Origin of the sequence: Desulfofustis glycolicus DSM 9705 (assembly GCF_900130015.1) — a bacterium.
GTDB lineage: Bacteria > Desulfobacterota > Desulfobulbia > Desulfobulbales > Desulfocapsaceae > Desulfofustis > Desulfofustis glycolicus.
In genome coordinates this window covers 1-54,963 of sequence record NZ_FQXS01000028.1, presented here as the reverse complement: position 1 = coordinate 54,963, position 54,963 = coordinate 1, and the positions used below count along the sequence as shown (strand labels likewise).

Genomic DNA, 54,963 nt, shown 5'->3' with positions numbered 1-54,963 from the left:
ACCGCCCGACTGCTGGATTGTGCTCACTGAGAGATTCCTGATGTACTTGGCGTACAAATATTCAACGGCCAGATCAGCGCCAGGAAGTTTGCTGGCCGCCAGACGTGAGCACCATCGGTGGGTTGTATAGCGCTTAAGTTCGGCGCTGCTATTGTGGTAATGGGCGGTTTTGCTGCCAGAATGATAGGTGAATCCGGTTTTTTGATCAAAAACGGACGTTTTTACCAGACTGAGTTCTTCGGTCATCATCGCCTCCTTTTTCTTTTTCAGAAAAAACAGAACGTTAATGACCTCAGTATATCATTTATGGGGTCTGAATTTTGTTACGTATAGACAGGAATAGTGTAAATTTGCAGAATTTCTTAAATGGTTAATATTGCCAATGCGAGCCTCTGTGATCCTGACAAAATGTGGTCCTTCAACTGATCATGGATTATCTCTAATAGGGTATTGCCTTTTTATTTCTAGGCTTTCAGACTGTTTTGTTGTTTGGATACAGTGGTAAGGTTAGTACGAATTCCAATGAAACGATATTGAGATTAGGAGTGGCAGGTTACTACTCGGTGTTTCCAAACTGCATCCGGTCTTCAAAATAGCACATCATGCCATTCCTTCATTAGGCATCTCTCTTAATTTTTTGATATCCCGCAATGGTGGAGCACCAAACAAGCGGCTGTATTCACGGTTGAATTGTGACGGGCTTTCATAGCCAACCAGGAAGGATACGGTAGCTGCATCTGTCGGTTCGGCAAGCATTAATCTTCGTGCTTCATTCAATCTTAAATTTTTCTGAAATTGCAGCGGGGTCATTGCAGTAATTGATTTGAAATGATGATGGAACGTGGAGATACTCATATTGACCTGTTTTGCTAGATCTTCGATACGGATTGGTTCAGCATAATTACTTTTTATCCAATCGATTGTTTGTGCTATTTGACGTCCCTGGCTGAATACGGCAGCTATTTGTCGTAAACGTTTTCCTTGATCCCCTGTAAGCAAACGGTACGTAATCTCTCTCGTTATTACCGGGGCCAAAACAGGAATATCTTCCTCTTCTTCAAGGAGATCAATCAACCTGCCAAAACATGAGAGGAGTGGTAAAGTAACTTTTCCGGTTGCTATTCCTCGCGGTGATTGTTGAACACGTGGTGGGGGTAGTTTACTGTCTGCCATCAACTGGGAAAGGTCCTGGAGGTCAAATTTTAACCGAAGCCCGAGGTATGGTTTATCCTTACTTGCGGAAGTGACTTCTGCTATCGTTGGGAGATGTACCGCTGTAATCAAATAATGATCAGCATCATACACGTAGGTTTCATTTCCAAGTAAAACACGCTTTTCTCCTTGGGCGATTATACAGATACCAGGCTCGTACATGCCACCCATGGGATCGGTCGGCTCATATCTTTTAAAGAGGGCAAGTCCAGGAACCAGTGTCTCTATCCGCTCCATTCCATCGGTCCACTTGGCAATGCTTGTCCCCAATGAGACCAATGCGTTTTTTATATTCTCGTTTACGATTTTCTCTTTCATTGGCTCCACCTGTTTTACAATTCGCTTAATGTGATTGATACCATAAACATTTTCAATCTGTTGTCATATCAGACGTTGAATCGCTAACATGGTCAGATCGTCTGAGCGTGAAGTATTCCCTTCAAAAGAGAATACCTGCTGCCTGATCTTATCAAGCAACTCTCTTGAGGAATTAATGGGCTGACCAAGGATTTCCTGCACGCGCGACCGGCTAAACAGCTCATCTCTTGAATTCATGGCTTCTGTCACTCCATCTGTAAAGCCGAAAAGGGTGTCGCCAGGGGCCAATTGGAGTTTACCGGCTTTATAATTTATATCGGCCATCACTCCCACGGCAGGTCCTGTCGGAGCGAGTTCCTGTTTTATACCATTCCTGCCGATTATATAGAGTGGCTCATGTCCTCCGTTGATATAGACGAGATCACCACTCTCTACTTCCAGTACACCGAAAAACAGCGTGGCAAACATCCCCTCTTGCCCGTGGTGGCGCACAAAATATTCGTTTGTCATTTGCACAACCCTTTGCTCTTTGCTTTGGAGTTCTCTATATTTCTGCCCAGAGCGAGGCCCGATTTGTAAAACATCTGTAGCCTTCGCGGTAAAAAACTGTTCGGAATACACCCGTATCAGACTTCGAATGAGAGCCATATAAAGCCCCGGTCCAATACCTTTGTCTGCCACATCAGCGATGACAAGTCCCAGTCTTTTGCCCGGCAGCTCAAAAACATCGTAGAAATCTCCGGATACTTTCTTGGCAGGATCAAAACAGGTAGCGATATCCCAATTCGCAAGGTTTGGAATTTCTCTGGGAAGAAAATTCTGCTGAAACTCCCTGGCTCTTTCAACATCAACCTCTAATTGTCTCATTCGGTGTATATCTCTTAACCCAATGATCATTTTATTGAAATTTTCCCTGAGTTCTCCTATTTCAGAATCACCTACCGGAGGAACCTGAAAGCTGAAATCTCCTTCTGCCACTCTGGTGGCAGCCTCGGACAGTTGTGTCACTGGCCTGACAAGCCTGCCGGCAAAAAAATGTGCTACTATTCGGAAAACGATTAATGCTCCCAACGAGATGAAAATGAAATTTAGAACCCCGTTCTTCAAGAGACATGAGATTCCCTGTTTATCAATAGTAACTTTATAAAGGTATTCTCCCCTGTCTGACGGAGATGTGATATTGACAAACAAGGCGATTTTGTGGGAGCTCAAAAACAAATTCGAATCCGAACCTACAAGTCGCTTTTCATAATGTGAGGAAAGGTCCTTGACCTTTGCCTGATCGATGGGGGCCACTCTCACAGTATCATCTTCATCAAGATGTAATCTCTGCCAGGGCTGATTATTGGCGGCACGTCCATAGATCGAGGTATCCAGAATAGTGTGAGCACTCGAGGTAAGATTGGCCAATGTCCGTGAAAGGGCTCTCAGTTCATGATGTTCTTTGTTGATCAAATTCCACCACACATCACCAGATTCATCGACATTCATTTCCGAAATTTCCGTTCGAACAATACGGGTAATTGAATCCGCAAGGTTTTTTTGTGATACGAAAATCCATGCAATAGAAGTTAAATAGAAAATCAGCAGGCCGAAAACTGCGAAATAGAGTGTAATCCTGCTTGATAGCGAGAGCTTGCTGAAGCGAAAGATCTCCGGTATAAAATGTATTGCTTTCATATAATTTGACCTGTTCTTCCCCTAGTGGTGTCTACTCAAACCCTTATAACCGGCAAAAAACCGGAGTATCGATTTACCTACTATTCCAATATATGCCTTTTCGTAAACCAGTGGTAGACTAATACTCTTGTATTATTGCCTGATTCTCCGAAAGGTGAAATTTAAAGTCTCCCTTTCTCTCCGTCTATCTGTCCAAACTTTAGTTCCCCCATCGCCCCCTAGAATTTTCATTCCTGTTTTTCTAAATGCCCCGGCATATTTCGCCGCCTTCATATTATCAGGCAATAATTGAGCAGGATTGATCTACCGGTTCTTGTCCGCACAGCATTAGTATATCCGACATCAACCCCCCATGTGTACAGCGTGAGGGCTACAAATTGCCGGACCATATTTCCGACGATGCAATACAAGACAATTGAAAGGAGAACAAAATGCAAAAACGCAAACTTGGAAACAGTGATTTGGAGGTCTCAGCCATCGGACTGGGTTGCATGGGCATGAGCCACGGTTATGGTCCTCCTGCAGATAAAAAAGAAATGATTGAGCTGATAACCAAAGCAGTTGATGAAGGAGTTACATTTTTCGATACAGCTGAAGTATATGGCCCATACACAAATGAAGAGCTGGTTGGTGAGGCCCTGGCCCCATTCAAGGGCAAAGTGGCCATAGCCACAAAATTTGGGATACAGATTGAAAACTGGAAGCAGGTTTTGGATAGTAAACCCTCAACTATAAGACAAACGGTTGAAGGCTCCCTTAAGCGTCTGCAAGTGGATGTTCTAGACCTTTACTACCTTCATCGTGTCGATCCACAGGTGGAAATTGAGGAAGTAGCGGGTACGATTCAAGACTTAATCAAAGAAGGTAAGGTCGGAAGTTGGGGACTTTCCGAGGCGGGCGTACAGACCATACGTCGCGCTCATGCTGTGCAACCGGTTTCTGCAGTTCAAAGCGAATACTCAATGATGTGGCGTCAACCTGAAGAAGAGCTGTTGCCGACCCTAGAAGAACTTGGCATTGGTTTTGTACCGTTTAGCCCCCTCGGGAAAGGATTTCTGACCGGTAGATTTGACAGGAGCACAACCTTTGACAACTCCGACTTCCGCAGTATTGTCCCACGTTTTTCGGCAGAAAACCTTGATGCCAATCAGGTGCTGGTGAATCTGGTGAAACGAATTGCTGCTGACAAAAACGCAACCCCCGCCCAAATAGCCCTATCCTGGGTATTGGCCCAAAAACCGTGGATTGTACCCATCCCAGGAACCCGTAAGCTCCATCGTCTTATGGACAATCTGGGAGCGGCTGATATTGCGCTGACAAAAGATGAGCTGAGTGAAATCAATACAGCGCTTACCAGTATAGAGATAGCTGGAGATCGATACCCCGCTGAATACGCCGAACGAGTAGGAAAATAACGAGGAATATAAATGAGCAATAATATAGAAGGCAAAGTCATTGTCATAACAGGTGCAAGCAGCGGACTCGGTGAAGCAGCAGCCCGCCGTTTAAATAACGAAGGTGCAACCATAGTCCTGGCTGCCCGCCGCTCGGAGCGCATTGCCGCACTGGCTGAAGAATTGAAAGCCAGCGGCGGCCAGGCCCTTGCGGTGACAACGGATGTTACCATTGCCGAGCAGGTTCAGACCCTTGTTGATGCTGCAGTCACGGAATTCGGGCGAATTGATGTCATGATCAATAATGCAGGTCTGATGCCCCACTCGCCACTTGAACGTCTCAAGCTCGATGACTGGAACAACATGATCGATGTGAATCTCCGAGGAGTACTGCATGGCATCGCTGCAGCACTACCCTACATGAAAGAACAGAAGTCGGGGCATTTCATTAATGTTTCCTCTGTTGCAGGTCATAAGGTTCGTCCAGGTGCTGCAGTGTATGCCGCGACGAAATTTGCTGTTCGTGCATTATCTGAGGGGCTTCGGCAGGAGGTCAAACCATATAACATCCGTACAACAATTATCTCTCCGGGAGCGGTTGCAACAGAACTGCCAAACAGTATTACCGAAGGGGATGTACAGGAAGTTATGCAGGGGTTTTACGAAGAATACGCAATACCAGCCGATTCCTTCGCCCGGGTTGTCGCTTTTGCCATAAGCCAACCGGAAGAGGTCGATATCAATGAAATCCTTTTCCGCCCAACAGCGCAGGAAGCATAGATGTCATTGCCATTACGCATAAAATCCTCAAAGAATAGGGTGATAACAGAACCTATTCCTTTAAAACCTGGATGGTATATTCTCTCAGTCCTGAGTCTACTGATGGGGTTTGCTTCAATCTCCACGGACCTGTACCTGCCGGCTATGCCGCTCATGGGCAGGTCGCTTGGTGCGGATGCGGGGATGATCGAGTTAACCATTTCCGGCTATCTCATAGGCTTCAGTCTCGGGCAGCTTTTTTGGGGACCGATCAGTGACCGCTACGGACGTCGTCCTTCGGTGGCTGTCGGGCTGATTATGTTTGTCATCGGGTCGGCAGGCTGTGCCCTGGCCGACAGTACAAATCAACTGATTATATGGCGGATCGTTCAGGCTATAGGTGCATGTGCAGGCGTTGCCTTGTCCCGCGCAATGGTCCGTGATCTCTATGAAGGCAATCGTGCTGCCCAGATGCTGTCCACTTTGATAACCGTAATGGCCATCGCGCCACTCATAGGGCCGTCTGTCGGTGGGCAGATTTTAGCATTTTCCGGATGGCGGGCAATTTTCTGGGTGTTGGTCGGAGTCGGGGTGATAACTCTCGCCGCTCTGCTGACGATTCCCGAAACCCTGCCTGCCGCCAGACGCAATCATGAACCGCTTGGCCGGGCAATGCTACGCTATATTACAATCCTGCGCGACAAACGTGTGCTCGGTTATATCGGAACAGGTGCGTTTCTATATGCCGGAATGTATGCCTATGTTGCGGGAACCCCTTTCGCCTACATCAGCTACTATCACGTACCTGCAGAGAATTACGGTTTGCTGTTTGGTCTTGGTATTGTCGGTATCATGCTTGCCAATATTCTCAATTCGCGACTGGTTCTGCGGTATGGCTACGACAAGGTGTTGCTGGCTGGTTGTTTCGTCTGCGCCCTTGCGGCTATCGTCACTGCGATTGCAGCCGGCAGCGGTTGGGGAGGACTCTGGGGACTGGTTGTACCGCTCTTGGTATTTGCCTCCACCACCGGTCTGATTGTGGCTAACTCCATCACCGGTGCCATGGCTCTTTTCCCTGAGCGGGCAGGTGCCGTTTCTGCGCTGACAGGTGCTCTTCAATACGGTAGCGGCATCTTCGGCTCCGGCCTTCTCGGTGTTTTCGCAGACGGCACCCCCTGTCCCATGGGATGGATTATTGCGTTTTGTGGAATTGGTTGCCTCCTCTCCACTACATTGCTTTTACCTGCAAAGTTCAGGAAACCTGGACTAACTGCAAATACTGAGGCTCACAATACAAAAAAATATTGAAAGGAGTACATATCATGGAAAAAATTGTTTTAAATAATGACGTGCAAATGCCAGTTCTGGGATTTGGCGTCTTTCAGATTTCCGACCACAAAGAATGCGAGCGAGTTGTTATTGGTGCCCTGGAGACAGGGTATCGCTTGCTTGACACGGCAGCGTCCTATCTGAATGAGGAGGCAGTTGGTGATGGTATAAAAAACAGTGGAATCCCACGTGAAGAGCTGTTTGTGACAACAAAGCTATGGCTACAGGATGCCGGCTACGAGAAGACTAAAAAGGCTTTTGATAAATCGCTTAAAAAACTACAGCTGGATTACCTGGATCTTTATCTCATCCATCAGCCTTATGGTGACGTCCATGGTGCCTGGCGAGCAATGGAAGAACTCTATAAAGACGGCAAAGTCAAGGCCATTGGTGTGAGCAATTTTCATCCGGACAGAGTTATGGACTTGATGATTCATAATGAAATAGCCCCGGCAATCAACCAGATCGAGACCCATCCGTTCTGTCAGCAGATCAAATCCCAACAATTCCTCGTTGAAAACAATATCCAGATTGAGTCCTGGGGGCCTTTTGCCGAGGGGAAAAACAATCTATTTACCAACGCATTACTGCAATCCATCGGTGATAAATATAATAAATCCATTGCACAGGTTGTCTTGCGCTGGCTCGTTCAGCGAAAAATTGTGGCCATCCCGAAATCGGTGCGCAAAGAGAGAATGGTAGAGAACCTGAGCATCTTTGATTTTACCCTCAGCACAGAAGATATGGAGGCCATTACCAGCCTTGATCAGGGTAGTAGCAGTTTCTTTGATCATCGTGATCCGGCAATGGTGAAGTGGCTCGGGGAAAGAAAACTTGATCTATAGCAAAAAACTATCACGACATAGAGTCTTGAGAAGGAAAAAGTGACGTTTCTCGCATTATTGGGCAATTATTCCATAGTATCATTCTACCGCTGTCAGCACTCCAGGCACTATAATAGTTCATCATAAGAGAGCCTTCCAACTTGGCTGAATACTACAGATTGAATCTCTGGAACACCCTGTAACAGGAGCTCCATGTTCACCTTCTATCGTTAAAATACCTCTGAAACAAATTCTATGGAAGAAACACATATCATGCAACCATCACGTCGTACTTTTCTAAAAACCATGGCACTGGGCATTGCCGCCTATGGTGTGCCTGCAAGCGTAAACCATGCATTGGCCGCAGTATCCGGCAGTGGGAAAACCCTGGTTGTCTACTTCTCATGGCCTGAGACCTTGACTCCACAGAACATGAGCAATGACGAGGCAAACAGCACAGTGGTCATTAACGGCAAAGTGCTGGGGAATACCCAGTATGTGGCCATGATTATCGCCGAGACAACTGGTGCTGAGATCTTCCGCATTGAACCAGTGAAACCATGGCCCCAGAATCATAAGCCACTCATAGCCCAGGCCAAAATCGAGCAAATGCGGGATTATCGCCCTGCAATAGCAAAACCGTTGAAAAATTTTCAGGATTACGACACCATTTTCCTCGGCTATCCTAATTGGTGGGCAGATCTGCCAATGATTCTCTATACCTTTCTGGAAACATATGATTTCTCTGGCAAGCGAATAATTCCGTTCAGCACTCATGGTGGCAGCGGCTTCTCCGGTACCATTCGCACCATTGCCGATCTGCAGCCAAAGGCAGAAGTAGTGCGAAATGGGTATACTGTCAGCCGGGACGTGGTGGCAGAGGCTGCACCAGAAGTCACCCGCTGGGTTAAAGAGACAGCATAGATGGTCAATCAAGTTCTTCTCTGGAGATTGTAATGAGGGTTACAATAGTACCCCGCCTGATTGTTGATCTGATTTTGCTTATCACTTTTGTACTCTCCCAGGCCAATCTCTATACAGGTAACCGTTTTCATGAGTGGAATGGAACCATCATGCTGCTTTGTATTGCCATTCACATTGGCATTAACCGGCACTGGTTTTTTGCGCTTTTTAAAGGGCATTACTCTTTCAGGCGTTGGCTTAATCTTTTTATAAAACTTGCTCTTGTTGGAATCTTGATAGCCTTGCTGTGGTGCGCATTTTTTATCTCCCGCACTGTGTTTATCTTTGACAGCATTGAGGGAACTAAGCGCTTATTGTTCATCCATGCCACTCTCTCCTACTGGCTCCTAGTGATGGCAGGCATGCATGTTGGCCTGTTTTGGAAGCGTATCCAGAACTGGCTTTGTCGCCTGATACCAACGATGTGCTGGGACAAGTATATAAGAATAAAAGCTATTTCGATGATATTGCTTGTCGGAGGTGGGGTCTACGCATCTTTTTCGCGAGAAATGGCTTCCAAGCTCTTTATGCTGCCAAGTGAGAACTACTATCTGCCGAATCAGGCAGTGGTAACCTTTTGTCTACTGAATCTGTCGATTTTTACCCTTTATGCCATTCTGACCCATTGGCTAATGCGTCTGGTTAAATAGCAGTTTTTTCGATCATTATGATCCAGCAATAGTCAAATGGCTTGGTCAAAGAAAACTTGATCTATAGCAAAAAACCATCACGACATAGGGTCTTGAGAAGGAAAAAGTGACATTGCTCGCATTATTGGGCAATTATTCCATAGTATCAATCTACCGGTGTCAGCACTCCAGGCACTATAATAGTTCATTATAAAGAGAGCTTTCTCACTTGGTTGGACGCTGCAATTTCCAGCTAACTAACGATGAAATCAATCATTGAATTAACAGGAGTGCAGATATGAAACTGAACGAACCCAGGATGTTTTATGCTCAAGTACTGATTCTCATCTGTTTGCTTGCGTCCTCATGCGCTATGAACGGTGGGAGTACACAGAATGGAACACTTACAATCAAAGAGCAGGGAAGTTTTGCAGCAGGTGGAACAGTCATCACCAGTCCAGGGGAATTTGACCCAAAAAATCTCTCTGCAACAGGAGGGCAAACCCTTCATGGTGACCATCTCTACACCTTTTACCAGATCCCAGAAGACGCCCGTCAACTGCCCCTTGTATTCTGGCATGGCTATGGTCAGTTCTCCAGGACCTGGGAAACAACCCCCGATGGACGCGAGGGATTTCAGAATATTTTTCTTCGTCGGAACTTTCCTGTTTATCTGATTGACCAACCTCGTCGAGGCAACGCAGGACGAAGCACTCAACCAGGTACCATAGCTGCTGTACCGGATGAACAGAAGTGGTTCAATATTTTCCGGGTCGGTATTTGGCCTGATTTTTTCCCTGGGGTTCAATTCTCTCAAGAACCAGAGAGTCTCAATCAATACTTCCGACAAATGACACCTGATACCGCACCAATCAATATCAATGTTAATGCTGAAGCCGTAGCAGCACTGTTTGACAAGATCGGCCCTGGTGTTCTTATTACGCATTCGCATAGCGGTGGAATGGGTTGGGTGACAGTTCTGAAAAGCGACAAGATACGCGGTGTCGTGTCATATGAGCCGGGCTCGGGTTTTATTTTCCCGGAAGGGGAAGTTCCTCCTTCTATGCCAAGCTCCGGCGGAACGCTTAAAGCCGAAAGCGTTCCTCTGGTGGATTTCATGAAGCTCACCAAAATCCCCATCATTATCTATTACGGTGACAATATCCCCGCAGAACCCATGGACAACCCGGGGCAGGACCAGTGGCGAATCCGTCTTGATATGGCAAAACTGTGGGTGGAAGCTGTCAACCGTCACGGTGGCGATGCCACGGTTGTTCATTTGCCTGAAATCGGGATTCACGGCAATACCCACTTCCCGTTTTCGGATCTGAACAATCTTGAAATCGCTGATTTGATGAGCGATTTCCTGAAAGAAAAAGGATTGGATTAAAAGAGATTTTCTTGCAGCATTTCATGTCGAAGAGATGCTGCAAAACAGTATCACTATCGGAGATATCATGAAAAAGTATTTGTTTCGAATCTTAACGACCATATTCTTAACCTCTCTCGGCATGAGTACTATAGCTATCGCAGAAAACAGCACGTCGAAGGAGTTGAGTAAGAAAGAAAAGGCACTTGTTCCCATTGCTTCTTTTACTGCAAGTGGCAATATCACTAAACTGAAAGAGTCTCTGAATCAGGGTCTTGATGACGGCTTGACCGTAAACGAGATCAAGGAAGCCCTTGTCCATATCTATGCCTATGCAGGTTTCCCCAGGGCTCTGATCGGAATCAATACGTTCATAGACGTTATGGATGAACGCCAGGCACAGGGTAAGGTCGATGAAGCTGGTAAAGAAGCATCACCCCTGCCTGCTAATTTTGACCGGAACGCATACGGGAATAAGGTCAGGAATACACTTGTCGGCAGGGATATATCGCACCGAACCAGCGGGTATCCTGTGTTCACACCGATTATCGACAAGTTTCTCGTGGAGCATCTCTTTGCAGACGTCTTTGTTCGAGATGTCTTAAGCCACAATCAGCGAGAACTTGTGACAATCAGTACATTGGCTGCTCTCCCGGGAACAGAACCAATGCTAAAAGGGCATCTTGGAATAGCGAAGCGAATAGGCTACAGCGAAGCGCAGCTTTATGACTTTATTAAGGTCCTAAGAGATAGAGTCAGTGGGCACGTTGCTGACAGGAGCGTCCTGATTCTAGCAGAAGCACTTGGAACCACAGATCCCCAAGCAAGCCCAAAGGCACTTAAAGTTACCAGAAAAGCATCTCCTGTAGTTGCCTCATCCGACTATTTCACCGGCAAAGCGACAGTTGAATCAAGGTTTTCCTCAGAAGCAACAGGCAGCTATGGCGGCGGTACCGTCAATTTTGAAGCAGGTGCTCGGACGGCCTGGCATACACACCCTGTTGGACAAACTCTTATTGTGACTTCCGGACGCGGTCTGGTTCAGTCCGAAGGAGAGTCTGTTCAGGAGATACTGCCCGGTGATGTCGTCTGGATTCCAGCAAATGAACGTCACTGGCACGGTGCCGCTCCTGACAGTGCGATGTCTCATGTGGCTGTTTCTGAACCTTTGAATGGGCTGAGGGTTCAGTGGATGGAACATGTTAGTGATGAACAATATAACAAATAGGATGTGATCAAGAATCTGGCATCATGGATACTGATAAATGATAACTTGCTGAAAAAAAAGGAATAATAATATGAATAACAAACAAAAAGACCCCGCTAAAAAAAACAGCATTACAGCACTGGATAGACGCACATTTATCGCAGCAGGGGCAAGTGTGGCAGGTGTGGTAGCAGCCTCAATGTTGCCCGGTCTTGCTACCGCTTCGGCCAAAGGGGAAGAACAGAGCTCCACGGGCTGTGCAAAACCGGGGAAACGTATGCTTGGTTTACTTGAGGTGTCAAGCATTGGCCTCGGCGTCCAGAACATGCACCGCAAGTACACAACCACAGTACCGTACCGTCCGGAAATGATAAACATCATCCGCGAAGCATACAATCGTGGTGTCACCTTCTTCGACTGTGCAGAGGCATACGGGCCTTTCGAAAACGAGCGTATCCTCGGTGAGGCCATCGAACCGTTTCGCGATAAGGTGAGGATCACAACCAAGTTCGGCTGGAACATAAACCCGGAGACCGGCGAACGCGGCCCTGGACTCAATAGCCGACCCGAAAGTATCAAGCGTGCAGTTGAAGGGTCGCTCAAGCGGCTGCGGACCGACCACATTGACCTCCTCTATCAACACCGTGTCGACCCACAGGTGCCGATTGAAGATGTCGCCGGAGCAGTCAAGGAGCTTATGGATGAAGGTAAGGTTCTGCATTGGGGTCTTTCCGAGCCAGGAATACAGACGATCCGTCGCGCTCATGCAGTATTGCCGCTGACGGCGATTCAAAACGAGTACTCGATGGCGACCCGAGACCCGGAAAAGGAGGTGATACCGCTCTGCGAAGAGTTGGAAATCGGCTTTGTGCCCTGGTGGCCTCTGGACTGCCAATTACTCACCGGCTGGATCGATGCGAACACACGCTTCGCACCCGGCGATTTTCGGGCCATCACGCCGAGATTCTCGCCGGAAAATCTCGCTCACAATATGCAATTGGTTGATCTGATAAAGACCTGGGCAATCCGCAAGCAGGCATCTCCTGTTCAGATCTCCCTTGCCTGGCTGATCGCGCAGAAACCCTGGATAGTGCCAATCCCTGGAACGACGGTGATGACGCACATGATCGAAAATATCGGCGCGGCTGAGGTTCAATTCACACAGGGGGAGATCGCTGAACTGACTGCTGCGGTGAAGACCATCGAAGTGCGTGGCCAACGTCTGCCCGATAGGGTGCTAGCCTTTTCTGGTGTAGAAGCGCCCACGAAAGGGTGAAAGCTCCAAGGTCACACCCAATTTCCGAGCGGCTTAGTAGCTCAACAGTAACCTGATGGACTATGTCACCAAAGAGAGATATGGCAAATAATCAACCTATGAAAAAGGAAAGAATGTCTGGATGTTATGCAACAGTACTGCTCTTTATGGTTGCCTTTACGGTTGGTATTTTCTCCAGTTATGCAATTGGAAACCAAAATGTGCCGGATCACCATAACGGTGGAGCAACGGGCGTGAATACACCTTCGAATTATCTGCATGTCACTACCGGAGACTCTGTTCGATCTGTTGTGGAACATCCAGCGTTTAGAGGGTTTGGTGAATACCTTCTCCCTTGGGATAACAGGCCACAGCAGCTCGATGCAATCTTGGGTGATGTCGGGTCACTTCTTCCGTATCATAGCCATGTGAACCCCGATATAGTTGTCGGAGCACTCAATCACATGATCGACGAAGTAGCCTCTGGTCGTGAAATCTTTTACGACTTCTACAACGAGCGACAAAAGAGGCAAGATCCTGGCAAACATTCTGCCGGTCTCTTTTTTTTCAGGGGTGAGCCGGGGGCGCCTTTTGCGGTGATTTGTCCGGGAGGCGGTTTCTCCTATGTCGGATCATTGCACGAAGGGTTTCCGCATGCAGTTGAAATCAGCAAAAATGGACTGAACGCATTTGTCCTGAAATACAGGGCAGGAAGCGGTCTGAAAGCTTCTGAAGATCTGGCTGCAGCGATTTCCTTTATTGTCGATCAGGCAGACACACTAGGCGTGTCAAAAGAAGGGTACTCACTGTGGGGAAGCTCTGCTGGAGCACGGATGGTAGGTGATATCGCTTTAAACGGTACAGCTTATTATGGTGGCCGTGATTTGCCCAAACCAGGGGCCGTGATCATTGCCTACACTGGGCACTCAATTTATTCCCCAGGCTTTCCACCGACATTCATCACGGTAAGTGCGGATGATCCCATCGCCAGTGCATCAGTCGTAGACAGACGTGTTCATAACCTGAAAGATGCAGGAGTCACAGTTAAGTATCACAGGTTCAAGCATGCCGGGCATGGTTTTGGAACTGGTGTTGGTACTGATGCAGCCGGTTGGGTGAATGATGCGATCAGGTTTTGGATAAACAATTCCAATTAAAAAGAAGATCAATAAATTGCATTTATTTGGAGAAGTTAAAAGATGAAAATGAGTATTTTAGGTGCAGCACTAATGGTTGCTGTAACAATCAATTCAATAGGAACCGCTGCTCTGGCAGCAGATTATAAAAAGAACCCATATACATTGACGTACCTCGGTGCTATCACTGAAAATGTAGAGGGTAAAGTAAATATCCATCCTGTCTCTTATCAACTCCATGGCCTGGAAATTGCCGCTAATGTCTATACACCTGCCGGTTATAATCCTGACGATAGATACCCTGCGGTTGTCGTTGCCCACCCGAACGGTGGAGTGAAAGAGCAAGTCGCCGGATTATATGCTCAAAGGCTAGCGGAAAAAGGATATATTACCATCGCTGCTGACGCTGCCTATCAAGGAGCAAGTGGCGGTACGCCTCGTAATATTGACAAACCTGCTAATCGAATTGAAGATATTCATGGTATGGCAGATTATATCACCCAGTATCCTGGAGTTGATGCAAACAGATTAGGATTGCTCGGTATCTGCGGAGGTGGCGGGTATTCATTGAAAGCGGCTCAAACCGACAAACGTTTTATAACCATTGCAACGTTGAGCATGTTCGATTCCGGACTGGTACGTCGTAACGGGTATATGGATTCCCAGGTATCAACCATACAGGAAAGGTTGAAAGCCGCGTCCGATGCAAGGGCGCAGGAAGCAGCAGGTGGCGAAATCATTTATGCCGCAGATGCAAAACTTACCGATGAGCAAATAGCCAAATTGCCTTTTGAACTCTATCGAGAGGGATTTGTGTACTACGGCAAGACACACGCACACCCGAATTCGACATTCAGGTACACGATGAGCAGCCTGCTTGACCTGATGAGTTTTGATGCTGCAAGCAACATGGATCTGATCAGTCAGCCGTTGTTGATGATGGCGGGAAGCAACGCTGATTCATTATATATGACTGAAAAAGCGTACAAACTGGCTACCAATACCAAAGATAAAGAATTGTTTCTAATTGACGGTGCAACCCATATCCAAACCTATTGGAAACCGGAATATGTGAATGAGGCTATGAGTAAACTTGAGCAGTTCTTTGGTAAAAATCTTGATTGATAGAACAGATTGAGGATGTTTTGCTCTATCGAGTAGAATCAATGTGGGATTAAGGCTATCACTGGTAATATCAATGTATTACCAGTGATTATTAAGTTGAGGAGTTTCATGAGAGGATAGAAATTCAAACTTCTCTAGAATTGCCAGGATGGAGCAACTGCAGCGTAAACATTACCAAAGACACTGTAATTACTCTAACTTTTCATTGAAGTTAACATTGCCAAATCGAAGGTAATGAGTTTTGTCATCTTCCCAAACGAGAGACTATTCCTGTGCATTTTGGGAGCGTTGAATCGTGATGGCTGTCGGGTCAAATTGAAACTTGACGTTCTTTTTTGTCAGATCAAGTTCAGATTTATACACATTAAAATATCGAGACAGAATTACACAGGATCTACACAGAAACAAAAAATGCTCTTGAAAAACTCAAACATAATTACCCGAAATCATTGGTGCCCCCGGCAGGAATCGAACCTGCGACACCAGGATTAGGAATCCTGTGCTCTATCCACTGAGCTACGAGGGCGAGGTGGCGGGAAAAGCTGGTCTGCTGCGAGCGTGATTTGCTCGGAGCAACACTTTATATCATCAGGCGTTGATTGTGTCAACGCCTGTCTGGGCGACGGTTTGACGGCGATTGGGGGCGTCTCGATCGTTGATTGGTTGTCGTCGATGTCGTCGCGATACACTCCTGTTCAGATCGATTCGCCGTCCTGCAGCATCGGCACGGTAAACATCTTTTTGGTGGCATTGCAACTGACGATGCAGTTGCGGCCGATGCGCATGTTCTCCGGTATTCTGGCAAACTCGCCGATCAGGGTAATGCCGGTGTAGAGATGCTTCGGGTAGAGGCGGTTGGCGATATCGTGATGCTCGCCGACACCAACGGCGCACCCGGCACAGAACCTGGTTAGCTTGTCGGAGATGACGAGGTCGAGCTGGGCGTTATTTTTCACGACGCAATCCCGGAACAGGATCGAATCGCGCACCACGGCTCCTTCTTCGATGATCACTCCCGGCGACAGCACCGAGTTGATGACCGTGCCGTTGATGATGCAGCCGGCGGAAATGAGGGAGTTGCGAACGTCGGCGTGCTCCAGGAAGCGGGTGGCCGGCCGGTCGGCGCGCCGTCCCTCGGTCTCGACATTGGTGAAAATCTGCCATCTTTCCGGTGAAATACCGCTCTCCGGACGGAGCAGGTCCATATTTGCTTCCCAATAGGCCTGGATGGTACCGACATCCCGCCAATATCCATAGAAAGGATAGGCAAAGACATTGTCGTTTTCGATCGCCCAGGGCAGGATGTGCATGCCGAAATCGATCTCGTTTTTCTCCCGCGCCAGCGTTTTGAGCAGATACTTCCGGTCGAACACGTAAATACCCATCGAGGCCAGGTTGGTGCGCGGTACCTGCGGTTTTTCCTCCCAATCGACAATACGGTTATCTTCGTTGACGATACCTGCCCCGAACTGATGGATCTGGCTTTCCGGAACCACCATCATACCCACGGTTATGTCTGCCTTTTTGAACCGGTGGTACTCGATCATCGCGGCGAAATCCATGTTGTAGATATGATCGCCCGACAACACGAGGACCTCATCGGTCGGATTGGACTCGATGAAATCGACATTTCTCCGGACCGCATCGGCAGTCCCCTGGTACCAGTCGGAATCTTTCATACCGGTGCGCGGCGGCAGGATCTTGACGCCACGGCTGCGACCCGAGAAATCCCACGGTTCACCGGTACCGATATGCCCCATCAGTGACAGCGGTTTGTATTGGGTGAGCACGCCGACTCGCGTCAGACCGGAGTTCATCACGTTGCTCAGACTGAAATCGATGATGCGGTAGATGCCGCCGAAGGTCACCGCCGGTTTGGCCCTGGTCTCCACCAGCTGGTTCAGCCGGCTGCCGACGCCGCCGGCGAGAAGCAGAACGAGTGCATCAGCCGGCCTTCTCATGACAGTACCTCCCCAGGCTTGACCACCGCCGGCCACTTGCCCGCATCCAGATAGGGTGAGATGGTGACACCGGAACCGATATTCGTGCCCGCCGGAACCTTGTTGTTCCAGCCGACCACGGTCAGCTCTTCGGTGCCGTCGCCTGCCTCCGTGCCGATACGCACGCCAGCGCCATAAGCCGTGTTGACATCGGCGATGGTCTTGCGCAGGTGGCAGTCGGCGCCGATATGGTTGTCAAAGAAAACGACCGAATCTTCAACGACAGCGCCCGGGCCGACCCGAACACCGGGGAAGAGAATGGAATTTTTGACCGTCCCTTCGACCAAACAGCCGTTATAGACCAGGCTGTTGGACACCTTGGCTGCACTGCCAAGCAGTGCCGGCTGATGTCCACGCAGGTTGCGGTGATCGAGGTTGGTGCGAATGCCCCAGCGTTCCATGTTAATGAGCGGCTCCGAGCCGAGCAGATCCATGTTGGCCTGCCAGTATTCGGCGATCGTCCGGGTGTACCCCCAATAGCCGTGGAATTTGTAGCCGTAGATGCGTTTGCCCTGACTCATCAGCCGAGGAATGATGTCCCGGCCGAATTCAAAGGAGTTGTCCGCCTGATTCTCCTCCAAGACCCGGTAGAGCGCCTCGGGCCGAAAGCAAAGAACGGTCAGCGACGACCACTCGCCCTCAGGATTCTCAGATTTTTCCTGGTAGTTGACGACCTTGCCGCCGCGTCGGCCGTCTTCATCATCAATGGCTGCCATACCGAACCGCGAAGCCCGTTTGCGCGCCACGCGCTTGCAGACCACAGTCAGGTCGGCCTGTTTTTCATGATGGTACTGGATGACCTCCTGATAATCCATCTGGTAGATATGGTCACCGGACAGGATCAGGATCTCTTCCGGGTCATGGTAGCGGATGAAATCGAGGTTCTTGTAGACCGCGTCGGCCGAGCCGCGATACCAGTCGTTCTGCTGGGAATCGATAAAGGGCGGCAGGATGGAGACGCCGCGGAAGCGACCGATCATGTCCCAGGCGGCACCGGTACCGATATGGTTGATCAGGGAATAGCTGCGGTACTGGCTGAGGATGGCAACGTTATCGATGCCGGAGTTCATCAGGTTGGACAACGCGAAATCGATAACCCGGGCGAAGCCGCCGAATGGCACGGCGGCCTTGGGACGATAGTAGGTGAGTACGTTCAGCTCGTCGGCCCGTCCCCCGGCCAGAATCATCGCCAAAGTCGTTGGTTTGAGCATCGGAGCACCCCGCTCTGATCGTGTTCAGACCGGAGACCCGGTCGTTCGTGCTACGCGAGATCCTGTATGTCAGCCTGAAAACCGTCAGGCGCCGGTCCATGCGAATGCTATTTCAAATGGCGCATGGTCAAACGCTTCAAGGTCTGGGTGTTAATGTCATACTCCGTCATTTCCAGTGCCTTGAGAGGCACCTCCGCCCGAGCCGCACCCTTGTGCCCACCGGCTGAACCGATCTGGCCGAACACCTGGGCGGCCAGTTTGCCGGCACTTTTCCGGTAGCCGTCACAGCGGAAAATGACCACCAGCTTGTCGTTGTGAATGCCGGAGACCAGAACCCAATCGATATCAGAGACATGGTTGAGGAAATCGGCGATGATGACCAGCACGTCGGGACTGCGTACCTTGCCGATATGAGCGTAGAGCTTGCCTTTCGAGTATTGCAGTTCGTTGAGGGCAATACTGAAATATTTCAGTTCGCTGCGTCGCAAATCGGTCAATTCGAATTTCCTTACCAGGTTGCGGTTTGCCAGATCGAATAAATAGCGAAACGAGATCCCGTCAGCCAACCTCGCCTCTTTCTCGAAATCCTGGGTATCGACCTTGATGCCGTAAAAAAGAGCGGTGGCCAGTGCCGTCGATGGTTTCATGTTGGCGGCACGCAGATATTCCACCAGCATCGACGAGGCGGCTCCATAATCGGGCCTGATGTCGACGTACGGGACATCCCAGTCTTTGGTAACCGGGTGGTGATCGATGATCACGTCGAATTTGATTTTTTCAAATACCGGCAAGTGGTTCGGCTGGGAATCAACCAGGATCTTTTTCGTATAATCGGATACTTTGACATTGCCGAGCCGCTCCAGCGAAATGCGCAGCCGCTCAACCATCTCGACATTGTTGAGCCTGCTGATCTCGTTGGGATGAGCGACCGTTATGCTTTTGACGCGGTAACGAAGCAATCGCTTGATGGCCAGCGCGCAGGCCAGGGCATCGGGGTCGGCATTGATACAGATGAGGACGGTGTCGTCCTTGGCAAAGACACTCCAGAATTCTTGGAGCCGGATTTTCGCTGTTTTTTTGTAGGACTGCTCACAGACTTGCAGACCGTTCGGTTTGCGCTTTTTCGGCATGAATGGTAACTGTTGACCATACCTGTCAAGCCGCTGCAACGCGAGACTCCTGCTCTTCCCCGTCGCCGGCTTCACCTGCAATCGACCCGAAATGTTTGAGCAATTCCCGGGTCAAGTGAAAAGGTATCAGTCAGCCACCTCCTGTTGGTTTTCGCCTCGCCAGGTTCCGTGCCGACAACGAGACAGAAAAGCTGCCCAACACAGTGAAAAAACGAGAAGTGTCGGACAGCCGCTGCACATCAGCATGTATGATAGTGCAAATATCGACTCGAATCAAGGGCAAAGCGATTAACTAATTGTTATTATAGAGATATCAAAGTTTACTAAAATGCTCTTGCAGTGTCCATTCATTGCGCGCCGGGCACTGTCTCTTTTGTGCCGGTTTCCCACGCAAGACGGCGCTTTATCTTGACGGAACCGGCGGCAAAATGGTAGGTAGTTGAGCTGATTAACGCACGACCGAGCTAACCAACGTCCAGTCCGCAGCACGAACACTCCGGCAGCTATTTACACCATGACAAAACGATCCACAGCGGCGTCATGTTCCTGCTGACCCGCTATCTCCTGGCGCAGTTCTCCCGGCATTTTCTGACGCTGACCGTCGGGTTCGCCGCACTCTACCTGCTCATTGACTTTTTCGAGAAATTCGATCATTTTGCCGACGCCGGCAAACCGATGTCACTGGTCGCTCAGTTCTTCCTGCTGAACATCCCGTACATCATCGACCAACTCAGCCCGATTCTGATCCTGCTCTCCGGCGTCGTCACCCTCGGGTTGCTCAACCACAACAACGAACTGCTCGCCCTGAAGGCCACCGGCATCCCGCTGCGGCGGATTATCCGGCCGATCCTGATCGGCTCGCTGATCCTTACCGGGCTGTTCATCACCGCCGCCCAGACCATCCTGCCCAAGACCATCGCCACGACAAACGATATCTGGTACGAACAGATTCGCGGTAAAGTGCCGCTCGGCATTTTCCGCAACGGTCGTTATTACTATAAAGGGACGGAAGGCTTCTACTCTTTTCAGTGGCCGAACAAGGAAAAATTGGTATTCAAGGACTTCTCGTATTCGACCTGGGACGAAAACTACAACGTCAAAACGATGGTCGTCGCCGCATTTGCCGACTGGGAAGAGCCCGAATGGAAACTGATTCGCGGCCAGATCACCCGACAGGACCACGGCGATTTCCACGTCGAGCACTTCAGGACTTTGATCCAGACCCTTCCGGAATCGCCGGAAGATTTTCTCGTTCCGGAATACGAGTCGGCGGAAATGTCTCTGACCGAGTTGTTTTTCGAGATCGGCAAACAGGAAACACGGACCGAACGGCTCGAGGCACGGGTCGATTTCTACGGCCGTCTCTCCTACCTGCTCCTCGGCCTGCCGCTCTTGCTCCTCGGTTTGCCGATCCTTATCTTGTCTTATCAGAAATGGGGAAAAGACCTGTCCATCGCCATTCCCATCAGCTGCTTCATGGCATTTGCCGCGTGGGGGAGCTGGGGCGCGCTGCAGACCTTTGCCAAGGCCGGCTACATGCCGCCACTGGCGGCGGCGGTGATCGTCCACGTCCTTTTTTCCGCGATCGGCATATATCTCCTGAAAGAACTCGACAGCTGACAACAACCTCATGGATAACGGAGCCAGCCGGAAACGGACCGGCATCGTCGGTATCCCGCCGCTCGACGTCATCAAAAAACTGAGGCGGAATAACGCGCTGATCTTCGATCTGGACGAACCGATCGTACAGAGCAGTATCGAGGCCGCCTCACCGTTTCTGCCCTCGGTCTATTGCGCCATCCTGCGTACCGTGATGATCAATGCGGTGTCGCTCGATCTCGACGAGATCTATATCGATGTCGGGCCGGGAAAGTGCGACAGCGCCATGCATACCGCCACCATTCTCGAGGACTCGCTGCCGCGAACCCGGATTGTCAGGACCAAAAACCAGGACCGGATCGACTTTGGCACGCCCATCTGCCGCACCCGCATGGGTCTGTTGGAAAAACTGGCGGCAATCACCGCTTCGGTGACCGTTCCCGAACCCCACCAGGAACTGGCGCCCTGCCCACCGACAGCCGGCTTCTGGGGCGTGCCGCCGCGCGATTTCTCCCTGCTCTCACTCTTCCCGGAAACAACGCACGTCTACGGCTGGAGCCGCTGCATGGAGAATAAGACACCCGACAATATCGAACTTGAAGAACATTTCAACCCGGCGATCCCTACCGTCTTTTTCGCCCAGTCGTTCTGTGCCAAGACCGCCCTGGCACGGCACCTGGCCGGCCGCCACCCGCACGCTCTCTACGTCGACTGCGATGTCAGCGCCGGCAGCAGCGTCAAGGCGAAGATCCAGGCGTTTCTCGAACTGTCGGAGGTCTTCAATGCTGCTGGCTGATTTCGGCACCTCCTATTGCAAACTTCTCGACTCACGCGATGCGACCCCGCGGGTGGTGCCGACCAAGGACATCGATCGCAGCCTGCGGGTAGATCTGGCCACCGGTCATAACGGCAAGCGATTTGCCGCTCACTACGTTAATGAATTGACGGCGCTGGCCCGGGGCGGCCGACACCTGATCGCCGATGACAGTTTTACGCTGCTGGACTGCGGCAGCCGCGATATCAAGTTCGTCCGTTATGATAAGGGAGTGGTCAAAGACATGGGGTGGAACGCCGAATGCGGCGCCTCGATGGGCTTTACCATCGAACTGCTGGAACGCTACTACGATCTTGACTTTGCCGCTCTGCGCGTGCCGCCGACCTCATTTTCGGTCACCTGCGGCGTACTCGGTATGAGCCATATCTTCGATGCGGTGATCGCCGGCATGAGCGAAGCCGAGGCCGTCGCCCGCTTCGTCAAGGGGATCGCGCTGAACGCCTACCAGTTCGCCGGACGGCCGCGCCACCTCTATCTCTCCGGCGGTCTGTGCAACAACCCGTTGTTCACCTCATCGTTCCCCTGCCGCCTGGAACCGCTCGGACGCTGGGTCCTGCTGGAGGGTCTGAAACAGTCGCTGCCGCACCCGACAGCTGCCGCGGAAGGCAGATGATGGACACGAGGACAGGGATCGTCTGGAGCGGGCCGTCCGGTCGCTGGCACGACGTGCTGCCGCCGTTGCTCGACGATGCCGGGCTGATCGACGCTCTGGCCGGATATCGACAGGTCCTGATCAAGCCGAATCTGGTGGAGGCGCTGGAGCCGCCGATTACCACACCGGCCGAACTCGTCTGCGCCCTGATCGATTACCTGCAGGACAGACGGGATGATTTCGACATCATCGTCGGAGAAGGGACCGGCTCACTCGATTACGAGACCGGCCACTGTTTCGATCGTCTTGGCTATACCCCGCTGGGCGGTCGTCGGCAGGTCGAGTTGCTGGATCTGAACAACGCACCCTGCCGCCGGCTGACCAACCAGGACTGCACCCGCTGGCCGGAGATCCACCTGCCCCGAATCCTGTTCGAGACATTCCTCATCTCGGTACCGGTGCTCAAGGCACATTCCATGTCAGGGGTCACGCTGACCATGAAAAACATGATGGGCTGCGCCCCGCCGGCCCACTACCAGGCCGGTGGCTGGGGCAAGTCTGCATTCCACCGACAGCTGGACCAGGCTGTTTTCGACCTGAACCGCTACCGCACCCCGGATTTCACGGTCCTCGACGCGTCGGTCGGCATGGCCCGGGCCCACCTCTGGGGACCAACCTGCTCCCCGCCGGTCGGCAAGCTGGCGGTCGGCCACGATCCGGTCGCTATCGATGCTTACGGGACCTCATTACTGCAGCGATCGTGGCGCGATATCGATCACATCCGCCGAGCCCACCAGGTGCTCGGCAGTGCCGAACACCTGGATATCCGCAGCCCGGCATTGCCGGTGCTGCGATAAGCACGGACCGGATTACTCTTCGATGCCGAGCAGATCGATCTCGAAGACCAGTACCGAGTTCGGCTCGATGACCGGTGAGGCCCCCTTCTCGCCGTAGGCGAGTTCGGGCGGAATCACCACCCGGTATTTGGAGCCGACACTCATCAACTGCAATGCCTCACTCCAGCCCGGAATCACCTGGTTGACGGTAAACACCGCCGGTTCGCCGCGCTTGATGGAACTGTCGAATTCATCACCGCTGATCAGCGTCCCGACATAATCGACCTTCACTTTGTCGGTGGCCGCCGGTTTCTTGCCGTCACCCTCTTTCAGTACCTCATATTGCAGACCACTCTCGGTGACCGTTACGCCGTCGCTTTTCTTGTTCGCTTCAAGAAACGCCTGACCGGCAGCAGTATTTTTCTGCTGCATCTCGGCCAGCATCGCTTCCTGCTCCGCCTTCATCGCCGCGGCAAACTCCTGCTGAGCCGCCTCGATCTCTTCAGTGGAGAGTTTCGGCTCGGCCCCGGTGAAGCCGTCATCCATGCCCTGTTTGATTATCGCCAGGTCAATTTTGTCACCCAACCCGTTCAGATAATTTCCCAGGTCAAGACCCATGCTGTAGCTGATTTTGTCTTTTTGCGTCTCCAGGCTTGCATCGGCCGCGACAGCGGCGCCGGTGATGGTGACCGGTACGAGAAAGAGCCCAAGCGCCAGGCCCGCCATAATATTCTTCATGATATCTCCTTGGCATGGCAATGCAATGATTGCCGTTGATTCAGCTCCCGCCTGATGCGGGAACCATGAAACATCCGGTTCTACCGTGTATTTGCTAAAACGGCCGACGCTTCAGCGCGCCGCCGCTACAGCACGGCAACGGTGACTCCCGGATTGTTGAAAACCGTCGCGCAGTCTTCCGCCAGACGCGGAAAGCGGCGCAACAGCATTTTGCCGGCTCCGGTTCGCCGGTGCAACTCCTCCCCAGCGATAACGGCCCGCAGGCGTCGATGGTGAACCATCTCATCGAGCACCTTCCGGCATTCATCACGAATCCGGCCGCCCTTTCCGGACGAGCCGTAACCGTGAATAAAAATGAGGACCCTGATCCCCAGCGCTTCGGCCAAGGCCAACTCGCCGTTCATCCGCTGCAATGCGACATCAACCACCGGCAACCCCTGCTTGAGGTTGACGGTGCGGGACAACGGTGCCAACTTCTTGCCGTTCCCGGTTTCCCGACAGACCGTCGCCCCACAGAACGGACAGGTCGCAGCATCGATTGCTACCTCATTCCCGCAGACGGGGCATACCTCCATGTTCTGCTCCTCTGGTGCGGTCCTGCCGCTCGATCACACCCGCCGCGCCGAGATAACCGATTCCATCTGACGCAAGTGCTTGAGCAACACTTGCAGGTGCTCCAGATCCCTGATTTCCAGCGCGATGGAAAATTCAACGGTGTCGGCCGGCGTCTTGTGCGCGGAAATTTCGACGATGGTCGCCATATCCGCCGCAACAGCCGAACTGATATCGACGAAAATCCCTTTGCTGTTGTCCGTGATCACCTGAATTTCAGCCCGGTATTGTTGACTTTCCGGGTTGTTCCAGTACACCTCGATCCAGCGCTGCGGATCTGAACTGAGCAGGTTCGGGCAGTCCGCCTTGTGTACCGAGACCCCGCGGCCGGTGGTAATGAAGCCGACGATCGGATCACCGGGAACCGGATGGCAGCAGAGACTGACCTTGGCCAGCATATCGTCGATACCGTCGATGCTGATCGCCGATCCGCTACGACTACCGTTGCCCCGCTGTTGGCTGACCATCGAAGCCGCCAGTTCCTCCGGGCTCAGCTGCTGAGCCGTGGCCTCATTATCCTGGCGCATCTCTGGCGGGTCAAGGGCCTTGAGCAGGTTCTGGATGGTGATCGCGCCGCTGCCGACCTTGATGAGCATGTCATCGAGACTGTTGCAGCGCAGGGTCTTGAGAAGCAGCTTGATGTGACCGCTTTTGACCATCCGCTTCAAGGTCATGTCGTGCTTTTTCAGCTCCCGCTCGCAAATCTCACGGCCGAGCAGCAGGGCCTTCTCGTTCTCCTCGCGCCGCAGCCAGGATCTGATCCGAGCCCGAGCCCGGCTGGTCTTGACCATGTCAAGCCAGCCCCGGCGCGGTCGCTGGTTCGGCGAGGTGATGATCTCGACAATGTCGCCGTTCTGCAGTTCGTACTTGAGCGGCACGAGGCGGCCGTTGACCTTGGCTCCGGCACAATGGTTGCCAACCTCGGTATGAATCGCGTAAGCAAAGTCGATCGGGCAACTCTGGGCCGGAAATTCGCGGACTTCGCCGTTTGGCGTCAGCGCGAATACCTCAGGGTCGTGCAACTCGCCGCGCAGACTCTCCAGGAACTCGCGTGAATCCTCGACATCCTGCAAAGAGGTTACAAGCTTTTTCAACTCCCTGAACAGCCGGGCATCGCGATCGTCGACCTTTTGTCCTTCCTTATAGGCCCAATGGGCGGCAATCCCCTCCTGGGCGACCCGGTCCATCTCTTCGGTGCGGATCTGGATCTCGATAAAGTGTTCGTGCGGTCCGACGACGGTGGTGTGCATCGATTGGTAATTGTTGGCCTTGGGTACCGAGATGAAATCCTTGATCCGGCCGGGCACCGGCGCCCAGTTGGCATGAATGATACCGAGGGCCTCGTAGCACCCCTTGACGTTGGCGACAATGATGCGGAAGGCAACCTTGTCGTAGACCCGTTCCAGTGGAATATTCTGGACGACCAGCTTCTTGTAGATCGAATAGAGGTGTTTCGGCCGGCCGAGGATCCGGGTCGGGCTGACATTGCCCTCACGCAGCTTGGCGTAGAGAATGGAAATCGTCTCGTCAACGTAACGCTGCCGCTCCTCCAGCGAACTCTCCAGCCGCTCGTTGAGATCGTCGAATTCGGCGGGATAGAGATATTTGAACGAGAAATCCTCGAGCTGTCGCTTCAGCCAGTCGATCCCCAGTCTGCCGGCCAGCGGGGCGAACAGGTCCATGGTCTCACGCGCCACCTCCAGCTGCCGGGGTCGATCGACCAGATCGAGCAGCAGCATATCCTGCAGACGGTCTATCAGGCGCACCAACAAGACCCTGATGTCCTTGGCCATGGCCAGCAACATGCGGCGGACGTTTTCCGCCTGGCTGGTCAACTTGTTGTTGTACTGGACGCTGGTGATCTTCGTGGTACCGCTGACGATGTAGGCGACATCGCTGCCGAACTGTTTTTCCAGGTCGGCAAAGCTGACGCCGTTTTTCAGCGCGCCGTGCAACAGGCCGGCCAGAATGGTGTCGAGGTCGAGGTGCATCGAGGCCAGCGTCGAGGCCACCTCGAGGACATGGATCAGGTACGGTTCACCGGAAAAATGCTTGCCCCCCTGGTGGACCTGGACGGCAAGTTCCCAAGCCTTATCGATCGGCGAGAGGTCGACGTCGTGCAGATAATTGGCGGCCAGCAGTTTCAGCCCGCCCGGATGGATAACCGAACCGTACGACATAACTCAAATCAGTCCTTGCTGACGTCCTCGTCGAGGCGAGCCCGCAGCATATCGACGACAGCCACCGCCTCGACTTCCTCGGTAAAACCGTCACGACGGCGGCGAACTTCGATGAGCCCACTTTCCGCAAATCGCTTGCCGACTGTGATACGGTAGGGAAAGCCTAGCAGGTCGGCATCTTTGAACTTGCTGCCGGGCCGTTCGTCACGATCATCGAGGAAAGCGTCGATGCCGGCCGCACCAAGTTCGGCGTAGAGGCGCTCCGCCATCGCGGTAATCGCCTCGTCTTTGATGCCCAGATTCAAAATGACCACCTGGAAGGGCGCCAGCGGTACCGGAAAGATGATGCCCGCATCGTCATGGTTCTGCTCAATGGCCGCTGCCACCACGCGGCTCACGCCAATGCCGTAACAGCCCATGACCAGCGGCAGATCGTTACCCTCTTGGTCCTGAAACCGGGCGTTCATCGCCTCCGAGTAGGCGGTGCCGAGTTTGAAGATGTGGCCCACCTCAATGCCCTCCACCAGACGCAGGGTGCCACCGCAGGCGGGACACGGGTCACTCTCGCAGATCTGGCGCAGGTCGAGCACCTCGTCGGTTTGAAAGTCGCGCCCGGGCACGACATTGCGCAAATGGGCGTTCTTTTCGTTGGCTCCAACGACAACCGGGCCCAGCCCCATGACTTCCTGATCGGCCAGCAGCCTGATCTTCAAGCCGACCGGCCCGAGATAACCGACCGGCGCACCGGTGGCATCGTATACTTCCTGGTCCTCGGCCAGCCGGATGTCCTTGGCGCCGAGATGATTTTTCAACTTGACCTCCTCCAGCGTCCGATCGCCCCGGAGCAGGACCGCAACCGGAACCCCATCGGCAATGTAGACCATGGTCTTGAGCAACTGCTGCGGGGCGATGCCGAGAAACTCACAGACCGTCTTGACGGTGCGCTGGCCCGGCGTCTCAGCTCGTTCCATGGCCGGAACCCGATCACCCGCCACCTCGGTCTGCGTCCCTGTAGGCCGAATCGCCGCTTTTTCCAGGTTCGCCGCCCAACTGCAGTCGTTGCAGACGGCAATGGTATCTTCCCCGGTCGCAGCCAACACCATGAACTCGTGGGAGAAACTGCCGCCGATTGCACCGGAGTCGGCTTCGACACAGCGAAACTCGAGGCCGCAGCGGGTAAAAATGCGGTTATAGGCATCGTACATCTTGCGGTACGATTCCTCGGCCGCCTTGTCGCTGACATCGAAGGAATAGGCATCCTTCATGATGAACTCACGGCCGCGCATCAGGCCGAAACGCGGCCTGATCTCGTCGCGGAACTTGGTCTGGATCTGGTAGAGATTGACCGGCAAGTCCCGATAGGAGTGGAACTCACGGCGGGCGATATCGGTGATCACCTCTTCGTGGGTCGGTCCGAGGCACGACTCCCGATCATGGCGATCGCGAAAACGCAGCAGTTCCGGACCGTATTTCTCGTGACGTCCCGACTCCTGCCAGAGATCGGCGGGCTGGACCATCGGCATCAACAGCTCCTGTGCGCCGGCCCGGTTCATCTCCTCCCGGACGATGGTCTCGACCCGGCGGATAGCCGCCAAGCCGTAAGGCATGTAGGTGTAGATACCGGCCGTCAATTTCCGGATACATCCGGCGCGAAGCAGCAGCCGGTGACTGATCACCTCCGCTTCGGCGGGCACCTCTTTCAAGGTTGGTATGAGCATCTGTGAGTAGCGCATCGTCTCCTCTGTCCCGGTGTACGGCGCATCACTGCGCCTGTTTCGGCTCACGCCTGAGCCAGCCGTTCCTGTTCCAGCTTCTGTAATTCCTCGAGAAAGACCTTGAGCAGCTCCGCTTCGGGTACTTTCTTATAGATCTCGCCCTTTTTGAAAATAATGCCGACCCCGTTGCCGCCGGCCACCCCGATATCGGCTTCGCGTGCCTCTCCCGGACCGTTGACGACGCAGCCCATCACCGCAATCTTGACCGGTGCCTGCATGGTCTGGGCATATCGTTCCACCGCCTCGGCCAGGCTGAAAAGGTCGATCCGAGTCCGCCCACAGGTCGGACAGGAAATCAGTTCCGGACCCCGTTGCCTGATCTGCAATGAACGCAGCAGTGCGTAGCCGACCTGCACCTCCTCGACCGGGTCCCGCGTCAAGGATATCCGGAAGGTATCGCCGATCCCTTCGGAAAGCAGGATGCCGAGGGCGACGCTGGACTTGACCGTACCGGCAATCAAACCGCCCGCCTCGGTGACCCCGAGATGGAGCGGGTAATCGGTCCGCTCGGAAAGCAGTCGGTAAGCGCTGATCGTGGTCAGCACATCGGCGGACTTGATAGAGATTTTGATTTCGCCAAAGCCCTGCACCTCGAGCAGTTTGACGTTGCGCAGCGCACTCTCGATCAGTGCGGTCGGCCGATCAGGGGTGGGGTAACCATACTGGCGCAACAGATCCTTCTCGATGGAGCCGCTGTTGACGCCGACCCGGATCGGGACCCGATGGTGCTTCGCCGCATCGACGGTGCGGGCCAGTTTCTCCGGGCCGCCGAGGTTGCCGGGGTTGATCCGGATGGCTTGGGCCCCGTGCTCCATGGCCGCCACCGCGAGTCGCCAGTCAAAGTGGATATCGGCGATCAGCGGAATGGTGCTGGCTTCACGAATGGCGCGTATCGCCCGGGCCGCGGCCATGTCCGGCACCGCCACCCGGATGATCTCGCAGCCGGCCTGTTCGAGCCGCTTGATCTGTGCGACCGTTGCGTCGATGTCGGCGGTATCGGTATTGGTCATCGACTGTACGCTGATCGGGGCACTGCCGCCGACCGGCACCGTACCGACCATGATTTGTCTGGTTGAGCGTCGTTTGATCATCGTCATTTTGTTTTTCGCGCTGCCGTCGTCGCCGGAAGGACCGCCCCGGCCGGCTGGACCAGGCTCAGTTCGGCATCGGAGGACCTGACATAGAGCGGTGTCGCCAGATCGAGATCGAGGACATCCCCGGCGACCAGCGGGGCCGCGGCGAGCATCCCGATCATTGCCGCACTCGGATAGCGATAGCGGGCCCCCGCCTCACGCATCCGTCCACCGAGCAGTTTCCGCCAGATCGGAGCATAGGCGGCGACACCATCACCGGCCATGACTACGGAACCCGAAATGGCCCGGGCCACCGTCTCCGGCGGACCGACCGCATAGTCGCCGCAGCGGGTCACCCGTCCATCCTGGCCACGCCGATAGAAACCGCTGTAGACTTCTTGTTTGCGGGCATCGAGCACGACGCAGATCAACTCATCGGACTCGACTCCACAACCGATCGCATCGAGTGACGGGATTCCGACCAGTGGTTTGCCGGCACCGTGACAGAGGCCTTTAGCTGTCGCCATGCCGATCCGCAGCCCGGTAAAACTCCCCGGTCCGAGGCCGAAAGCAACCGCCGCAACAGCGTCAATGTTCACCCCCGCCTCGCGCAGCAGCAGGTCGATCGAGTCGAGCAGCCGCCGGGAATGGGTGATCTCCACCGCCAGACTCAACGAGACGAGCACCTCTCCATCGATAGGGCCGCCCCTCGTCAGCGCGACCGAGCAGGAGCGCGTCGCGGTGTCGAAAGCCAGGATCAGCGGTACATCGCTTGCTGCTATCATCAACTGAACAACCTTATGATGTCGTTATAAAAAACGAAAATCATCAAGGTCCCGAGCAGGGCGATACCCACCTGCTGGGCAACGATCTGCAACCGCTCGCTGATCGGCTTGCGTCTGATACCCTCAATGGTCAAGAAGACCAGGTGACCGCCATCCAGCACCGGGATCGGCAGTAGATTGAGGATGCCGAGGTTGACACTGAGCAAGCCCATGAAATGAGCGAGATTGAGCAGCCCGGCCCGCGCCTGTTCACCTGCCAGCTGGGCGATCAGGATCGGCCCACCCAACTCCGAGGCGGGAATCACTTTCTGGATGATCTTGACCACCCCCATAAACGTCAGGTAGATAAACATCCAGGTCTGCCAGACGGCGGCCTGCAGTGCTTCAAACAGACCGGCCGGCCGATACTCGATCTCATCGAGTTTGACGATGCCGATCATATAGCGCCGCTCCTGTTCCTCGCCAAAGATATTCTTGACGCTGTCCAGTTGCGGTGTCACCGTCACCGCTACCTCCCGTCCGTCGCGCTCGACGAGAAATTCGAGCGAACGACCGTCGCTGTTTTTTACAGCATTCAGGACATCCAGCCAAACGTTAACCGGACGCCCGTCGATGGCCAGAATCCTGTCACTCACTGCAACCCCCGCCTGTTCGGCCGGGGAGGACGCGTTCACTTCACCAACCACCGTGCTTTCCCGGCTCTCGGGCATGCCCATGGAGAGGAAAATGGCGAAGAAGAGGACGACGGAGAACAACAGGTTGAACAGCGGTCCGGCGAGCACGATGCAAAAGCGCTGCCAGACCGGTTTACCGGCAAACGAGCGGTCCTCGTCCTGGCCCGCCTGCCGGTCATCGGGAGACTCGCCGAGCATCTTGACGTAACCGCCGAGCGGAACCGCCGAAATCAGGTACTCGGTCTCACCCAGCACCCTGCCGACGACTTTCGGCCCGAAGCCGAGGGAAAAACGCAGAACTTTTACCCGGAATAATTTGGCGAACAGGAAGTGCCCTAACTCATGAACAAAAATCAGGATGCCAAGGACAATGATAAAAGAGATGAGTGTATTCATAATCTGACAACATCTTTAAAAATCAGGCCGGCGAGCCGGCAATGAGTGCTTCGGCACACTGCCGGGCCGCCCGGTCGGCGGCAAGCAGATCGGAAAGATCGGTATCGCTACCGCCGGTTTCCTGGGCAAGGGTCTGCTCCACAATAGCAGAAATACGCAGAAAAGAAATCCTTCGCGCAAGAAAGGCAGCTACCGCCACTTCATTGGCGCCATTGAGAACCGCAGGTGCAGTTCCACCCCGCCCCAGAGCCTCGTACGCCAGCCGCAGTGCCGGAAATCGCTGAAAGTCCGGTTCGCGAAAGACCAGGTTATCGCACTGCCAGAGATTGAGCTGTTTGAGCTGCAGGGCCATCCGCTCAGGATATGACAGTGCGTAGGCGATCGGGATCTTCATGTCCGGGATGCCAAGCTGCGCCAACACGGAACCGTCACGAAACTCGACGAGTGAATGGACGATCGACTGCGGATGAACGACAACGTTAATCGCCTCCGGGTCCATGTCAAACAGCCAGCGGGCCTCGATCACCTCGAGTCCTTTATTCATCAGCGTCGCCGAATCGATGCTGATCTTTTTGCCCATACTCCAATTCGGGTGATTCAACGCTTCATCACAGGAGACATGCTGCAACTGCTCCACGCTCCTCTCGAGGAACGGGCCACCCGATGCGGTCAGGATTATCCGCGCCACGTCTTCTCGGCGGCCGGCTTCCAGCGCCTGAAAAATGGCGCTGTGTTCGGAGTCGATCGGCAACAGCTGCACCCTGTTTTGCCGCACCTTGTTCATCACCAGTCGACCGGCCAGTACCAGGGTCTCTTTGTTGGCCAGACCGATATCCTTGCCCGCTTCAATGGCGGCGATGGTCGGCAGCAGCCCGGCCGCACCGACAACCGCGGAGATGGTCATATCGGCGCTCTCGCAGGCAGCCACCTGCGTCGCGCCTTCCACTCCGTACACTATTCGTCCGCACCAGTCTTCAGGCAAGAGGGCGGCGAGTTTTTCCGCATGATACTCATCGATAACCGACACCAGGTCGGGCTGAAAGGCAACGACCTGCTCGGCAAGCAGGGAGACATTGGTCCCGGCGGCCAGCCCGACGATGCGAAACCGCTCGGGAAACTGACGAACGATGGACAGCACGTTCACCCCGATGGACCCGGTGGAGCCGAGCACCGCTAAATGTTTCATCAATAACCTGAGAAAATGAGCAGGTAATAGAGCACCGGGGCGGACAGGAACAGGGAATCGATGCGATCGAGTACCCCGCCGTGCCCGGCGAGCAGGTGGCCGGAGTCCTTACTGCCGGTGCCTCGTTTGATCGCCGACTCGAGCAGATCGCCGGCCATCCCGACCAGCGACAGGCCGACGGCCAGCACCAGGATAAGCGGCCAACCCCAGGAGACCGGGAAGAAGAGAGACAACAACAAGGCGCCGACGACAGCACCGGCGATTCCGCCCAACGCCCCTTCGACGGTCTTTTTCGGGCTGATCTGCGGGCAGAGTTTACGCTTCCCCCAACGGCTGCCGACCAGGTAGGCGGCAGTGTCCGAACCGGCGGTAACCGCAGTCAGGATGGCAAGCCACTGCACACCGTCCGGCAGGGCGTGCAGCAATACCAGATGAGATGCGAGAAAGCCGATGAAAACCACCCCGAGCACACAGCGGTAGAGAATCTGCAATGGGTTGGAAAACCTTCCGAAATGATAGAAGATAAAGCCGATCAGCCCGCAGAATCCGAGAAACAGGCCGAAGGATTGTTCAAAAGCGGGGTGCCGGGCAAAAGCGGCCGCCAGAATCGGCAAACTCATCAAAACGATGAGCACGATACGATCACTCTCAAAGAGATCGGTTGGCATCGTCATCCGGCAATATTCCCGCGCCCCGATCAGACCGATCACCACCACCGCCGCCCAGAACAGCAGGAACGAACCGGTCATCAGTAACAGCAGCCAACCGGCGGCCAACAAGAGTCCTGGAATGATCCGTTTCACGAGTCCTGCCTCCGGAGCTGCTCCGTGGTCCGGCCGAACCGCCGCTCTCGCTGCTGATAATCGCGGATTGCCTCGATAAAGGCCGCACGACGAAAGTCGGGCCACATGGTTTCGGTAAAATAAATCTCGCTATAGGATGCCTGCCACAACAGAAAATTGGAGAGCCGGCATTCGCCGCCGGTACGAATCAACAGGTCCGGGTCCGGCAGTCCGGCGGTATAGAGGTTATCGGCAATTACCTGGTGATCGACCTGATCGGGATCAAGCGTACCGGCACGGCACTGCCCGGCGATCAACCGCACGGCCCGGCAGATTTCATCACGCGCGCCATAGCTGAGTGCCAGGTTGAGGGTAAGCTTGGTGTTGGCTGCGGTGCGCTGAATGGAGGTGTGCAGTACATCACGAACAGAGTCGGGCAGACGGGATATCTCGCCGAGACAACGCAGTCGGATCTGGTTTTTTTCCATCCGGTCTAACTCGGAGACCAAGTAAGACTTCAATATGTTCATCAGGCCGGAAACCTCCTGATGCGGCCGCTTCCAGTTCTCGGCCGAAAAAGCATACAGCGTCAGACAGGAGATGCCGATTTCACCGCAGGTCTCAACGATATCGCGAACCGAATCGGCACCTATCTTGTGCCCGTAAATCCGGGGTTTTTTCCGTTTTCTCGCCCAGCGGCCGTTGCCGTCCATGACGATCGCCACGTGAGCGGGCAACCTCTGCGGATCGAGTTCTTCGGGAACAGTCATAAAAAGACCCGTGGTTCAACATTTCAAGAAACGAAGAGGTGTAATCTCAGACGTCGAGCATCTCTTTTTCTTTCGCCGCGGTAATCTCGTCGATCTGGGCGATATAGGTATCGGTTTCGCTCTGAGCTTCGTCCTGAAGTTTGAACAGGTCGTCTTCGGAGATATCCTTATCTTTTTTTTGTTTTTTCAAGGTATCTATCGCCTCCCGGCGGACGTTTCTGATCGCCACCCGGAATTCCTCGGCAATCTTCTTGACATGCCGAACCAGTTCCTTGCGCCGTTCTTCGGTAAGTTGCGGGATATTGAGGCGGATGATCTTGCCGTCGCTGACCGGCGTCAGGCCTACATCTGATTTCAGAATCGCCTTCTCGATTGCCGGCAGAACCTGTGGGTCCCATGGCTGGATGGCAATCGTACGACTTTCCGGAATGGTCAGAGAACCGACCTGATTGAGCGGCATGATGCTGCCGTAGGCGTTGACCTTGATATCGTCGAGCAACGCCAGCGAGGCGCGGCCGGTACGGACCTTCCCCAGTTCGATTTTGAACGTCTCGACGGTTTTCTCCATTTTTTCGGCCATTTCTAGTATCACTTCGCTCATGCTTGTCACCTATTCCTGTTGGGAACCTTGAAAAATTGCCATTTCTCCCAATCTCGTCGTTGCGCAATCAAGTTTTATCATCGGAATATTATGTACATGCCTGCGATAAAAAATTTTCTTGCGCGCCTCGATCTTGAGCGAAATTCCAAATTCCTCAAACTCCCCTTTTGTTTGGCAATGCTCCAGTGACCGGTCAGCTATGGATCACGGTGCCGACTTCCTCACCGAGCACGGCCTTTCTGATATTTCCGGCAACCGTCATATTCATGACCAGGATCGGCTTCTCATCTTCCTTGGCCAAGGCGATACCGGCGGCATCCATGACCCTGAGCCCCTTGCTCAGCACATCTTCGTAGGTGAGGCGCTGGTATTTAATGGCATCGGCATTGTTGACCGGGTCCTTATCGTAGACGCCATCGACCTTGGTGGCTTTGATAATCACATCGGCGTCAATTTCAAGGGCGCGCAGTACGCCGGCGGAATCGGTGGTAAAATAGGGGTTGCCGGTCCCGGCGGCAAAAATGACCGTGCGCCCTTTTTCCAGGTGTCTGACCGCCCGTCTGCGGATATACGGTTCGCAGATCGATTGCATCGGAATAGCCGACTGGACACGGGTATCGACCTCGATACGTTCCAGCGCATCCTGCATAGCCAAGCTGTTCATCACCGTAGCGAGCATCCCCATGTTGTCGGCGGTGGCCCGATCCATGCCCTTGCTGGCTCCGGCAACACCCCGGAAAATATTGCCGGCGCCGATCACCAGGCCGACCTGCACTCCGAGACGAACGACTTCTTTGATTTCGCCGGCAACGAAATCGAGAACGGTGGTATTGATCCCGTAGGCGTCGTTTCCCATCAGAGCTTCCCCGCTCACCTTCAATAAGACACGCTGATAGACAAGCTCCATGATGCAGTTACTCCCCTGGTTGACGGGACGGTTACCGGATCAGCGACGAGACGGCGCGAGCCGGCCGATGACGATGGGCAATCGTTTTTAAGAAACGATCCGCAAAACCACGGTTACTCGACACCGATCTGGAAACGGGAGAAGCGCTTGATAGAGATATTCTCTCCCATTTTACCGACACAGTCGGTCAGGAGATCTTGAATGCTCAGATCCGGATTCTTCACATACTTCTGTTCCAGCAAGCAAATCTCGGCGAGAAATTTGTCGACCTTGCCGGCCACGATTTTTTCGACAATGTTCTCGGGCTTACCGGATTCAAGGGCCTGCTGGACGTAAATCGCCTTTTCCCTGGCCAAAACATCTTCCGGAACACTCTCGCGGTCGATGGAGACCGGATTGGTAGCCGCAATATGCATGGCCAGATCGCGAGCCAGTTCCTTGAACTGGTCGGTTTTGGCGACGAAATCGGTTTCGCAGTTGAGTTCGATCATCACGCCAAGTTTTCCGCCGGCATGAATGTATGTTTCGATTACCCCTTCCGATGTAGCTCGGCCGGCGCGCTTGGCGGCCACTGCCAATCCTTTCTGGCGCAACAGATCGACGGCTTTTTCCATGTCACCGTCGGTTTCATTGAGCGCTTTCTTGCAGTCCATCATGCCGGCGCTCGTTTTGTCCCGCAATTCTTTCACCATCTGGCTGGTAACTTTCATATTATTCCTCCGTTGAGAATTCGCTGGTCATTGGGATTTTCGGCCCGGACGTCGGCAACCACTGTTGCCGACGCTTCCCGGACAGCCGGCTCGGGGCGGTCATCTGTTCGCCAAATTCCGTCCCCGCTAAACCGTTTGCCGCTTTGTCTATAGTGAAAAGGGGCTGTCAGATGACCGCCCCTTTGTCAAAACTCATGCTCGCGCCGCCGTTGAACGACGCATTGAGGTGCGTAAATTATTCGGCGTTTTGCTCCACCGTATCTTCGCTTTTCTCAAGCTCGCCGGACGCATCGGCCATTGCCGCTTCCATGGCCGCATCACTGGCTTGGTCGCCGTCACGCATGGCCTGACCTTGCAGCACTGCCTCGGCAATATAGTTATTGACTAGTTTGATCGCCTTGATCGCATCATCATTACCGGGAATTAAGTAATCGATACCGTCGGGATCGCAGTTGGTATCGGTAATGGCGATGATCGGAATGTGCAGTTTTCGCGCCTCGTTGACGGCGATGGTCTCGGCCTTCGGGTCAACGACGAACAGGGCACTGGGCAGTCCGCGCATGTCTTTGATACCGCCGACGTTACGCTCCAGTTTGACCCGTTCTTTTTCCATCTTCAGAATCTCTTTTTTCGGGAATTTGTTGATCGAGCCGTCGGCCTGCATCGATTCGATACTTTTGAGGCGCTCGATGCTCGTCTTGATCGTCTGGAAATTGGTAAGCATGCCGCCGAGCCAGCGATGGTCGACGTAGTACATGCCGCACCGACGCGCTTCCTCCCGAATGATGGCCTGGGCCTGGCGCTTGGTACCAACAAAGAGCAGGGTGCCACCCTTGGCCACCTCGTTCTGGACAAAATCGCAGGCTCGTTCGAACAACCGCCTGGTCAGGTCGAGATTGATGATATAGATGCCATTTCGCGGACCGTAGATGTACGGTTTCATCTTCGGGTTCCAGCGCCTGGTCTGATGGCCAAAATGCAGGCCGGCCTGCAACATCTCTTTTACGCTTGCTCGTGCCATGAATGGTCTCCTTTCTGGTTGTTTCCTCCATCTCCATTGATCAGCAGATCGACACAGTCGCACGCTGACACCAGAACTGTCGGAGATGTGTGTTTTGAACTACGGTTGCCAAAGCGCGCGGGTGATCACTCGAAGCGACGTATTATCAACCCGGCGCAAAACATTTTCTTTTACCACGACCACTGATAATTTGCAAGCACCTCGTCGGCCTGACCTCCGTGTCGGCAAATGGGTCGTCACCGGCGAATCCGCCAATCCGAGCGACCATTCCCACCAGGCATATCAGAGAATGGCGGACTGCAGCCACTCAAAGGCGAACTTCAACAATTCCTCATCGCTGCGCCTGATCCGGCGACGTCGATCACGATCCAGCGGATAGCCCTCGAGCAGACGGTTCTGATCGGCGTAGCGTCGAAAGCCATCCATGTCGTAGCAGGCCTGAAAGGTGAGTTGCTGTCGCGGACCACCGCTCCCTTCTCCTTTGAACGGGTTGCTGGCGAGCAGGGTATCGATCCCGGCCCAGAGGTCATTCATCATGTTGTACGGCTCGAGGCGCTGGCTTCGCAGCCAGTGCTGTACGGTCTGCTCGTCCTCTTCGCGATGCCCGAGACAGTAATCATGATGCTTGATAAAATACCAGTCACGCCGCCCCCCCCTGCGCTGCTGCGTCCGCGCTACCGCTCGTTCCAGCGGATAGGTGCGACAGCCGGTCGGTCGGTCGCGATAAACGCTACATCCCTGCTGGGAGAGAAACGGGCAGACCCACTCCGACCCGGCGGCGACGAGTTGCAACTTAACGGTTGGAAAATAATTATTATCACCCTGATGCAGGCGGGTGTGGGTCTCGAGAAAGCTGAGGGAATCCAGCCCGAGTGAATTCTTTAAACGGACGATATCGTATGGGTAGAGGTCGAGATCGACGTTACGACAGCACATAGTGAAACAGGCGACACCGGGATGACAGCGAAACCTGAACGGTTGATCCTCAAGCGGCACCATGCCGTCGGGAAAGGATGTTTCTTCAGTCACGGCAAATCACTCTGGTTGTGGGGCCGACCAGCGTCGACCAACCGGGGATAGAGCGCTGGTTAAACGCAAAAAGCTGACACAAACCAGGGTTCATGTCAGCTTTTCTCCATCTCTGCGGTACCGGTCAGTTTTGCGCTTCGGCCTCTCCGAGGTCCTCCTGGTAACCGACCAGTTCGATGATTGCCATCGGCGCGGCATCACCGGCTCGGACACCGGTACGGATGATTCGGGTATAGCCGCCGTTCCGGTCGGCAAACTGGTCTTTGATCTGATCGAAGAGCTTGGCCACCACATTTTTACTGCGCATGTAACTCAGTGCCTGACGCCTGGCATGCAGGTCACCGCGTTTGGCCAACGTGATCATCTTTTCGGCGATCGGCCGCAACTCTTTCGCCTTGTGCTCGGTGGTAACGATCCGTTCATGTTCGAACAGCGACGTCACCATATTCCGGAACATGGCTTCTCGATGCGAACTGGTCCGTCCCAGTTTTCTGCCGGATTTTGCGTGTCTCATAATGTGTACCTCAACTGATTATCGTGCGAAACCACTATGCGGCCAGCCGCTTGCTTTCCTCTTCACCCGCATGATACCGGGCAAGTTCAATCCTTTTTCTTCTCGGGGATGGACGGTCGAACCCAGTTATCGAATTTCATACCGAGCGTCAGTCCCATTTCCGCCAGCAGGGTTTTGATCTCATTGAGCGATTTGCGCCCGAAATTCTTGGTCTTGAGCATTTCCTGATCGGTCTTCTGGGCGAGATCTCCGATAAAATAGATTTCGGCATTTTTCAGACAATTGGCTGAACGAACGGAAAGCTCGAGGTCCTCTACCGGTTTATCGAGATATGGGTTGAGCGGTTCATCCGTTTTCTCGCTGCTCGGATCGATATCCGGTTCGGCGACATCCTCGTTGAAATTGATGAAGATGCTCATCTGATCCTTCATGATCTTGGCGGCAAACGCCAAGGCATCCTCAGGTGTCACACTACCGTCCGTCTCGATCTCCATGGTCAGCTTGTCATAGTCGGTCTGTTGACCAACCCTGGCCTTGGCGACGGTATATTGGATCCGGCGGATCGGTGAAAAAATGGCATCGATCGGTATCTGACCGATGACCAACTCCTCCTTGTCCTGCCGCTCGGCCGGCTGGTATCCCTTGCCCCAGGAGACCGTCATTTCGGCTCTGAAGGCGGTGTCCCCGTTCAACGTGCAAATCAATTGCTCCGGGTTCATGATATCGATATACGGCGACGGTTTGATGTCTCCGGCTTTGACTTCGCCGGGTCCCTGCTTTTCGATAACGATTTTCCGCGCCTGGTCGGAATTGAGTTTCAGTCTGATCTGCTTGATATTGAGGATGATTTCGCTGACATCTTCCATCACGTCTTTGAGCGTGGTGAATTCGTGCAGCGCACCGTCTATCTTTACCGTGGTTATCGCCGCACCCTGGATCGAGGAAAGCAGGATGCGCCTCAGGGAATTGCCGATGGTCGTCGCAAATCCGCGCTCGAGAGGCTGGCAGACAATCTTGGCGAACGAGTTCGTGCGACTGTCTTTCTCTATTTCAAGCTTTTCAGGCTTAATAAGCTCGTGCCAGTTCCGGTAGAAAGGTATGTTCTCGTCGGCAGCGTGAGTCATATCATCCCTTATTTATAGTGTTAAGCGGCAAAAACCAGACGGCAGATCAACGGTGAGAGATGTTCTTTCACAAGATGAAATGCCGTTTGCTCCCCGCTCGATGACAACGGACTGCCCGTCGGAATAATCCCCGCCCGGCAGTCCGTCATAACGATCAGTCTGTGCCTGTTACTTGGAGTACAGCTCGACGATGAGTTGCTCCTGAATCGGCATGGTCAGTTCTTCCCTGTTCGGCATGGCCTTAATCGTCGACTTGTAGGCTGCTCGATCGATTTCGATCCAACTCGGGACGCCGCGCCGCTCTACCGCATCGAGGCTCTCGTTGATCAATGGATTGGCCCGGCTCTTTTCTTTGATGCTGATTTCGTCGCCGACAGAGATTTGAAAAGACGGAATGTTGACTTTTTTACCGTTTACCAGAATATGCTTGTGGCGCACCAGTTGCCTGGCCTGGTTCCGGGAAGAGGCAAAGCCCATCCGGAAAATGGCATTGTCCAACCGTCTCTCCAGCATGATGAGAAGGTTTTCACCGGTAACACCTTTTTGCTGATCAGCTTTCTTGAAGTACTGGCGAAACTGCCCTTCAAGCATGCCGTACATGCTCTTGACTTTCTGCTTTTCACGCAGCTGCCCGGCGTAATCGGATTGCTTTTTGAAACGAGCCTGTCCGTGCTGCCCGGGCGCATAAGCCCGACGCTCGAAAGAACATTTGTCGGAATAGCAGCGGTCTCCCTTCAGGAAGAGCTTGATTCCTTCGCGCCTGCAGCGTCGACATGCCGCACCTGTATCTCTAGCCAACTTTCGCCTCCGTTGATTAAGCTATCTCTACCCGCTCCAATAAACTCCCGCAGCCCTAGACGCGGCGTCGTTTGGGAGGTTTGCAGCCATTATGGGGAATAGGCGTGACGTCGTAAATACGTGTCACTTCGAGTCCGGCATTGACGAGCGCGCGCAGAGCCGCTTCTCGCCCGGGTCCGGGCCCTTTCACTTTCACCTCAACTTTTCTCATGCCCTGATCGGTCGCCTTCTTGGTGGCGTCGGACACGGCATTCTGGGCGGCAAACGGAGTGCTCTTGCGCGACCCTTTGAAGCCAAGCACACCGGCGCTGCACCAGGATACCACGTTCCCCTGCTTGTCGGAGATGGTAACGATGGTATTGTTGAATGTCGAGTAAATGTGAACGACTCCTTCCGGAACGTTCTTTTTAACTTTACGCTTGGTCCGAGCCTCAGTCTTTTTTGCAGCTGCCATTCTTTCGTACCTATCTGGTTATGAAGACTATTTGCGACGTGCGGCACCGCGACGGGGCCCTTTTCGTGTCCTGGCATTGGTCTTGGTTTTCTGACCGCGAACCGGCAACCCGAGCCGGTGACGCCGTCCGCGATAGCAGCCAAGGTCCATCAACCGCTTGATATCCATCGATATTTCACGACGTCGATCACCTTCTACAACGAAATCACTCTCAATCACCTTGCGGATACGATTGACATCTTCTCCACTCAGATCGTCACTGTTCATCGTATAGGGCAAATCGACCGCATCGAGAATTTTGCGTGCCGTAGTCAGACCGATCCCGTAAATATAGGTGAGCGCCCGATCCATATGTTTGTTTTTCGGAAGGTCAACTCCTGCTATACGTGCCAAGGCATATCTCCTTTACTGTAGTTGACAGGCCCGAAGTCCCTCTGTCCCCGTATCGATTCGATGGGGCTACTTACGGCCATGGGCCGTCTGCGGAGCGACTCCGGGTATATCATAAATTCCTGGATAGACGGCTATCCCTGCTTTTGATTGTGTTTTTTAGTCTTACAGGAGACACGGACGATGCCGTTTCTCTTAAAGACTTTGCAGTCACTGCAGATTTTTTTTACCGATGAGCGCACTTTCATGATCCTGCCCCTATTTCTTCCTGGCGTTTTTCGCCCTGAATGTTACCCGGCCGCGTGTCAAGTCATACGGTGAAAGCTCAATTGTCACTCGATCACCGGGCAATATCTTGATAAAATGCATGCGCATCTTCCCGGAAATATGAGCCAGCACCCGATGGCCATTGTCCAGTTCTACCCGGAACATGGCATTCGGCAACGGTTCAATAATCGTTCCCTCTACCTCGATCGCTTCTTCCTTGGCCATAAAGTGTCCTGAATGTCAGTGTGCATTCAAAAGCTGTCTACTATAATACAAAAATACGATATTGAGAAGCACTATTTACTTAAATCAGCTCAATTCCTCCCGGGAACTGAGAACCAACGGACCGTCCGCCGTTACCGCAATCGAGTGCTCAAAATGCGCCGATGCCTTATGATCGGCGGTGATCACGGTCCAGCCGTCGCGCAACACCTTGACCTGGTGGGTGCCGATGTTGACCATCGGCTCGATAGCCAGCACCATCCCTTCCAACAAACGTGGCGTTGCCCCGTTTTGCAGAAAGTTCGGGATTTCCGGACCCTCATGGAGTTCGCTGCCGATGCCGTGGCCGACAAACTGCCTGACAACGGAAAAACCGTGCCGTTCGACCCAATCCTGAACGGCGGCGGAAATATCGGCGATTCGGTTGCCGACCTGCACCTTCTCAATCGCCTTGCTCAGCGATTCCTCGGTTACCTGCAGCAGCTTGCTTTTTAACGCATCAATGCGGCCGACAGGGATAGTAACCGCCGAGTCTCCATAATAACCTTTGTAAAACGTGCCGAAATCAACGGAAATGATATCGCCTTTCTTCAGTTTCCGTTTCCGCGACGGGATGCCATGCACCACTTCTTCGTTGATCGATACGCACAAACTTCCGGGAAACCCGCGGTAGCCTTTAAAAGCCGGCACCGCCTGCCGTTTGGAGCATAATTCCTCAGCCATTTGGTCAAGTTCCCAGGTGCTGATACCCGGTTCAACCGACTTTTGCATCATCACCAGTACTTCGGCAACGATCCGGTTGGCCTCCGCCATGATCTCGATCTCGTCACGGCTCTTCAGGGTAATCGATTTGCCGGCCGGAGCTTGCGCGCGGGAGAACACCGATTATCTCCTGCCCTTGATCCTGCCCTGTTTCATGAATCCTTCATAATTTCTCATGACCAGGTGCGATTCGATCTGGGAGATGGTGTCGATGGCCACACCGACAATGATCAGCAAGGCGGTACCGCCGAAGTAAAAGGGCAGGCTCAACCGCTCAATCAGAATAGTCGGCATGACGCAGACCGCGCTGAGATAAATAGCGCCAAGGACGGTCAGTCTGGTCAACGCCTTGTCGATGAACTCAGCAGTGCGTTTGCCCGGCCGGATACCAGGGATGAAACCACCGTTCTTGCGCAGGTTCTCGGCCACGTCTTCCGGTTTGAACTGTACGGCAGCGTAGAAGAAGCAGAAGAATACGATCAGCACGATAAAGCAGATATAGTAATAAACCGTTCCCGGAGACATGGCCGCCGAAGCGCGCTGGACCCAGTCAACCTGGACGAAGCTGCCGATGGTTGCCGGAAACATCATGATCGAAGAGGCAAAAATCGGTGGGATAACGCCGGATACGTTGATCTTCAGCGGCAGGTGCGAACTCTGACCGCCATAAACCCGCCGGCCGACGACCCGCTTGGCGTACTGGATCGGAATCCGTCGCTGGGCGGTTTCTACAAAGACGATCAGTCCGACAACGGCGAGCATCATGGCGATGATGAATGGCACGAAGAACAGTTGGATCTCACCGGCCCGCACCAGTTCAACGAAGTTGATCAGGGCAGACGGTCCACTGGCCACGATACCGGCGAAAATGATCAGCGATATACCGTTGCCGACGCCGCGCTCGGTCATCTGCTCACCGAGCCACATCAGGAACGCGGTGCCGGACGTCAGCGTAATAATGGTCATCAGCTTGAACTGGACCCCCGGATCGAGAACGATCATCTCGCCGTTGACCCCGGTCATTCCCTCGAGTCCCGCGGCGATGAACGAGCCCTGGATGACAGAAAGCACCACCGTGCCATAACGCGTATACTGGGTGATCTTTCGCCTGCCGGCCTCACCTTCCTTTTTCAGCGTCTCCAGCTGCGGGATAACCACCGTCAGCAGCTGCATGATAATCGATGCGCTGATATAGGGCATGATTCCCAACGCGAAAATGGAGAAATTCTCCAACGCCCCGCCGGAAAACATATTGAACATACCGAACAGGGTGCCGGCATGCTGCTGGAAAAAGGCGCTCAGGGCTTCACTGTTGATGCCCGGCGTAGGCACCTGGACGCCGATCCGATATACCGCCAGCATGATCAGCGTGAACAGCAGTCTCCTTCTCAGTTCGGGAATTTGCGCCGCTCTTTGAAATCCACTCATGGGCACGTCCTTGGCGTTACAATCGATTCGGCCCGAGCAGAGCCGGTCAATCTATATGAATCCGAAACAGCCGTTTTCCCGTCCTTCCGGCCGGTCGGCCGTTCCAGCGGCTGCGCCGGCAATGACTGAGGACGGGAAAAATACGGACTGACGGTCAATCGCAAATAAAGTTCAGCCTTGTTGCCCCGATACGGCAGTTTCGACAACAGTGCCACCGGCCTTTTCGATCAGTTCGCGAGCGGTGCCGCTCACCTTTTCAACTTTCACCGTCAGTGCCTTGCTGATTTCACCGTTGGCAAGAATCTTCACACCATTGCCGGCTTTGGCCAGACCGGCGGCAACCAGCGTCTCGGTGCTGATTTCCTGTCCTGCCTCGAAGGCATCGAGCTGACCCAGGCCGATGATTTCATATTGTTTGCGGAAAATATTGTTGAAGCCTCGTTTCGGCAGCCGCCGCTGCAGCGGCATCTGACCGCCTTCGAAGCCCGGTTTCGATTGATAACCGGAACGGGCCTTGGCTCCTTTGTGTCCTCGGCCAGAGGTCTTGCCATGACCGGACCCGGGGCCGCGTCCAACGCGTTTCTTCGGTTTTCGGGAACCTTCCTGCGGGGCAAGGTTTGCAAGAGTCAACATTTAAGCCTCCTCGACACGGACAAGATGCGCTACTTTGGCGAGCATCCCCCGAATCTCCGGGGTATCCTTGCGCGTGATGGTTTTATTCAGTTTGGTCAAGCCGAGTCCGGTCAGTGTCGCGCGAATCTTCTGCGTACTGCCGATCTCACTCTTGACCAATGTGAAGGTAATTGTGTCAGCCATGGGACTTCACCGTTTCTCGTTTGAAAATAATGATCTCATACCGCTCAGCGAGGCGCTGACCGTCTGGGGCCTGTTCAGGACAATGCCAGTTCCTCGACGGTTTTCCCGCGCAATTCGGCAATGACCCGCGGGCTTCTCAGCCGCCGCAAACCGTCCAGCGTCGCCTTGACCATATTGTGCGGATTATGTGATCCCAGGCACTTGGTCAGAATGTTGCCGACACCGGCAGCCTCGAGAACGGCTCGTACCGGTCCGCCGGCGATCACACCGGTACCTTCCGAAGCGGGCTTGAGCAATACCTTGCCGGCTCCGTATTTGCCGACGATCTCATGCGGGATCGACACGTCACTCAGTGCGATCGTTTCCATGTCCCGACGAGCCTTTTCTATTCCCTTACGAATCGCTTCGGGGACCTGGTTGGCTTTGCCCAGACCGTAACCGACTTTGCCGTTTCCGTCACCGACGACCACGATGGCACTGAAACTAAAGCGCCGCCCGCCTTTGACAACTTTGGCAACTCGGTTGATATAAACTATTTTTTCAATCAGTTCCTCAGCCATTTCACCTTTGGAACGCTTAAACTCAGACAAGGAACACCCCCTATGTTACGAGTTAAAAATCCAATCCGCCTTCACGGGCGCCATCGGACAGAGCCTTGATACGACCGTGGTAGATATAGCCGCCGCGGTCGAACACCACCTTGCTGATACCGGCGGCTTTGGCCCGTTCGGCAATGATCACGCCCACTTTTTTGGCGGCTGCGATTTTCCCTTTTTCTTCAGCTGGTTCGAACGATTTTTCCTTTGTCGACATGGAAACCAATGTCGTTCCGGCGCTATCGTCGATGATCTGGGCATAAATATGCTTGCTGCTCTTGAAAACGCTGAGGCGCGGCCGTTCGCTCGTGCCGACCACCTTGGTGCGAATCCGTTTTGCCCGCTTCAAGCGCGCTACCGTACTGGGATTTGTCTTAGCCATCGTGATTGTCTCAACCAGTAAAAATGATCTGTCAGATACTACCCTTATTTCGCTCCGGTCTTGCCGGCCTTGCGAACGATCCGTTCGTCTTCGTAACGGATCCCCTTACCCTTGTAAGGCTCCGGTTTCCGAATTGCACGAATCTTGGCGGCAGTCAAGCCGAGCGTTTCTTTGTCAATCGATTCGAGGACAATTTTCGTATTACCTTCAATGTTGCCGGTTACACCTTCCGGCAGAGCAAATTCGACCGGGTTGGAATAGCCAACGCTGAGCGACAGATTATTCCCGGCCATGCTGGCCCGATAACCGACGCCCTCGACGACGAGCACTTTCTTGAACCCTTCGGCGACGCCAACCACCATATTATTGACCAGCGACCGAGTCAACCCGCGAAACGCCGAGATGTTTCTGCTTTTCTGTTTGCCGTCGACGAGTATGGCCCCATCCTCCAGAACCAGCGATACTTCCGGGTGAACGGTCCGATTCAAGGTGCCTTTTTTGCCGGATACCGAGATATCCTGCCCCTTGATCTCAACCGTGACACCCGCAGGCACCGGTATCGGCATTTTTCCAATTCGAGACATTTCTTCCTCCGTTACGAACCGGTGTTACCACACCTGGCACAGTATCTCACCACCGGTGTTCAATTTACGTGCGGCCCGGTCGGTAATTATTCCCTTTGAGGTGGAGACGATGGCAACCCCCAGACCGTTCATGACGGTCGGGACATCGCCGGCCTTGGCGTACTGGCGCAAACCGGGTTTGCTGACACGCTTGAGGCCGGTGATAACCGGTTCACCGTTCGGCCCGTACTTCAGATTGATGGTCAACGTGCCCTGCGGGCCCTCGTCGGAGACTTGGTACCCGACGATATAACCCTCATCTTCGAGCACTTTGGCCACATTAACCTTGATGTTTGACTTCGGCATCCGCACCGTGTCATACTTCACCATTACTGCATTTCGTATCCTGGTCAGCATGTCTGCCAGGGGATCGCTCATCGACATAGCGAAAACTCCTTCTATGAATCAATCGTTTGACTAATCAGCGGTATAGTCTTCGCTGCTACCAGCTCGATTTGGTCACACCTGTAATTTCGCCCTTCGAGGCCAACGACCTGAAGCAGAGCCGGCAGACGCCGAACTTCCTGATAAACGCTCGTGGCCGGCCACAAAGAGGGCATCGGTTATGTTGCCGAACCTTGAACTTGGGTTTTCGTTGCGCCCTCGCAATCATCGATTTCTTAGCCAAACCAACCTCCACTCATCCGATATGAATACGCTGTTGTCTCATTGATAGTCCGACGCATCCGCCAGTCCTCCGCTGCATTACATCCTGCCTCGCCGACGATTCTTCGGAAAAAGCCGCTAACCGGAGACCTTGCGGGGCGCTCATTATTTCCTGAACGGCATGCCCATCAGGGTCAGCAGGGAGCGTCCTTCTTCGTTGCTCTCGGCGCTGGTCACGATGGATATGTTCAACCCTTTGATCTTATCGATTTTGTCGTAATCGATCTCGGGGAAGATGATCTCTTCCTTGACTCCCAGTGAATAGTTGCCGCGACCGTCGAACCCTTTCGGCGATACGCCGCGAAAGTCACGAACCCGGGGCAGTGCGATATTGACCAGTTTACTGAAAAAATCGTACATCCGGTCACCACGCAAGGTCACCCGGCAACCGATCGGCATCCCTTCTCTCAACTTGAAGCCGGCAATCGATCGTTTCGCCTTGGTAATAACCGCCTTCTGTCCGGCGATCATGCTCAATTCCTGCGCCGCACTTTCCACGATTTTCGGGTTCTGGACCGCTTCACCCAGCCCCATGTTCAGTACGATCTTCTCTAGTTTCGGCACCTGCAGCAGGTTCGTATAACCGAACTGTTCTTTCAGTGCCGGAACGCATTCCGTATTATAAAAGTCCTTAAGTGCACCCATGTGTAACTCCTGACGTGACCCTCGTTGGCGACCTGTTATTTGCTTTCGATCGATTCACCGCATTTCTTGCAGTAACGAACCTTTGTGCCATCTTCCAGTATCTTCTTGCCGATCCGACCGGTCTGCGTGCATTCGGGACAGATCATCTGTAGATTGGATACATGTATCGGGGCCTCACGCTCGACAATCTGCCCTTGCTGACTGGCATCACGGGGTTTGGTATGTCGCTTGATCATGTTGATCCGCTCCACCGTGGCCTTGTCGCTGGCAGGAAACACTTTGAGCACCTTGCCAACCCGTCCCTTGTCTTTTCCGGCGATCACTTCCACCTGATCGTTCGCCTTCAGGTATGTTCTGCCTTTTCTCATTGTTGTACCTATCCTTGCTGTGTCATGCGGCGAATTATCATCAAAGCACTTCTGGAGCGAGGGAGACGATCTTCATGAATCCCCGGTTTCTCAGCTCCCGAGCAACCGGTCCGAAGATACGAGTACCAATCGGTTCACCGGCGTTGGAAAGCAAGACCGCCGCGTTCTCATCAAACTTCACCCAGGTATCGTCCATTCGGTTCATCTCTTTTTTGGTACGAACGATAACCGCTGTCATCACATCGCCCTTCTTCACCTTCGCATGGGGAATCGCTTCCTTCACCGATACGACGATGACATCGCCGATGCCGGCATATCTCTTCTTCGTGCCGCCGAGAACCCTGATGCACAAGACCTTCCGCGCGCCGGAGTTGTCGGCAACATTGAGTATTGTTTCGGTTTGTATCATAATGTCACCTGATCTCTATCAGCCCTGGCTCGTCTCAGCCACCAACGAGCCGCAAACGTTATTCCGCCTGTTGAAGTATGGTTTTAACCCGCCAACGCTTCTTTTTGCTCAACGGGCGACATTCCTCTATGAGGACGAGATCCCCGATATTGCATTGATTCCCCGGGTCGTCGGCAAGGTACTTGACGCTTGTTTTGACATATTTGCCGTAGAGCTTATGCCGAAATTTGCGTTCAACGCGGACTACCACTGTCTTTTCCATGCCATTGCTGACAACGGAACCGGTCCTGGTTTTTCGTGCTTTGTTTTGTTCGCTCATAATGTCAATTAAAGAGGTTGAGGCGCGAAATCATCATTTGTATAAATGTCCCAAACGTTCCGTCAATTCGCTTGTTTTTGGTTGCTAATCGTCATGATACGGGCAATGTCTTTTTTAACTTTCCGCAGGCGCGACGTATCTTCCAGAGGACGGAGCTTGTGCTGGAAAGCCAGGTTGCCGAGTTCCTCTCGCAGCTCCTTTTCCTTCTTGGCGCGTTCCTCGACGGACATTTTTCGTACATCTTCGGCTTTCATACGAGACTCCTCTTGGAAATAACCTTGGTGGCAAACGGCAGTTTATTGCCGGCCAGCGTCAGGGCACGCACCGCCAGTTCTTCGGTAACGCCGGACAATTCATAAAGGATCTTGCCGGGTTTGACAGGTGCAACCCAGAATTCCGGGCTTCCCTTACCTTTACCCATCCTGGTCTCGGCCGGCTTCTTGGTTACCGGCTTATCGGGGAAAACCCTGATCCAGACCTTTCCGCCACGTTTGATTTTTCGGTTGATGGCGATACGGGCTGCCTCGATCTGCTGGGCGGTCATCCGACCGCTGCTGACTGCCTTCAAGGCATACTCGCCAAAAGCGATGGTCGCGCCCCGCTGGGCGGTACCTCGCAGTTTGCCTGTGAAAACCTTTCTATGTTTTACCTTCTTCGGACTTAACATATCTTACTCCACGTGTAGTTCTTCTCTGAAAACTCAGTACAGCATGGTCACAATCAATTGCTCGCCTGTTCCCGTTCTTCGAGAACCTCTCCATGGAAAATCCAGACTTTGACGCCAATGATTCCATAGGTGGTATTGGCCTCGGCCAATGCATAATCAACGTCGGCACGAAGGGTGTGCAGCGGCACCCGGCCTTCCCGAACCCATTCACAGCGCGACATTTCGGCGCCGCCGAGCCTGCCGGAACAGGATATCTTGATCCCCTGAACGCCGAAGCGCAGGGCTGAATTGACAGCCTTTTTCATAGCCCGACGAAAAGCGACGCGCCGTTCGAGCTGGGAGGCGATGCTTTCAGCGATCAGCTGGGCATCGGCTTCCGGTCGCCGAACCTCCTGGATGTCGAGGGTCACCGGACGCTTGACAAACTTTTCGAGATCTTTTTTCAAGGTCTCGATCTCCGCTCCCTTCTTGCCGATGACAATGCCCGGCCGTGCGGTGTAGAGCTTGATCCGGATTTTCTCTCCGGTACGTTCTATCGTCACCTTGGACAGTCCGGCATGGTAAAGACGTTTTTTCAGGTACTTCCGTATCTTCTGATCTTCAATGAGATACGTGCTGTACTCTTTGTCCGCGTACCAGATAGAATCCCACGAACGGGTGATATTCAGTCTTAGTCCTATTGGATTAACCTTCTGGCCCAAAATAACCCTCCAACTGAGTAGTTGATTAATGAGAAAGTGTCGTGTGCAACAGCAGCGTTGCTCGTCATCAGGACGCTCCTCAACTCTCGTCAAGAACCACCGTGATGTGGCTGGTACGCTTGATAATTCTGGTAGCCCTACCCTGGGCCCGCGGCATGATCCGCTTCAATGACGGCCCACCGTCGATATCGATCTTTTTGACAAACAAACTATCGACATCAACCCGATCGTCCTGGGTGGCATTGGCCACGGCGGATTCAATCACCTGCCGGATAATGGCCGCCCCTTTTTTCGGCATGAACTTCAAGGTCGTGATTGCCTTGTCGACGTTCATACCGCGGACGACATCGGCCACCAGACGTGCTTTCTGTGGCGATATCCGGATATATTTTCCAACGGCTCGTGCTTCCATCTTGTCTACTCCCAATACGTGGTGTCACCAACAGTGTCGTTATTTTTTCTTCCTGTCCGCTGCGTGACCATAGAACGTTCTGGTGGGGGAAAACTCTCCGAGCTTGTGTCCGACCATGTTCTCGGTGACGAATACCGGCACGAATTTCTTGCCGTTGTGAACGGCGAAGGTGAGTCCGACCATCTCCGGCACAATGTCCGACCGCCGCGACCAGGTCTTGATCACCTTTCGGGAACCGGACTCAACGGCGCTTTCCACCTTTTTTGACAGATGATCATCGATAAATGGTCCTTTTTTAACTGAGCGAGACATTATCTACTCCTTGTTATGATCTCCGTTTGACAATCATCTTGTCAGACGCTTTCTTCACTCTCGTCTTATAGCCTTTGGTCGGCTGACCCCATGGCGTACAAGGATGACGTCCGCCGGAACTCTTTCCTTCGCCACCGCCCATCGGATGGTCGACCGGGTTCATCGCGACACCACGAACGGAAGGTCGCCGGCCGAGCCACCGGGAGCGTCCGGCCTTACCCAGCTTCTGGCTTTCGTGCTCGCGATTACCGACCTGGCCGATGCAGGCACGGCACAAGTTGTGGAATTTACGCACCTCACCGGACGGCAACCGGACTAGCACGTAATTGCCCTCTTTGGCCATCAACTGCGCCGAAGCGCCGGCACTGCGTACCAGTTGGGCACCTTTACCGATTTTCATCTCGATGTTGTGAATCACCGTACCCAGCGGGATATTGGCCATCGGCAGACAATTGCCCGGCTGAATATCTACCTTGTCGCCGGCCACCACCTGATCGCCGACGGCAATCCCGTCCGGGGCAAGGATGTACTGCTTCTCACCGTCGAGATAGCTGAGCAGGGCAATATTGGCGGAACGGTTCGGGTCGTACTCGATCGACACCACCCTGGCAACGATATCGGTCTTGTTGCGTTTGAAGTCGATGATCCGGTACTTTCGCTTGTGTCCGCCACCCTGGTGCCGCGTGGTAATCCGCCCGTAATTGTTACGTCCGCCGCTTCGATTCAGGCTCACCACCAGGCTTCGTTCAGGCTCGCTATTCGACAGATCCGGATTCCTGGTCGACACGTGGTGTCGCTTGCCGGCTGATGTTGGTTTATAAGTCTTTATTGCCATGATTTCCCAATCGCTCCATCATATTTGCGTTGGCTAGCTCGTTTCAACGATCGCCGCATGTTTCGGCGAAGCGTCCTGACTACAGTTCGTCAACAAAGTTGATCTCGCCCTCGGCCAAGGTGACGTAGGCTTTTTTCCAGTCCTGGGTACGGCCGAAATGCTTGCCGACCCGTTTCTGCTTGCCGGGCATGGAGACAGTTTTTACGTCCCGGACCTTCACCTTGAACATGCTCTCGACGGCTTTCCTGATCTCGATCTTATTGGCGTCGGGATGTACCTTGAACACGACCTTGTTGCCCATTTCCTGCTGCAGGTTGGCCTTTTCCGTCAGACATGGCCCCTGCAGGACACTGTACATGTTTTTCATGCCGTAAACCTCTCTTCCAGGCTCGGGATGGCGGGCTGCAGGAGCACCAACTTCTCGTGCAGGAGAATATCGTATACGTTCAGCCCCTCGGTTTTCATAACCTTGTAGCCCGGCACGTTGCGTGACGATTTACTGAGGACCTCGTTATCGCCGTCAATAATGATCAGGGCGTTATTGAGCTGCAGCACGTCCATGATCGTCACGAAATCCTTGGTCTTGATCGCTTCCATGGTAAAATCGTCGAGCACGACCAGATTACCTTCCTGGAGGCGGGCAGAAATCGCCATCGATATGGCCTGCTGCCGCACCTTGCGGTTTAGTTTAAAGTTGAAATCACGCGGTTTGGGACCGAAGACGACGCCACCGCCGCGCCACAGCGGCGACCGCTTGTTGCCGGCCCGGGCGCGCCCGGTGCCTTTCTGGCGCCACGGTTTGGCACTGCTCCCTTTCACTTCACCGCGTCCTTTGGTACTGGCAGTACCGGCACGCTTGGCGGCACGTTGCTGACGAACCACATCGTGGAGCAGATATGGCTTGACCTCTCGATTGAAGATCTGGTCGTTCAACTCGATCTCGCCAACCTTTTCATTCTTGATATTTTTTACTTCTACCGTCGACATTATCTTCTCCTTGAGCCGGTCGCTGCTGCCTTATCTCGAAAATATCTTCAACAGACCATTTTTGGCTCCGGGCACTGACCCCTTGAGCAGGACAACATGATCTTCCGGCCGAACGTCCACTACTTTGAGGCTCTTCTTCAGGACCGTCTCGTTGCCCATGCGTCCCGGCAACCGTTTGCCCTTGATGACCCGGCTCGGCCAGGCACTGCAGCCGATGGATCCCGGAGCACGGTGAAACATCGAACCGTGGGTATCACGGCCGCCTTTGAAGCCATACCGTTTGACGACCCCCTGAAAACCGCGCCCCTTACTTTTGCCCTGGACATCGACCAGATCGCCGATCTTGACGACATCGTCCAGCGAGAGCTGCTGACCGACCTGGTAGTCACCCGGGTTATCCACGTGAAATTCGCGGATATGATAAAACCCGTCGGCTCCGGCCGCTTTGCAGTGTCCCGCTTCCGGTTTGGTTACCCGATTCGGCCGTTTCGGATCGAAGCCGACCTGGATGGCGTTGTAGCCTTCCTTGTCGGCCGTCTTGACCTGCAGAACCGTGCAGGGGCCGGCCTGTATCACCGTCACCGGAATGACCACTCCCAACTCGTTATAGATGCGGGTCATCCCGAGTTTTTTGCCCAAAATCCCCATAGTCTTTGGCATAATCGTACCCGATGCTTCTCTGTGCTTAACGTTTACTGCTGATTACGGAAGCTTGATCTCAACGTCTACGCCGGCTGAGAGTTCCAGTTTCATCAACAGATCGATAGTCTGCTGGGTCGGTTCGAGGATATCGAGAAGCCGGCGGTGGGTTCTCATCTCGAACTGCTCCCGAGATTTCTTGTCCACGTGCGGTGAACGAAGGATACAGAATTTCTTGGTCGATGTCGGCAGCGGAATCGGTCCAACCACGGCGGAACCGGTACGACGTGCAGTATCGACGATCTCGTGCGTTGATTGGTCGAGCAGCTTATGGTCGTATGCTTTGAGTCGTATACGAATTTTCTCGGTAGGTATCATCGGAGGTGACCTTAGGCTATGATTTCACTGATAACGCCGGCGCCGACCGTACGGCCGCCTTCACGGATCGCAAAGCGCAGTCCGGTGTCCATGGCGATCGGGGTGATCAACTCCGCATCGATCGACACGTTGTCGCCCGGCATCACCATCTCCACTCCCTCGGACAACGTCACTACTCCCGTCACGTCGGTCGTCCGGAAATAAAACTGCGGCCGGTATCCGTTGAAAAACGGCGTGTGGCGACCACCCTCATCCTTGCTCAAGATATAGCACTCCGCCTTGAACTTGGTGTGCGGGGTAATCGAGCCCGGCTTCGCCAACACCTGGCCGCGCTCAATCTCGTCACGCTTCACGCCGCGCAGCAGCGCACCGATATTGTCGCCCGCCTGGCCCTGGTCGAGCAGCTTGCGGAACATCTCGACGCCCGTCACGACCGTCTTCTGCGTCTTGCGGATACCGACAACCTCAACTTCCTCACCGACTTTGATGACGCCCCGCTCGACACGGCCCGTCGCTACCGTTCCGCGACCGGAGATCGAGAACACATCCTCAACCGGCATCAGAAACGGCTGGTCGATATCACGCTCCGGCTCAGGAATATAGGAGT

General features: G+C 53.7%; 67 protein-coding genes and 1 tRNA gene. 15 read left to right on the top strand and 53 right to left on the bottom strand.

The genetic code is table 11. From position 1 onward, the window contains the following. From BUC26_RS18270 to BUC26_RS18260, 3 genes are all read right to left on the bottom strand, one after another. Nucleotides 1-249, bottom strand: a 249-nt coding sequence (locus BUC26_RS18270) for a hypothetical protein (protein ID WP_143166069.1), incomplete at its 3' end; no start/stop codon positions are given. A gap of 351 nt (nt 250-600) precedes the next feature. Next, the gene (locus BUC26_RS18265) at nt 601-1,530 is read right to left on the bottom strand and encodes an AraC family transcriptional regulator (RefSeq protein WP_073378369.1); all 930 of its coding nucleotides are present in this window, start codon (nt 1,528-1,530) and stop codon (nt 601-603) included. A 63-nt stretch (nt 1,531-1,593) separates the two neighbouring features. Then, nucleotides 1,594-3,210 (bottom strand): SpoIIE family protein phosphatase, encoded by a 1,617-nt coding sequence (locus BUC26_RS18260; protein ID WP_073378367.1) that lies wholly within the window; start codon nt 3,208-3,210, stop codon nt 1,594-1,596. A gap of 431 nt (nt 3,211-3,641) precedes the next feature. On the opposite strand from BUC26_RS18260, the gene BUC26_RS18255 reads away from it, so the two are divergent. The 11 genes from BUC26_RS18255 to BUC26_RS18205 all read left to right on the top strand — a co-directional run bounded on the left by BUC26_RS18255 (nt 3,642) and on the right by BUC26_RS18205 (nt 15,200). Beyond that, nucleotides 3,642-4,625 (top strand): aldo/keto reductase, encoded by a 984-nt coding sequence (locus BUC26_RS18255; RefSeq protein ID WP_073378364.1) that lies wholly within the window; start codon nt 3,642-3,644, stop codon nt 4,623-4,625. Between the two features lie 12 nt (nt 4,626-4,637). After that, nucleotides 4,638-5,384, top strand: coding sequence for an SDR family oxidoreductase (locus BUC26_RS18250; protein WP_073378362.1), 747 nt, complete (start codon nt 4,638-4,640; stop codon nt 5,382-5,384). Continuing rightward, nucleotides 5,385-6,671, top strand: a complete 1,287-nt coding sequence (locus tag BUC26_RS18245) for a multidrug effflux MFS transporter (protein ID WP_084540754.1) — start codon at nt 5,385-5,387, stop codon at nt 6,669-6,671. A gap of 14 nt (nt 6,672-6,685) precedes the next feature. Continuing rightward, on the top strand, nt 6,686-7,537 hold the full coding sequence (locus BUC26_RS18240; RefSeq protein WP_073378360.1) for an aldo/keto reductase: 852 nt from the start codon (nt 6,686-6,688) through the stop codon (nt 7,535-7,537). Between the two features lie 234 nt (nt 7,538-7,771). Further along, nucleotides 7,772-8,440, top strand: a complete 669-nt coding sequence (locus BUC26_RS18235; RefSeq protein ID WP_208609830.1) for a flavodoxin — start codon at nt 7,772-7,774, stop codon at nt 8,438-8,440. A gap of 32 nt (nt 8,441-8,472) precedes the next feature. Then, nucleotides 8,473-9,129: a hypothetical protein gene (locus BUC26_RS18230; RefSeq protein WP_073378356.1), complete on the top strand. Its 657-nt coding sequence runs from the start codon at nt 8,473-8,475 to the stop codon at nt 9,127-9,129. Between the two features lie 277 nt (nt 9,130-9,406). Then, nucleotides 9,407-10,498 (top strand): alpha/beta hydrolase, encoded by a 1,092-nt coding sequence (locus BUC26_RS18225; protein ID WP_208609829.1) that lies wholly within the window; start codon nt 9,407-9,409, stop codon nt 10,496-10,498. A gap of 67 nt (nt 10,499-10,565) precedes the next feature. Continuing rightward, nucleotides 10,566-11,705, top strand: coding sequence for a (R)-mandelonitrile lyase (locus BUC26_RS18220; RefSeq protein ID WP_073378380.1), 1,140 nt, complete (start codon nt 10,566-10,568; stop codon nt 11,703-11,705). Between the two features lie 70 nt (nt 11,706-11,775). After that, nucleotides 11,776-12,960 carry an aldo/keto reductase gene (locus BUC26_RS18215; protein WP_073378354.1) on the top strand — a complete coding sequence of 395 codons (1,185 nt, stop codon included), beginning with the start codon at nt 11,776-11,778 and terminating at the stop codon, nt 12,958-12,960. An 80-nt stretch (nt 12,961-13,040) separates the two neighbouring features. Beyond that, on the top strand, nt 13,041-14,096 hold the full coding sequence (locus BUC26_RS18210; RefSeq protein WP_208609828.1) for an alpha/beta hydrolase: 1,056 nt from the start codon (nt 13,041-13,043) through the stop codon (nt 14,094-14,096). Nucleotides 14,097-14,144: 48 nt separating this feature from the next. After that, nucleotides 14,145-15,200, top strand: coding sequence for an alpha/beta hydrolase (locus tag BUC26_RS18205; protein ID WP_425267086.1), 1,056 nt, complete (start codon nt 14,145-14,147; stop codon nt 15,198-15,200). Between the two features lie 450 nt (nt 15,201-15,650). On the opposite strand, the gene BUC26_RS18200 is transcribed toward BUC26_RS18205, so the two are convergent. From BUC26_RS18200 to BUC26_RS18185, 4 genes are all read right to left on the bottom strand, one after another. Further along, nucleotides 15,651-15,726 (bottom strand) — tRNA-Arg (locus BUC26_RS18200). 169 nt (nt 15,727-15,895) lie between these two features. Further along, a complete protein-coding gene (locus tag BUC26_RS18195) occupies nt 15,896-17,161 on the bottom strand; it encodes a glucose-1-phosphate adenylyltransferase family protein (protein ID WP_073378351.1) in 1,266 nt (421 codons plus the stop codon). Beyond that, nucleotides 17,158-18,411, bottom strand: a complete 1,254-nt coding sequence (locus BUC26_RS18190; protein WP_073378349.1) for a glucose-1-phosphate adenylyltransferase family protein — start codon at nt 18,409-18,411, stop codon at nt 17,158-17,160. Before BUC26_RS18190 ends, BUC26_RS18195 begins: the two co-directional genes overlap by 4 nt. A 107-nt stretch (nt 18,412-18,518) precedes the next feature. Beyond that, nucleotides 18,519-19,541: a DHH family phosphoesterase gene (locus BUC26_RS18185; RefSeq protein WP_073378347.1), complete on the bottom strand. Its 1,023-nt coding sequence runs from the start codon at nt 19,539-19,541 to the stop codon at nt 18,519-18,521. A gap of 540 nt (nt 19,542-20,081) precedes the next feature. Here BUC26_RS18185 and BUC26_RS18180 point away from each other — a divergent pair. The 4 genes from BUC26_RS18180 to BUC26_RS18165 are packed head-to-tail and all read left to right on the top strand — an operon-like array spanning nt 20,082 to nt 23,424. Next, the gene (locus BUC26_RS18180) at nt 20,082-21,161 is read left to right on the top strand and encodes an LptF/LptG family permease (RefSeq protein ID WP_073378346.1); all 1,080 of its coding nucleotides are present in this window, start codon (nt 20,082-20,084) and stop codon (nt 21,159-21,161) included. Between the two features lie 10 nt (nt 21,162-21,171). Then, on the top strand, nt 21,172-21,936 hold the full coding sequence (locus BUC26_RS18175; protein ID WP_073378344.1) for a hypothetical protein: 765 nt from the start codon (nt 21,172-21,174) through the stop codon (nt 21,934-21,936). After that, nucleotides 21,923-22,588: an ATPase gene (locus BUC26_RS18170; protein WP_073378342.1), complete on the top strand. Its 666-nt coding sequence runs from the start codon at nt 21,923-21,925 to the stop codon at nt 22,586-22,588. The genes BUC26_RS18175 and BUC26_RS18170 overlap by 14 nt, the downstream gene beginning before the upstream one ends. Beyond that, entirely contained in the window at nt 22,585-23,424 is an 840-nt protein-coding gene (locus tag BUC26_RS18165) for a DUF362 domain-containing protein (protein ID WP_143166068.1), read from the top strand. Before BUC26_RS18170 ends, BUC26_RS18165 begins: the two co-directional genes overlap by 4 nt. 12 nt (nt 23,425-23,436) lie before the next feature. On the opposite strand, the gene bamJ is transcribed toward BUC26_RS18165, so the two are convergent. The 46 genes from bamJ to BUC26_RS17935 all read right to left on the bottom strand — a co-directional run. Further along, complete coding sequence (bamJ, locus tag BUC26_RS18160) at nt 23,437-24,141, bottom strand: BamJ family beta-barrel-assembly machinery protein (RefSeq protein WP_073378338.1); 705 nt, start codon at nt 24,139-24,141, stop codon at nt 23,437-23,439. Between the two features lie 125 nt (nt 24,142-24,266). Then, nucleotides 24,267-24,716, bottom strand: a complete 450-nt coding sequence (locus tag BUC26_RS18155) for a zinc-ribbon domain-containing protein (protein ID WP_073378336.1) — start codon at nt 24,714-24,716, stop codon at nt 24,267-24,269. Between the two features lie 33 nt (nt 24,717-24,749). Next, nucleotides 24,750-26,933, bottom strand: a complete 2,184-nt coding sequence (locus BUC26_RS18150; RefSeq protein ID WP_073378334.1) for a RelA/SpoT family protein — start codon at nt 26,931-26,933, stop codon at nt 24,750-24,752. Between the two features lie 8 nt (nt 26,934-26,941). Further along, complete coding sequence (locus BUC26_RS18145) at nt 26,942-28,666, bottom strand: proline--tRNA ligase (protein WP_073378331.1); 1,725 nt, start codon at nt 28,664-28,666, stop codon at nt 26,942-26,944. Between the two features lie 47 nt (nt 28,667-28,713). Continuing rightward, entirely contained in the window at nt 28,714-29,799 is a 1,086-nt protein-coding gene (gene ispG / locus BUC26_RS18140) for a flavodoxin-dependent (E)-4-hydroxy-3-methylbut-2-enyl-diphosphate synthase (RefSeq protein ID WP_073378377.1), read from the bottom strand. 2 nt (nt 29,800-29,801) lie between these two features. Next, nucleotides 29,802-30,566 (bottom strand): tRNA (adenosine(37)-N6)-threonylcarbamoyltransferase complex dimerization subunit type 1 TsaB, encoded by a 765-nt coding sequence (gene tsaB / locus BUC26_RS18135; RefSeq protein ID WP_073378329.1) that lies wholly within the window; start codon nt 30,564-30,566, stop codon nt 29,802-29,804. After that, nucleotides 30,566-31,636, bottom strand: coding sequence for an RIP metalloprotease RseP (rseP, locus tag BUC26_RS18130; RefSeq protein WP_073378327.1), 1,071 nt, complete (start codon nt 31,634-31,636; stop codon nt 30,566-30,568). The genes tsaB and rseP overlap by 1 nt, the downstream gene beginning before the upstream one ends. Before the next feature lie 22 nt (nt 31,637-31,658). After that, nucleotides 31,659-32,822, bottom strand: coding sequence for a 1-deoxy-D-xylulose-5-phosphate reductoisomerase (locus tag BUC26_RS18125; RefSeq protein WP_073378325.1), 1,164 nt, complete (start codon nt 32,820-32,822; stop codon nt 31,659-31,661). Beyond that, nucleotides 32,822-33,625: a phosphatidate cytidylyltransferase gene (locus tag BUC26_RS18120; RefSeq protein WP_073378323.1), complete on the bottom strand. Its 804-nt coding sequence runs from the start codon at nt 33,623-33,625 to the stop codon at nt 32,822-32,824. The genes BUC26_RS18125 and BUC26_RS18120 overlap by 1 nt, the downstream gene beginning before the upstream one ends. Continuing rightward, nucleotides 33,622-34,374, bottom strand: coding sequence for an isoprenyl transferase (locus BUC26_RS18115; protein ID WP_073378322.1), 753 nt, complete (start codon nt 34,372-34,374; stop codon nt 33,622-33,624). Before BUC26_RS18115 ends, BUC26_RS18120 begins: the two co-directional genes overlap by 4 nt. Before the next feature lie 46 nt (nt 34,375-34,420). After that, on the bottom strand, nt 34,421-34,975 hold the full coding sequence (gene frr, locus BUC26_RS18110) for a ribosome recycling factor (protein ID WP_073378320.1): 555 nt from the start codon (nt 34,973-34,975) through the stop codon (nt 34,421-34,423). A 193-nt stretch (nt 34,976-35,168) separates the two neighbouring features. Further along, nucleotides 35,169-35,882, bottom strand: coding sequence for a UMP kinase (gene pyrH, locus BUC26_RS18105; RefSeq protein ID WP_073378319.1), 714 nt, complete (start codon nt 35,880-35,882; stop codon nt 35,169-35,171). Between the two features lie 113 nt (nt 35,883-35,995). Then, entirely contained in the window at nt 35,996-36,592 is a 597-nt protein-coding gene (gene tsf, locus BUC26_RS18100; protein WP_073378318.1) for a translation elongation factor Ts, read from the bottom strand. A gap of 235 nt (nt 36,593-36,827) precedes the next feature. Beyond that, nucleotides 36,828-37,613: a 30S ribosomal protein S2 gene (gene rpsB / locus BUC26_RS18095; protein WP_073378316.1), complete on the bottom strand. Its 786-nt coding sequence runs from the start codon at nt 37,611-37,613 to the stop codon at nt 36,828-36,830. A gap of 282 nt (nt 37,614-37,895) precedes the next feature. Then, on the bottom strand, nt 37,896-38,642 hold the full coding sequence (locus tag BUC26_RS18090) for a YkgJ family cysteine cluster protein (RefSeq protein WP_244155899.1): 747 nt from the start codon (nt 38,640-38,642) through the stop codon (nt 37,896-37,898). Nucleotides 38,643-38,766: 124 nt separating this feature from the next. Then, nucleotides 38,767-39,156, bottom strand: a complete 390-nt coding sequence (rplQ, locus tag BUC26_RS18085) for a 50S ribosomal protein L17 (RefSeq protein ID WP_073378315.1) — start codon at nt 39,154-39,156, stop codon at nt 38,767-38,769. Between the two features lie 86 nt (nt 39,157-39,242). Further along, nucleotides 39,243-40,280, bottom strand: coding sequence for a DNA-directed RNA polymerase subunit alpha (locus BUC26_RS18080; protein ID WP_073378313.1), 1,038 nt, complete (start codon nt 40,278-40,280; stop codon nt 39,243-39,245). A gap of 168 nt (nt 40,281-40,448) precedes the next feature. Further along, complete coding sequence (gene rpsD, locus BUC26_RS18075) at nt 40,449-41,078, bottom strand: 30S ribosomal protein S4 (protein ID WP_073378311.1); 630 nt, start codon at nt 41,076-41,078, stop codon at nt 40,449-40,451. A gap of 55 nt (nt 41,079-41,133) precedes the next feature. Beyond that, on the bottom strand, nt 41,134-41,532 hold the full coding sequence (gene rpsK, locus BUC26_RS18070) for a 30S ribosomal protein S11 (protein ID WP_073378309.1): 399 nt from the start codon (nt 41,530-41,532) through the stop codon (nt 41,134-41,136). Nucleotides 41,533-41,559: 27 nt separating this feature from the next. Further along, complete coding sequence (gene rpsM, locus BUC26_RS18065) at nt 41,560-41,925, bottom strand: 30S ribosomal protein S13 (protein ID WP_073378307.1); 366 nt, start codon at nt 41,923-41,925, stop codon at nt 41,560-41,562. 131 nt (nt 41,926-42,056) lie between these two features. Beyond that, nucleotides 42,057-42,170: a 50S ribosomal protein L36 gene (gene rpmJ, locus BUC26_RS18060; protein WP_073378305.1), complete on the bottom strand. Its 114-nt coding sequence runs from the start codon at nt 42,168-42,170 to the stop codon at nt 42,057-42,059. Between the two features lie 10 nt (nt 42,171-42,180). After that, nucleotides 42,181-42,414, bottom strand: a complete 234-nt coding sequence (infA, locus tag BUC26_RS18055; protein WP_073378303.1) for a translation initiation factor IF-1 — start codon at nt 42,412-42,414, stop codon at nt 42,181-42,183. 84 nt (nt 42,415-42,498) lie between these two features. After that, nucleotides 42,499-43,293 carry a type I methionyl aminopeptidase gene (gene map / locus BUC26_RS18050; protein WP_073378301.1) on the bottom strand — a complete coding sequence of 265 codons (795 nt, stop codon included), beginning with the start codon at nt 43,291-43,293 and terminating at the stop codon, nt 42,499-42,501. A gap of 3 nt (nt 43,294-43,296) precedes the next feature. Continuing rightward, a complete protein-coding gene (gene secY / locus BUC26_RS18045; RefSeq protein ID WP_073378299.1) occupies nt 43,297-44,601 on the bottom strand; it encodes a preprotein translocase subunit SecY in 1,305 nt (434 codons plus the stop codon). Nucleotides 44,602-44,772: 171 nt separating this feature from the next. Then, nucleotides 44,773-45,231, bottom strand: a complete 459-nt coding sequence (gene rplO / locus BUC26_RS18040; protein WP_073378373.1) for a 50S ribosomal protein L15 — start codon at nt 45,229-45,231, stop codon at nt 44,773-44,775. 3 nt (nt 45,232-45,234) lie between these two features. Next, a complete protein-coding gene (gene rpmD, locus BUC26_RS18035; protein ID WP_073378297.1) occupies nt 45,235-45,417 on the bottom strand; it encodes a 50S ribosomal protein L30 in 183 nt (60 codons plus the stop codon). A 74-nt stretch (nt 45,418-45,491) separates the two neighbouring features. Beyond that, a complete protein-coding gene (rpsE, locus tag BUC26_RS18030; protein WP_143166066.1) occupies nt 45,492-45,977 on the bottom strand; it encodes a 30S ribosomal protein S5 in 486 nt (161 codons plus the stop codon). Between the two features lie 52 nt (nt 45,978-46,029). Next, entirely contained in the window at nt 46,030-46,395 is a 366-nt protein-coding gene (gene rplR, locus BUC26_RS18025) for a 50S ribosomal protein L18 (RefSeq protein ID WP_073378293.1), read from the bottom strand. Nucleotides 46,396-46,439: 44 nt separating this feature from the next. Continuing rightward, nucleotides 46,440-46,979, bottom strand: coding sequence for a 50S ribosomal protein L6 (gene rplF / locus BUC26_RS18020; protein WP_073378291.1), 540 nt, complete (start codon nt 46,977-46,979; stop codon nt 46,440-46,442). A 24-nt stretch (nt 46,980-47,003) separates the two neighbouring features. Continuing rightward, a complete protein-coding gene (gene rpsH, locus BUC26_RS18015; RefSeq protein WP_073378290.1) occupies nt 47,004-47,402 on the bottom strand; it encodes a 30S ribosomal protein S8 in 399 nt (132 codons plus the stop codon). Between the two features lie 58 nt (nt 47,403-47,460). After that, entirely contained in the window at nt 47,461-47,646 is a 186-nt protein-coding gene (locus tag BUC26_RS18010; RefSeq protein WP_073378288.1) for a type Z 30S ribosomal protein S14, read from the bottom strand. 143 nt (nt 47,647-47,789) lie between these two features. Continuing rightward, on the bottom strand, nt 47,790-48,329 hold the full coding sequence (rplE, locus tag BUC26_RS18005; protein WP_073378286.1) for a 50S ribosomal protein L5: 540 nt from the start codon (nt 48,327-48,329) through the stop codon (nt 47,790-47,792). A 35-nt stretch (nt 48,330-48,364) separates the two neighbouring features. Continuing rightward, nucleotides 48,365-48,697 carry a 50S ribosomal protein L24 gene (rplX, locus tag BUC26_RS18000; RefSeq protein ID WP_073378283.1) on the bottom strand — a complete coding sequence of 111 codons (333 nt, stop codon included), beginning with the start codon at nt 48,695-48,697 and terminating at the stop codon, nt 48,365-48,367. Nucleotides 48,698-48,737: 40 nt separating this feature from the next. Then, entirely contained in the window at nt 48,738-49,106 is a 369-nt protein-coding gene (gene rplN, locus BUC26_RS17995; protein ID WP_073378281.1) for a 50S ribosomal protein L14, read from the bottom strand. Between the two features lie 58 nt (nt 49,107-49,164). Continuing rightward, complete coding sequence (gene rpsQ / locus BUC26_RS17990; RefSeq protein WP_073378279.1) at nt 49,165-49,425, bottom strand: 30S ribosomal protein S17; 261 nt, start codon at nt 49,423-49,425, stop codon at nt 49,165-49,167. Between the two features lie 62 nt (nt 49,426-49,487). Next, nucleotides 49,488-49,679 (bottom strand): 50S ribosomal protein L29, encoded by a 192-nt coding sequence (gene rpmC / locus BUC26_RS17985; protein ID WP_073378277.1) that lies wholly within the window; start codon nt 49,677-49,679, stop codon nt 49,488-49,490. Then, a complete protein-coding gene (gene rplP / locus BUC26_RS17980) occupies nt 49,676-50,092 on the bottom strand; it encodes a 50S ribosomal protein L16 (protein WP_073378275.1) in 417 nt (138 codons plus the stop codon). The genes rpmC and rplP overlap by 4 nt, the downstream gene beginning before the upstream one ends. 53 nt (nt 50,093-50,145) lie before the next feature. After that, nucleotides 50,146-50,793 carry a 30S ribosomal protein S3 gene (gene rpsC, locus BUC26_RS17975; protein ID WP_073378273.1) on the bottom strand — a complete coding sequence of 216 codons (648 nt, stop codon included), beginning with the start codon at nt 50,791-50,793 and terminating at the stop codon, nt 50,146-50,148. Between the two features lie 79 nt (nt 50,794-50,872). Next, entirely contained in the window at nt 50,873-51,205 is a 333-nt protein-coding gene (rplV, locus tag BUC26_RS17970; protein ID WP_073378371.1) for a 50S ribosomal protein L22, read from the bottom strand. 39 nt (nt 51,206-51,244) lie between these two features. After that, complete coding sequence (gene rpsS / locus BUC26_RS17965; RefSeq protein ID WP_073378271.1) at nt 51,245-51,517, bottom strand: 30S ribosomal protein S19; 273 nt, start codon at nt 51,515-51,517, stop codon at nt 51,245-51,247. 13 nt (nt 51,518-51,530) lie between these two features. Beyond that, nucleotides 51,531-52,352, bottom strand: coding sequence for a 50S ribosomal protein L2 (gene rplB, locus BUC26_RS17960; protein WP_073378269.1), 822 nt, complete (start codon nt 52,350-52,352; stop codon nt 51,531-51,533). Between the two features lie 79 nt (nt 52,353-52,431). After that, a complete protein-coding gene (locus BUC26_RS17955; RefSeq protein ID WP_073378267.1) occupies nt 52,432-52,719 on the bottom strand; it encodes a 50S ribosomal protein L23 in 288 nt (95 codons plus the stop codon). Next, complete coding sequence (rplD, locus tag BUC26_RS17950) at nt 52,716-53,339, bottom strand: 50S ribosomal protein L4 (protein WP_073378265.1); 624 nt, start codon at nt 53,337-53,339, stop codon at nt 52,716-52,718. Before rplD ends, BUC26_RS17955 begins: the two co-directional genes overlap by 4 nt. Nucleotides 53,340-53,369: 30 nt before the next feature. Continuing rightward, nucleotides 53,370-53,999, bottom strand: a complete 630-nt coding sequence (rplC, locus tag BUC26_RS17945) for a 50S ribosomal protein L3 (protein WP_073378263.1) — start codon at nt 53,997-53,999, stop codon at nt 53,370-53,372. A gap of 42 nt (nt 54,000-54,041) precedes the next feature. Further along, complete coding sequence (rpsJ, locus tag BUC26_RS17940) at nt 54,042-54,353, bottom strand: 30S ribosomal protein S10 (RefSeq protein WP_244155900.1); 312 nt, start codon at nt 54,351-54,353, stop codon at nt 54,042-54,044. A gap of 14 nt (nt 54,354-54,367) precedes the next feature. Further along, nucleotides 54,368-54,963: EF-Tu C-terminal domain-related protein (locus BUC26_RS17935; protein WP_244155898.1), on the bottom strand; the 596-nt coding region annotated here is incomplete at its 5' end.

What these genes read in the sequence shown, in the direction of transcription:
- BUC26_RS18265 (WP_073378369.1), bottom strand. Translation starts at nt 1,530, where the DNA reads ATGAAAGAGAAAATCGTAAACGAGAATATAAAAAACGCATTGGTCTCA.
- BUC26_RS18260 (WP_073378367.1), bottom strand. Translation starts at nt 3,210, where the DNA reads ATGAAAGCAATACATTTTATACCGGAGATCTTTCGCTTCAGCAAGCTC.
- BUC26_RS18255 (WP_073378364.1), top strand. Translation starts at nt 3,642, where the DNA reads ATGCAAAAACGCAAACTTGGAAACAGTGATTTGGAGGTCTCAGCCATC.
- BUC26_RS18250 (WP_073378362.1), top strand. Translation starts at nt 4,638, where the DNA reads ATGAGCAATAATATAGAAGGCAAAGTCATTGTCATAACAGGTGCAAGC.
- BUC26_RS18245 (WP_084540754.1), top strand. Translation starts at nt 5,385, where the DNA reads ATGTCATTGCCATTACGCATAAAATCCTCAAAGAATAGGGTGATAACA.
- BUC26_RS18240 (WP_073378360.1), top strand. Translation starts at nt 6,686, where the DNA reads ATGGAAAAAATTGTTTTAAATAATGACGTGCAAATGCCAGTTCTGGGA.
- BUC26_RS18235 (WP_208609830.1), top strand. Translation starts at nt 7,772, where the DNA reads ATGGAAGAAACACATATCATGCAACCATCACGTCGTACTTTTCTAAAA.
- BUC26_RS18230 (WP_073378356.1), top strand. Translation starts at nt 8,473, where the DNA reads ATGAGGGTTACAATAGTACCCCGCCTGATTGTTGATCTGATTTTGCTT.
- BUC26_RS18225 (WP_208609829.1), top strand. Translation starts at nt 9,407, where the DNA reads ATGAAACTGAACGAACCCAGGATGTTTTATGCTCAAGTACTGATTCTC.
- BUC26_RS18220 (WP_073378380.1), top strand. Translation starts at nt 10,566, where the DNA reads ATGAAAAAGTATTTGTTTCGAATCTTAACGACCATATTCTTAACCTCT.
- BUC26_RS18215 (WP_073378354.1), top strand. Translation starts at nt 11,776, where the DNA reads ATGAATAACAAACAAAAAGACCCCGCTAAAAAAAACAGCATTACAGCA.
- BUC26_RS18210 (WP_208609828.1), top strand. Translation starts at nt 13,041, where the DNA reads ATGGCAAATAATCAACCTATGAAAAAGGAAAGAATGTCTGGATGTTAT.
- BUC26_RS18205 (WP_425267086.1), top strand. Translation starts at nt 14,145, where the DNA reads ATGAGTATTTTAGGTGCAGCACTAATGGTTGCTGTAACAATCAATTCA.
- BUC26_RS18195 (WP_073378351.1), bottom strand. Translation starts at nt 17,161, where the DNA reads ATGAGAAGGCCGGCTGATGCACTCGTTCTGCTTCTCGCCGGCGGCGTC.
- BUC26_RS18190 (WP_073378349.1), bottom strand. Translation starts at nt 18,411, where the DNA reads ATGCTCAAACCAACGACTTTGGCGATGATTCTGGCCGGGGGACGGGCC.
- BUC26_RS18185 (WP_073378347.1), bottom strand. Translation starts at nt 19,541, where the DNA reads ATGCCGAAAAAGCGCAAACCGAACGGTCTGCAAGTCTGTGAGCAGTCC.
- BUC26_RS18180 (WP_073378346.1), top strand. Translation starts at nt 20,082, where the DNA reads ATGTTCCTGCTGACCCGCTATCTCCTGGCGCAGTTCTCCCGGCATTTT.
- BUC26_RS18175 (WP_073378344.1), top strand. Translation starts at nt 21,172, where the DNA reads ATGGATAACGGAGCCAGCCGGAAACGGACCGGCATCGTCGGTATCCCG.
- BUC26_RS18170 (WP_073378342.1), top strand. Translation starts at nt 21,923, where the DNA reads ATGCTGCTGGCTGATTTCGGCACCTCCTATTGCAAACTTCTCGACTCA.
- BUC26_RS18165 (WP_143166068.1), top strand. Translation starts at nt 22,585, where the DNA reads ATGATGGACACGAGGACAGGGATCGTCTGGAGCGGGCCGTCCGGTCGC.
- bamJ (WP_073378338.1), bottom strand. Translation starts at nt 24,141, where the DNA reads ATGAAGAATATTATGGCGGGCCTGGCGCTTGGGCTCTTTCTCGTACCG.
- BUC26_RS18155 (WP_073378336.1), bottom strand. Translation starts at nt 24,716, where the DNA reads ATGGAGGTATGCCCCGTCTGCGGGAATGAGGTAGCAATCGATGCTGCG.
- BUC26_RS18150 (WP_073378334.1), bottom strand. Translation starts at nt 26,933, where the DNA reads ATGTCGTACGGTTCGGTTATCCATCCGGGCGGGCTGAAACTGCTGGCC.
- BUC26_RS18145 (WP_073378331.1), bottom strand. Translation starts at nt 28,666, where the DNA reads ATGCGCTACTCACAGATGCTCATACCAACCTTGAAAGAGGTGCCCGCC.
- ispG (WP_073378377.1), bottom strand. Translation starts at nt 29,799, where the DNA reads ATGATCAAACGACGCTCAACCAGACAAATCATGGTCGGTACGGTGCCG.
- tsaB (WP_073378329.1), bottom strand. Translation starts at nt 30,566, where the DNA reads ATGATAGCAGCAAGCGATGTACCGCTGATCCTGGCTTTCGACACCGCG.
- rseP (WP_073378327.1), bottom strand. Translation starts at nt 31,636, where the DNA reads ATGAATACACTCATCTCTTTTATCATTGTCCTTGGCATCCTGATTTTT.
- BUC26_RS18125 (WP_073378325.1), bottom strand. Translation starts at nt 32,822, where the DNA reads ATGAAACATTTAGCGGTGCTCGGCTCCACCGGGTCCATCGGGGTGAAC.
- BUC26_RS18115 (WP_073378322.1), bottom strand. Translation starts at nt 34,374, where the DNA reads ATGACTGTTCCCGAAGAACTCGATCCGCAGAGGTTGCCCGCTCACGTG.
- frr (WP_073378320.1), bottom strand. Translation starts at nt 34,975, where the DNA reads ATGAGCGAAGTGATACTAGAAATGGCCGAAAAAATGGAGAAAACCGTC.
- pyrH (WP_073378319.1), bottom strand. Translation starts at nt 35,882, where the DNA reads ATGGAGCTTGTCTATCAGCGTGTCTTATTGAAGGTGAGCGGGGAAGCT.
- tsf (WP_073378318.1), bottom strand. Translation starts at nt 36,592, where the DNA reads ATGAAAGTTACCAGCCAGATGGTGAAAGAATTGCGGGACAAAACGAGC.
- rpsB (WP_073378316.1), bottom strand. Translation starts at nt 37,613, where the DNA reads ATGGCACGAGCAAGCGTAAAAGAGATGTTGCAGGCCGGCCTGCATTTT.
- rplQ (WP_073378315.1), bottom strand. Translation starts at nt 39,156, where the DNA reads ATGAGACACGCAAAATCCGGCAGAAAACTGGGACGGACCAGTTCGCAT.
- BUC26_RS18080 (WP_073378313.1), bottom strand. Translation starts at nt 40,280, where the DNA reads ATGACTCACGCTGCCGACGAGAACATACCTTTCTACCGGAACTGGCAC.
- rpsK (WP_073378309.1), bottom strand. Translation starts at nt 41,532, where the DNA reads ATGGCAGCTGCAAAAAAGACTGAGGCTCGGACCAAGCGTAAAGTTAAA.
- rpmJ (WP_073378305.1), bottom strand. Translation starts at nt 42,170, where the DNA reads ATGAAAGTGCGCTCATCGGTAAAAAAAATCTGCAGTGACTGCAAAGTC.
- infA (WP_073378303.1), bottom strand. Translation starts at nt 42,414, where the DNA reads ATGGCCAAGGAAGAAGCGATCGAGGTAGAGGGAACGATTATTGAACCG.
- secY (WP_073378299.1), bottom strand. Translation starts at nt 44,601, where the DNA reads ATGAGTGGATTTCAAAGAGCGGCGCAAATTCCCGAACTGAGAAGGAGA.
- rpmD (WP_073378297.1), bottom strand. Translation starts at nt 45,417, where the DNA reads ATGGCTGACACAATTACCTTCACATTGGTCAAGAGTGAGATCGGCAGT.
- rpsE (WP_143166066.1), bottom strand. Translation starts at nt 45,977, where the DNA reads ATGGCTGAGGAACTGATTGAAAAAATAGTTTATATCAACCGAGTTGCC.
- rplR (WP_073378293.1), bottom strand. Translation starts at nt 46,395, where the DNA reads ATGGCTAAGACAAATCCCAGTACGGTAGCGCGCTTGAAGCGGGCAAAA.
- rplF (WP_073378291.1), bottom strand. Translation starts at nt 46,979, where the DNA reads ATGTCTCGAATTGGAAAAATGCCGATACCGGTGCCTGCGGGTGTCACG.
- rpsH (WP_073378290.1), bottom strand. Translation starts at nt 47,402, where the DNA reads ATGTCGATGAGCGATCCCCTGGCAGACATGCTGACCAGGATACGAAAT.
- rplE (WP_073378286.1), bottom strand. Translation starts at nt 48,329, where the DNA reads ATGGGTGCACTTAAGGACTTTTATAATACGGAATGCGTTCCGGCACTG.
- rplX (WP_073378283.1), bottom strand. Translation starts at nt 48,697, where the DNA reads ATGAGAAAAGGCAGAACATACCTGAAGGCGAACGATCAGGTGGAAGTG.
- rplN (WP_073378281.1), bottom strand. Translation starts at nt 49,106, where the DNA reads ATGATACAAACCGAAACAATACTCAATGTTGCCGACAACTCCGGCGCG.
- rpsQ (WP_073378279.1), bottom strand. Translation starts at nt 49,425, where the DNA reads ATGAGCGAACAAAACAAAGCACGAAAAACCAGGACCGGTTCCGTTGTC.
- rpmC (WP_073378277.1), bottom strand. Translation starts at nt 49,679, where the DNA reads ATGAAAGCCGAAGATGTACGAAAAATGTCCGTCGAGGAACGCGCCAAG.
- rplP (WP_073378275.1), bottom strand. Translation starts at nt 50,092, where the DNA reads ATGTTAAGTCCGAAGAAGGTAAAACATAGAAAGGTTTTCACAGGCAAA.
- rplV (WP_073378371.1), bottom strand. Translation starts at nt 51,205, where the DNA reads ATGGAAGCACGAGCCGTTGGAAAATATATCCGGATATCGCCACAGAAA.
- rpsS (WP_073378271.1), bottom strand. Translation starts at nt 51,517, where the DNA reads ATGTCTCGCTCAGTTAAAAAAGGACCATTTATCGATGATCATCTGTCA.
- rplB (WP_073378269.1), bottom strand. Translation starts at nt 52,352, where the DNA reads ATGGCAATAAAGACTTATAAACCAACATCAGCCGGCAAGCGACACCAC.
- BUC26_RS17955 (WP_073378267.1), bottom strand. Translation starts at nt 52,719, where the DNA reads ATGAAAAACATGTACAGTGTCCTGCAGGGGCCATGTCTGACGGAAAAG.
- rplD (WP_073378265.1), bottom strand. Translation starts at nt 53,339, where the DNA reads ATGTCGACGGTAGAAGTAAAAAATATCAAGAATGAAAAGGTTGGCGAG.
- rplC (WP_073378263.1), bottom strand. Translation starts at nt 53,999, where the DNA reads ATGCCAAAGACTATGGGGATTTTGGGCAAAAAACTCGGGATGACCCGC.